The sequence below is a fragment of the Paenibacillus sp. FSL E2-0201 genome (genome assembly GCF_037963325.1).
GTDB lineage: Bacteria > Bacillota > Bacilli > Paenibacillales > Paenibacillaceae > Paenibacillus_AQ.
Map to the genome: position 1 here is coordinate 4,555,653 of NZ_CP150154.1, position 57,671 is coordinate 4,613,323.

Genomic DNA, 57,671 nt, shown 5'->3' on the forward strand with positions numbered 1-57,671 from the left:
GTCGCTGAACGAGCTCAGCTCGTGGATCAAATTCATCTTCCTCGTAATATTCAAAATCATCGATCTCAATGACCGGTGGTTTGGGCAGCAATAGCTTGCTCTTTATAGATAATAGGGTTGCAGCCATCACGAGAAATTCACTCGTAATATCCAGTTCAAGCTCCTGCATACTTCGCAGGTATTCCATATACTGTTCGGTGATCTCGGCGACCGGAATGTCCTGGATGTCGATTTCCGCCTTATCAATTAAATGCAAAAGCAGATCCAGCGGACCTTCAAACGTTTCCAGCTTGTACAATACAGTCACGAAGCATCCTCCCGCCAAAAAAAGTAAAGTGCAGCGCCCAAAGGACGCTACACAAGTAGAAAGGGCTTTATAATCCATGCTTTCTTCTTATACTATAAATAAGCACGAATTCAACTGATTCGTCAATAGCTGTCTTACTTAAACAGTTTGTTAAGATTCGCCATTTCAATCGCAGCAGTCGCAGCATCCCAGCCTTTATTCCCTGCTTTAGTTCCTGAACGCTCAATGGCTTGTTCAATGTTTTCAGTAGTAACTACCCCGAAAATCGTCGGCACGCCGGTTTTAAGATTAATCGCGGCTACGCCTTTAGCGACTTCATTACATACATAATCATAGTGCGTTGTAGAACCGCGGATAACGGTTCCTAAAGTGATTACAGCGTCGTACTTACCGCTTTCCGCCATTTTTTGAGCAATCAACGGAATTTCAAACACACCTGGAACCCAAGCCACATCTACCTCATCATCACCAACACCGTGGCGTTTAAATGCATCTAGTGCACCGGATAAAAGCTTACTGGTAATAAATTCATTAAAACGTCCTACTACGACTCCGTATTTTAACCCCTCAGAAACTAAATGTCCTTCTAAATATTTCGGCATATCAATCATCTACCCTTCGTTTTTTATAATGTATGGTTATACTTTCGAATCCTCATTTTGTTCAATGTCGTCAAAAGACAACAAGTGTCCAAGCTTCGCCTGCTTCGTATGGAGATAATTAGTATTATCTTTATTCTCCGGCATTTGTATTGGCACGCGTTCAACAACTTCCAATCCATAGCCTTCCAATCCTTTGATCTTTCGAGGATTGTTCGTTAAGAGACGAATTTGACTTATACCTAGATCCTTCAGAATTTGTGCTCCAATCCCGTAATCACGTAAATCTGCTGGAAAACCAAGCTTAAGATTCGCATCTACGGTATCTAGTCCTTCTTCTTGCAGCTTGTAGGCTTTAAGCTTATTAATAAGACCAATACCTCTACCTTCTTGGCGCATATAGAGCAATACCCCTCTACCGGCAGCTTCGATCTGCCGAAGCGCTGCTTCAAATTGCGGACCGCAATCGCAGCGATGGGAGTGAAATACATCCCCCGTCAAGCATTCGGAATGTACACGTACTAACACTGGCTCATCCCCTGAAATATCGCCCTTCACCAATGCTACATGTTCTTTATCATCCACTTCATTTGTATAAGCAATGGTCTGAAACTCACCGAAATCGGTAGGCAGACGCACCGACACCTCGCGATTGACGAGCTGTTCCTTCTCATTCCGATAGTGAATGAGATCTTTGATGCTGATTAATTTAAGATCATGCTTCTTAGCAATCTCAACTAGATCAGGCAACCGAGCCATCGAGCCATCTTCCTTGATGATTTCACAAATCACACTGGCTGAATATGCACCACACATACGGGCTAAATCAACAGCAGCCTCTGTATGTCCGGAACGTCGCAAAACTCCGCCTTTTTTCGCAATCAGCGGGAACATATGGCCAGGTCTACGGAAATCAGACGGCTTCGCTTTAGGGTCAATCATGGCCTTTACAGTCAAGGATCTTTCCCCAGCAGAAATACCAGTAGTTGTATCGATATGGTCTACGGATACGGTAAACGCTGTGCCATGATTATCTGTATTGTGGCTGACCATGGCCTGCAGTTCAAGTTCTTCCGCACGTTCTGCGGTAATTGGCATGCAGACCAAACCACGTCCCTCAGTGATCATAAAATTGATGACTTCTGGTGTCGCCCGTTCAGCAAGAGCTATAAAATCCCCTTCATTCTCACGATCTTCATCATCCACTACGATGATGACTTTGCCGCGCATTAAATCATAAATAGCTTCTTCAATCGGGTCCAAGACACTTTCCTTCTTCGATTGTTCGCTCATGATTCTATCCTCCTAATAGCTTTACGAAGGATTGTTTCCGTCCTCGTAAGCTTACTCTTTATTTAAGCAAATCCGTTCGCAGCCAAGAAATCATGGCTAATCCCAGAGCTGCTGTCACTTTCTTCATCCTGTCCAGTCGAGCCATAATGCAGAAGATGATCGACATATTTACCAAGGACATCACACTCTATATTTACACTGTCTCCTGCCCGCTTGTAAGTTAACACAGTTTCCCCTAACGTATGCGGAATAATGGATACAGTCAGCGATGAAGCCGTCGTCTTTACTACAGTTAAGCTAATGCCATCGATCGTGATCGACCCTTTAGGAATGATGTATTTGAACAGTGATTTGCGATCTGGCGCGATCTCATATACTACTGCGTTTTGATCACGCTTCACACTTTTGATAACACCTGTGCCGTCCACATGACCCTGAACAATATGCCCTCCAAATCGGCCTCCGGCTGCCATTGCTCGTTCCAGATTCATCCGACTGCCAGGACGCAGCTCCTTTAGGTTACTGTTTCGATAGGTCTGAGGCATGACATCCACTGTAAAATAGTTCTCGCCTAAAGTTGTCGCTGTAAGACAGACGCCATTAACCGATACACTGTCACCAATCTTCAGATCATCCATGATGACCGAAGCGGCAATGTTCAGCACCATCATTTCTCCACCGGTGGAGACACTTCTCAAAGTGCCAACTTCTTCGACTAATCCAGTGAACATGCTTTCCCTCCTAAAAGTTTTGTAAGCATTACTTTAAAGAAAACACTTCGTTCTTAACTTACATCGGAAGCATTCGCTTTAGCGTACCGGAGTACCGCTGATACATACATTATCTCCGAGCACTTTTACTTCCAATCCCTCCAGAGAAATCGCATCCTTCATCAGCTCTACACCTGGAAATACGAAGGTCCCTTTCGCATTAGCACCACCGCCGACAATCTTTGGAGCAAAAAAGAGGATCACTCGATCAACCAACCCACTCTCAAGCATCGCACCGTTTAGCGTACCTCCGCCTTCAAGTAAAATTGATCCAATTTCCATCTCGCCGAGCGTTACCATAGCAGCCTTCAAATCCACCCGTGGTCCTGCACCGCTAATAACGATTTGTACCCCTGCCTCAAGCAGAGCAGCTTTCTTGTCAGCATCTGCAGCTTCTGTTGTCACGATGATAGTAGGCGCTAGACCGTCACTTACTACTGCTGAATCCAATGGAGTACGTAGTCCAGAATCAATCACGATCCGCACCGGGTTAATCCCAGGCACTTCCGTTCTTGTCGTCAGTGAAGGATTATCTGCAATCACTGTGTTCACACCGACCATGATCCCCTGATGCCGATGCCGCAGTGTATGTACAATCTCCCGCGCTTCTCCGTTCGAAATCCACTTACTATCACCTGATTTGGTAGCCAGTTTGCCATCCAACGTACTGGCACTCTTGAGCGTCACAAACGGCTGTTTGGTCAAAATATACTTGATGAACCGCTCATTCAGCCGCAGCGCACGATCACGCAGCAACCCTACTTCTACTTCAATGCCATGCTCGCGCAGCATTTGAACCCCGCGGCCTGCCACTTGAGGGTTAGGGTCTTCACAAGCGACTACCACTCTGGCTACGCCCTCATCGATTAGCCTTTGGCTGCAAGGCGGAGTCTTGCCATAGTGACTGCACGGTTCCAGTGTGACATAGGCAGTGCTACCCTTAGCTTGACCTGCCGCCATATTCAAGGCATGCACCTCAGCATGACCTGTTCCGCGCTGCAAATGAGTTCCAAGCCCAATCATAGCTCCATTCTTTACAACAACGCAGCCAACAACCGGGTTAATTCCCGTCTGCCCTTGGGCCCGTTCTGCCATATGCAGCGCCAGCGACATATAAAACTCGTCATTCATGTTGTCCATCTCGTCCTCCTATCCCCTTACTGTCTATCTGATTTAAAAAACAGAAAAACCCATCTCATTCTCCAGGAGGAGTTCAAGATGGGTTATGTGAGAGTTTATCGGCAGTCCAAATAAAAGTGTGCGTAAATAACCGTCAATCGACGGCAATTGTGAAATATCGCACATAATAAATGAAAACACTGCAGTCCACCTGTCTATACAGACAAGCAGTTAACCTCTCCTTCTTCCATCCAGACTATACTGTCGGTCCCGGAATTTCACCGGGTCCACCGTTCGCATCAACAATGCGAGCCGGGTAGCGGACTAAGCGCGGTAGATAAACTTAATAATTAAGCACTCTACAACAGCATCACCGCCGGTAGGGAATTACACCCTGCCCTGAAGGATTGATCCTTTATTTAATTGAGGTTCAAGTTTTCCTTACTAACAAAATTATCACTTACACCATCGAAATGCAAGTGCGTTTAATATATTTACTTAAAATTTGTAACTTAATTCTAAGATGTACGGTGATTACAAGAAGAAACGACATTGTTTTTTATAAACAAATTTACGAATAAAAAAGAAAGCAAAAAAGCGCCAGGACTACTATCTCCAAGCGCTCCTTGCTTTCTTTTTCCAATTACAAACCACGTTCTTGTTGTTTCAACAAATCACGAATTTCAGTCAACAGTACGATATCCTCGGCAGGTGCAGGAGTCTCCACTACTTCGACTTTAACCGCTTCTTTACGTTGAAATTTGTTTGCTAGCTTGATCACCATAAAGATTGAGAAGGAAATAATAAAGAAATCAACCACTGCCTGTAAAAATAGACCGTACGGGATAGATAATTTATTCTCCATCACCATAACATTCAGAGCCCGATCCTTGAGATCTATACCACCTGTTATTAAGCCAATGATCGGCGTTATAATGTCTGACACTAATGAAGTCACAATTTTACCAAAAGCTGCTCCGATTACTACAGCAACCGCTAAATCTAACACATTTCCTTTCAGGGCAAAAGCTTTAAACTCTTTCCACATCTTCCAATTTCCCTCCAACCTATCGAATTTGAAATTATTATAGCATAGTAGCTTCCCAAATCTTAAGACTTGTTAAGAAACTATTAAGTTTACCTTTACTTTTACCTGCCGCCGTTGTTAAGAAATCTCTTGTTAAATAAGGATTACGAACTACATGAAAGGAAGATTTCTATCATGACAACTCTGAAAAAAGAAAAAATTCCAGAGCTTCAGCTCGTTCGTGCTCTTTGTATTATAGCTGTAGTCACTGTTCATGCCACCTCATATGCAACTTTACAAATGACAGGTTCGCGTTATTTTGCTATCTACAATTTCCTGAATATTTTTATGAAATATGGTACTCCGACCTTTATCGCGATGAGTGCCTTTGTGCTTTTCTATAATTATAATGAGAGACCTGTGAATAAAGCGCTTCTGACCTCATTCTACAAAAAAAGATTCCTTTACATCCTGCTTCCATACTTCATGTTCTCATTGTTTTATTTCGCGTTAACGCAGCTTGCAGTCGGTTCACCTTTCAATGGAGAGTTGATTCGGAATTTTTTTGTTAAGCTTTTCACTGGTAAAGCCTATACTCATCTCTATTTCGTATTCATCAACATGCAATTCTATCTGTTATTCCCTTTTCTTCTGCTCTTGTTCAAACGTTATCCGCAGATTCGTAAATACTCTATTGCCGCAGGAATTCTCATCCAATGGGGTTTCATCCTTGCTAATAAATATCATTTTCAAGTCGCAAACAGAGGCAGCTGGTGCCTCACCTATTTCTCCTATTACATGTTAGGGGCATGGCTCGGAATGTATTATCCACAGATTAAAACATGGATTGAGGCGCATCGATCAGAGCAAACTAAAAAGAACAATCCACCTGGAATGGTGTTTCGAGGAATTTGGGCGATTTGGTTAACCTCAGGGATTTCTCACACGATGTTATATTACCAAAATCGACGATATGGCACTTCGTTCAACTCGTTGATCTATGAACTGCTATACAGTACTTTTGCATTTACAAGCCTGTTAGTTTTAATGTCTGTTGCACGGTTTCTGTTGAGAAAATCATCACTTTCATTCTTATACCAACCGCTTGAGCGGTTAGGATCGTTTTCATTTGGTGTATATCTGATACATCCGCTATTCTTACTGCTATACAGACAACTTTCTCCAACAATCAGTACTTCGTGGCTTCTGCATCTCTGGTATGTCGGCGGCTTTATTATAGCTCTAGGCTTTTCTTGGATCGCCGTTAGTCTTTTAGCAGGTTATTTGCCGTTTGCCTGGGTGCTTTTCGGAAATGTATCACAGAACAAAAAAGAAGGATCACATACGACTTCACATCGCTCATCGCCAGCCTTCAAATAAGTCTTTTGAACGTGAATATATTGTATACTTCTTGTAGAACGATTGCTTTACAAGCAAGAAAGGACGCTGAATCATGCACAACGCAACACTGCTTTTGGTTGACGATGAAGCCGAGATTATCAAGCTCATGCAGATCTATCTGGAGAACGAAGGATATCGCCTGTTAACTGCCCGAGACGGACTGGAAGCACTTGAAATTATCAAAAAAGAAACGATAGACCTAATGGTTCTAGATATTATGATGCCCAACATGGATGGTATAGAGGCTTGTATAAAAATTCGAGAAACACAAAAATTCCCGATTATTATGTTATCAGCAAAGGGTCAGGAATTAGATAAAATCACAGGACTCAGTGTAGGTGCGGATGATTATGTTACGAAGCCGTTTAGTCCGCTGGAGCTCGTTGCCCGAATTAAATCCCAGCTGCGCAGAACCCGAAATTACATGGTCGATCTAAGTGCCAAACAGGATGAAATCATCATTGATGGCTTAGTTATTAACTCGATGACGCATGAAGTTAGCGTGGATGATCAGCCCGTTAAACTTACTCCGAGAGAGTTCGCAATTCTGGAGCTGCTCGCACGTAACAGGGGACAAGTACTGAGCATGGAGCAAATCTACGCCAAAGTATGGAAAGAGCAATTTCTCGAGAGCAATAATACGCTCATGGTACACATTCGAAAAATCAGAGAAAAAATTGAAGCTAATCCGAGAAAACCACAATATTTGAAAACGGTATGGGGCGTTGGCTACAAACTGGAAAAAGGAGGTTCTTCTAGTTGAATTTCAAACGATTCGATACCCTCTCCTGGAAAATAGTTGGCTTCAGCTTAACAAGTTTAGCACTTACAGCAGCAATTTTATTGATGGGTTATTATGGGACATCACTTTTAATATGGCTAAATCCTTCGCGTTCCTTTTTTGGGGTTAAACTCATCCGCTGGGTAATCAATAACATCGGTTCTACGCCAATAGTGATTCTTATTGGGATTCCTTTGTTTATCTTTTTTATCCTAAAGCTATCCAGAGGTACAACAAACAAGCTTCATAACATTACGAGCGGGGTTCAAGCGATTGCCGACGGCAATTTATCTTTCAAGGTAACAGTAACAGGTACGGATGAACTCGGTAAACTCGCCGAAAATATGAACCTCATGGCTGGCAAGCTAAAATCCGCTATAGAGGAAGAACGAGCAGCTGCGAAAGCCAAAAATGACTTAATCACTGGTGTATCCCATGATCTCCGGACCCCGCTAACCTCTGTGCTCGGATTCCTTGAGTATGTGGAGAAGGATCGTTATAAGAACGAGGTCGAGCTGCGTTATTATGTGAATATTGCCTATGAGAAATCACTGACTCTAAAAAAACTAATCGACGATTTATTCGAATATACACGGGTTAGCAGCAGCGGTCTCCCTCTTAATATAGAGCCTGTAGATCTCGGAAAGCTGCTCGTACAGCTTGTCGAGGAATTCGCTCCCGTACTAGAGCAAGCGGATATGACCTACCGTATTCATACAGATAAGAGCCCTTTAATTATCCATGGTGATGCGGACGAGTTAGTACGATTATATGAGAACCTATTTACCAATGCGGTTAGATACGGTAAAGAAGGTAAGATTCTAGATATTTCTGTCTATAGAAAAGACGATAGAGTGATTGCTACCTGCACGAATTACGGCAATCCAATCCCTGCCACGGACCTCCCACACTTATTTAAACGATTTTATCGCGTAGATAAGTCACGTTCCAGAGAGACTGGCGGAAGTGGTCTAGGACTCGCGATTGCCAAGAGCATCACAGAGCTTCACGGTGGAACAATTTCTGCTAAAAGCTCACGTAAACAAACTGAATTTGAGACTTCCTTCCCTGCGAGCGAATGATGCTTGCGGGGATTTTTTTTTACAATCTCATCCATTAAGAAAAAGATAAGAATTCATAACATAAAGGCTTAAGATCTGTGACTTATAGTGATTCCATACCAAATCTGCTATAAGTGAGGATTGTTAGTTATGTTATTTAATTCATATCTCTTTATGTTTGGTTTCCTGCCTGTTGTGCTAGGAGGATATTTCATTCTAAATCGTTTTCGTCTCTTGTTCTACGCAAAAGTATGGCTGACCCTCGCCTCTTTGGTGTTCTACGGATACTGGAACTTAAAGTACGTGCCTTTAATTCAGCTATCCATCTTGTTTAACTACGCAATGGGTCATTTCATTCATACCGCATCTACCGGCAGACGTCGACCTATTCTAATCTTTAGCTTAATTGCAAATATTCTACTACTTGGCTATTACAAATACACTGATTTTTTTATAGAGAATTGGAACGGACTTACAGGAAGTAATCTTCCTCTTCACCATCTTATTTTGCCATTAGGCATAAGCTTCTTCACATTTACACAAATCGCTTATCTTGTTGACGCTTACCGAAATCAGGCGCGTGAATACAGTCTTGTGAACTACACGCTGTTTGTGACCTTTTTCCCGCACTTGATCTCCGGTCCCATCCTCCATCACAAGGACATGATGCCTCAGTTTGATAGGCTGCGAAATAAGGTCTGGAACTGGAACAACGTACGAAAAGGTATTTTATTATTTAGTATCGGTCTTGGAAAAAAAGTGGTCCTAGCAGATACTCTGGCCGGTTATGCTGACAATGGATTTTCTACCGCAGCGCATTTTATAGATTCTTGGGTGGCTGTCCTCTCCTATACTTTACAGCTCTACTACGACTTCAGCGGTTACACGGATATGGCGATCGGAATCGCATTGTTGTTCAACATCCGCTTGCCTCAAAATTTCAACGCCCCTTACCGTGCGCTAAGTATTCGCGATTTCTGGAGACGCTGGCATATTACACTCAGCCATTTTCTTAGAGATTATATTTACATTCCACTAGGGGGCAACCGGAAAGGATTTTGGATTTCAATTCGAAATGTGGTGATCACGTTTCTGATTGGTGGCTTTTGGCATGGTGCAGGTTGGATGTTCATTCTCTGGGGGCTTCTGCATGGTGTCGGACAAGCTGTGGAGAAAATTTGGGGACGCTGGGGCTTCACTCTTCCCAAGTGGTTCTCATGGCTACTCACCTTCATCTTCGTGAATATCACATGGGTATTGTTCCGATCTGAGCACCTGTCTCAAGCGATTCGTTTATTAAAAGGGATGAGTGGTCTTAACGGGATATCTTTACCGTCTATAAGCACGCTGAAATGGGCAATCCTTCTGATTCTCATCTTATTGACAATTATTCTTTGGAATCCGCGTCATATCTGGAACAAACGCAATTTACAGTATAGCTGGAAAACGGCTTTTGTAATGGCATTTATCATCGTATTCTCGCTGCTGTTCTTCAACCGAATTACGACCTTTTTATACTTTAACTTTTAAAAAATATTATGGAGGACTGATTATGCGTACATCTCCTGGGATTCATACAAAATCGAAACGATTCGTAAGTTATTTTATGCTTTTTTTCATTCTGTTAGCTTTTGTAACAGCACTGATAACCGCATTGATCGACCCGCTGCAATTCTATCATCGCCCCTCGTGGTATACGCCGCTTCTGTCGGAACAAGAACGTTACCAGAATCCAGGCTTAGCCAAAAATTACGAATACGACAATATCATCATCGGTACATCCATGACTGAAAACTTTCTTCCGTCTCAAGTAGACGCAAGCTTAGGTGGAACAACCTTAAAGTTGTCTATGGAGGGTTCAACCGTTGACGAGCATTATAAAATCGCTAAACTCGCCTTAGAGACAGGGAAAGTACAACAAGTGCTTTGGGGGTTGGACTATTTCTCATTGAAGCTCGCTACCGCAGAGGAAGAGGAAGATTTCCCTGACTATCTGTATGACGGTAAGTTATGGACTGACTATAAATATTGGTTTAATTCATCCGTATATAAACAATTTTTCCGAAGTATCAAAAGTACGCTGAGTGGTCAAACGAAACAGGATTTAGAAACTTTGTACAATTGGAATGATAAGGTAGTATTCGGCAAGCAATACGTTGCTGAGTCTTATTTTAAAGCTTGTGACAAAGAGATCGATTACGGTACGAATGAGGAAAGCCTTGTTCAAGTAAAGGTTTATTTCAATACGTATATTCGATCTCTATTAGAGGAATATCCAGATGTTCAGTTCTATTTTTACTATCCTCCTTACAGCGTAATGCGGCAGGTTGCCTGGTACTCCAGTAATCCCGTTCGTTTCAACAATCAGTTAGTTATGCGGCAATGGATGTTTGAGCAATTTGAGCAATACCCCAATGTGAAGCTCTATGATTTCCAGACAACATCCGAGTGGACGTTTAATCTGGATCTGTATAAAGATTTAAGTCATCACAATGGTGAGGTGAATACCTGGATCGCTGAAGCTATAGGAGAGGACAGTTCGAAATATCGTGTAACGTCCAGCAACATAGAAGCGTTTAACACACTTCTGGAAGAACAAGCGGAAAGTGCTGTCATCGATAGCAACGGCAATGTCTATCGTAGCAGTGTACAAGTAAACGGTGAACCTCTGGCATTTACCACCCGTCTAGTCCAAGGGAATGAAGAGTTATGGTTACCTGCCAAAGAAATCGGAACAGCCTTGAACGCTTCAATAGATTGGGACGCAACTACCAAAACTGTATCACTTACTTCGGGTGGGAACAACGTTACTATGACTATTGGTAATACTGAGGCGTTAGTAAATGGGCAGACTCTCGCAATGGATGCAGCTCCACTACTTGCAGGAGGAAAAGTGTTAGTTCCCGTTGCTTTTGTTGCAGATCATCTTGGATGGAACGTTTCTGTTGAACAAGAAGGTGATTGGCTACGCTACCTTCTTAATTCATAGAATAACGCGGTACATTTCAACTTCCTCCCAACATTTTTGGACATACGTAAAAAAGCACCCGGCATTTAGATGTCGGATGCTTTTTTCATTTCAAATTCGAATGATCTCAGATCTTTCACTTACGAGTTGATTCGTTGATGAAATAAAGCCTCCAATTCCTTTTCCAATTTGTTTTTTGTCTTTGGATCCCCTCTTAAAACTTAATCTCTGTCACTACTCCATGCCGAATGCTTCTTATGTAATTCCGCGCCCATCGCCCAATCTTATGTTAAAATAATGAAAAGTCTTCCTTTTGTGACGGAGTTGACAGAATATATACATACATATCTATCCATTTTGTGGATTTTCATAAACGGAAAAATTCAAAATACAAAGTAAATTTTTAGAGTATTTTTATGTACAAAGGAGGTTGGTTCATGCATCTTTCATCTTACTTTGATCGACAGCGTACAGAGGATTTTATTATGTTCTCCCTTTCACATTGGATTGCTCTGTCTATCATTGCATTGGTGTGTCTACTACTTTACGGTTTCAGATTCGAAATTCGCACGGACGTGAGACTTCGGCAAAGTGTACGCTTGCTGTTGATTGTTATTCTTATGTTCTCAGAAGCGGGACTTCAAATATGGTATCTCTCTCAGCAGGTATGGCAATCCAGCTCATCATTACCGCTCGAACTATGCGGAATTACGTTACTACTATCCATTATCATGCTGATTACACGCAGCCGAAGACTTTACTCCTTTCTGTATTTTGCCGGGATAGGCGGAGCATTCATTGCTTTACTCACACCGAATCTGGTCTATCCGTTCCCTCATTTTCGATTTTTACTGTTCTTTGTAGCTCATGGCGGTATCATTCTTGCTTCTCTTTATATGACCTGGATTGAGGGCTATAAACCAACCTGGAAATCACTTTGGTTCACTATGCTTGGCCTTAACGTCGTGGCTGTGTGTGTCTGGATCGCCAATTATATCCTAGGATCTAATTACATGTTCCTATCTCATAAGCCCAGTACTTATTCTGTAATGGATTATTTCGGACCTTATCCTTATTACCTGCTAGTTGAGGAGCTATTTGCCTTCATTGTATTTCTGCTTATGTATTTAGTGTTTTTCTGGGTGCCAGAGCGGCGTAATTCGAGGCGTAAACGAATTGGTCGGCTTCCTAATTAAATGCGAAAAAGGCCAGCCTCCGATAATCCAAAGGCTGGCCTTTTTAAATTAAATATTCTTAAGCTTCGATGATTTCTACCGAAGTCATTTTGTCGCGTCCTTTGAAAGCATCAACAAGATCCATACCTTCAACTACTTTACCGAATACAGTGTGTACTCCATCCAAGTGAGGTTGTGGAGCATAGCAGATGTAGAACTGGCTTCCGCCTGTGTTCTTACCCGCATGCGCCATAGCAAGTGTGCCACGCTCGTGTTTGTTTGGATTGATTTCGCAGTTGATGGTATATCCTGGACCGCCGGATCCAGTTCCGTTAGGACATCCGCCTTGAGCAACAAAACCAGGAATAACGCGGTGGAATGTCAATCCGTTGTAGAAACCATCTTTTGCTAGCTTTTCAAAGTTAGCTACAGTGTTTGGTGCATCTTGATCGAACAAGTCGATTAGCACTACGCCGCCTGTTTCAAGAGTAATTTTCGCTTGCTTTGCCATATGTAAATGACCCCTTTCAAAATTAACAAAATTAGAATACCTCAATTATATTACTATGAAACCACGCACAAAGCAAAGCAAGCAGGAGTAATTCCTGCTTGCTCTTTATGCCTTCCCAATTTTGCCCACCTAACATTAGTCCCTGTTACTTAGCAACAGCGGCTTGTTTAGCGATACGCTCAGGAACGATATCGTTGGCAATAAGATCATTGTAGCTTTCACGACGCACTACAAGATCGCTGTGTCCGTTCTGAACGAACACTAAAGCCGGACGACGAAGCCGGTTGTAGTTGCTCGCCATGGAGTAATTGTAAGCACCCGTGCAGGCTACAGCCAACAGATCGCCACTTTCTGCCTTAGGCAGTTCTACATCCCAAATCAGCATATCTCCGCTCTCACAGCATTTACCAGCGATGGATACAGTTTCTGTAGCCTCTTCATTCGCACGATTCGCAAGTAATGCCTCATATTTAGATTGATACAATGCAGGACGTGGATTATCAGTCATCCCACCGTCAACGGCAACGTACTTACGCACACCTGGAATATCCTTGTTCGTACCTACAGTGTAAAGTGTAGTACCTGCATCTCCAACGATACTGCGGCCCGGTTCGACCCAGATTTCAGGCAAAGCATTATAAATTCCAGCAAAATGAGTCTTCACCGCATCCGTAATTGCAGCTACATATTCAGAAACATGTAACGGGGTATCACCCTCTACATAACGGATACCGAAACCTCCACCTAGGTTTACTACACGGAAGTCCACATCCAAACCTTCTTTAACACTACGAGCAAAACTCGCTACACGTTCAACAGCAAGCTGGAATCCATCCGTTTCAAAAATTTGAGAACCAATATGGGAATGTACGCCTAGCAATATTAAATTCTTTTTGCTGACTGCCGCTTTAACTGCTTCATAAGCAGAACCGTTTCCAATATCAAAACCGAATTTGGAATCGGTCTGACCTGTTGTAATGTACTCATGCGTATGTGCTTCGACACCTGGTGTCACACGTAATAAGATGTTAACCTCAACTTCTTTACGTGATGCAATCGACTGCAAAAGGCTAAGCTCCACCAAATTATCAACTACAAAGCAACCGATCCCGGCATCAATCGCCATTTCGATCTCTTCAGATGTCTTATTGTTGCCGTGAAAATGAATGCGTTCTGCAGGAAAGCCTGCTTGCAAAGCAGTATAAAGCTCGCCATCAGATACAACATCAAGCGACAAGCCTTCTTCATCAGCCAAACGAACCATAGCCATTACTGAGAACGCCTTGCTTGCGTAAGCTACTTGGAACCCAAGTCCAGAGGATTTAAAAGCATCCATATATTCCCGGCAACGTTGTCTAACCAATTGCTCGTCCAGTATATATAGCGGGGTTCCATATTCCGCTTTCAATTCAGTTACATCACATCCGCCGATTTCCAGATGCCCAGCATCATTAATTCGGCTAGTACCGTGTAGAAACATTCTTTAGTCCTCCAATTTCTGTGGAATATCAAGGTTCCACCCTGTCTTTAGTGTATTCAGTATAACAGACAGTGGGAACTCCATTGAATGGACTAATTTGCAGTAGTTTTGTATTTTCCTACGATTGTTAATCATTCTTTTGATTAGGCGGCATTCTTGTATTGTCTCTTGTTTTATTGAAAGACGGCCTTGTCTTCGAGCTTAGAACTGGCTTTCGCAATAGAATTTCACTCATCGCCTTTGCATTAAAAGGTATAAACGGCCACATATAAGAGGAGTTATAGGACCGATGGGTAGTTAGGAAAATAGTCAGTAGCGTCGTGCCAATCATAAATCCTGGCACCTGGAATGCCGCCACGGCTAACAATAACCCAAGCCTGACTATTCGATTCGCAAGACCCAGTTCATAACTTGGGGTCGCAAACATACCTATGGAAGCCACCGCCATATATAGAACTACCTCGTTGACAAACAATCCGCTCTGGACAGCTATATCACCAATCAATATCGCCGCTATCAGACCCATCGCTGATCCTAAAGGTGTCGGTGTGTGTACTGCGGCCATCCGCAGTAAATCAACCCCAAGCTCCACAATAAGAAACTGGGCAATTAGAGGAATTCTTGCCGTCTTTTGGGGACCAATAAAATCCAGTACAGGCGGCTTAAGCTCAGGATGAATGACAAGCAACATCCATAGCGGTAGCAGGAACATGGAAGCAAATATTCCGATGAAACGAACCCACCGCAAGTACGTTCCCATAAAAGGCGTCTGACGATTCTCCTCCGCATGCTGGCAGAGATCAAAAAATGTAGTCGGAAGAACTATAACGATTGGTGACGTATCCACGAAAACTACAACCCGTCCCTCTAATAAATTTGAGGCCACTACGTCAGGGCGTTCAGAATAACGCACCATAGGATATGGATTCCAACCGCCCCCGATAATTGCCTCCTCCAATTGCTTATCTGCCAGAGGAATGCCGTCGATATCAATACTGTTGATTTTTTCGATAACAGAACTAACCTGTGTTTTATCAACGATATCATCAATATAAGCCACACAGACATCCGTCTGTGTTCGTCGTCCAACCTGAAATATCTCATATTTCAACCCCGGATCACGAATCCGTCTTCTGACAAGCGAAATATTACTCAGTAGAGTCTCTGTGAATCCATCGCGTGCACCGCGTACCACCCGATCAATCGAAGGTTCGTCGGGACTGCGACTAGGGTAAGAACGAGTATCCATGACGATAACCTTGTTCTCACCTTCGATGAATAGTACGCTCAAACCTTCTAGTACCTTCTCGATACTTTCACTTAACGAATTACCCTCCTCCACCTGGATGTGAGGGACATATTCATTCATAAAGCTAGACAGTACACCCGTAGACAGATTCTCAGAGGTGAGATAGGTCAGACGTTTTAGGATCTCATCCGTTACATCTGCATTAGTAAATCCACTTAAACAGAGAAGAGCTGTCTTATGACCGCCAAAGGACATCTCTCTAAACGTTACATCAAAGCTAGTTCCGAGCCCGATTACCTCAGTAAGTGTATGTTTTGTATCTTGTAAGGAAGTTGAAATTTCATCATTTCCTTGCCAGTAAATGACGGACTCTTTTAACGAGTTAGAGTGCTCGCTATCTCGTTTCTTTTGCAGTTTACTGATTCCCTTTTGGTTGGTGCTGTCTTGTGACTCTTGCCGTGCTTGCTTTTTAGTCGGCTTGGGTTTTGGTGCTTGTTGGGCATTCTGATCTTGTGCCTCATCTTCGGATTCCGAGTCTGAATCTAAGCCGAATAATCTGGCAAAAAATCCTTTACTAGGCTCATTCTGCTCCTGATTGCCGAGCTCATCTGACGCCTCCGCATCCTGCTGCCCAGACTCTGGCTGCGTTGACGCTTCTGCACTTTGCTCTTCTGTTCCGAGCTCATCTGACGCCTCCGCATCTTGCTGCCCAGAATCCGGCTGCGCTGATGCTTCTGCACTTTGCTCTTCTGTTCCGAGCTCATCTGACGCCTCCGCATCTTGCTGCCCAGAATCCGGCTGCGCTGACGCTTCTGCACTTTGCTCTTCTGTTCCGAGCTCATCTGACGCCTCCGCATCTTGCTGCCCAGAATCCGGCTGCGCTGACGCTTCTGCACTTTGCTCTTCTGTTCCGAGCTCATCTGACGCCTCCGCATCTTGCTGCCCAGAATCCGGCTGCGCTGACGCTTCTGCACCTTGCTCTTCTGTCCCGAGCTCATCTGACGCCTCCGCATCCTGCTGCCCAGACTGTGGCTGCGCTGATGCTTCTGCACTTTGCTCTTCTGTCCCGAGCTCATCTGATGCTTCGGCATCTTGCTGTCCTTGACTCGGATCAGCAGCTGCGATGTCACTGGCCATAGAAGCAGTATCTGCTTCAGTGTGATCAGCAACTAGCTCGGATGCAGTATTCTTCATTGCTGCGGCAGCCGCAGCATTTTCCTCCTGATGATCATCATCCGGCACTGAATCACCGCTGTGAATAAACTTGCTCATTTCATAACCCCCTGTTTACTGTCGGTATACAAACCAGTCGAACAAAGAACCCGCGACCTTCCCGCTTACCATCGCCATCAACAGCCCGAACAGATAATGTGTCATATTCAAGCGTTTAGCGAGTATCGGCAGCACATTTAATACCTCGGTCAATGCTGCAGCGAGCATCCCGACAAAAATCCCGTCAAATAGGCCTATACCCAGTTCAACTAAAGGACCTGAAGATATTTTCCAATTCCAAAAATCACTCACGGTACCTACCAATGACCCGACTACCATCGCACCCTCGTACCAATGTACTTTATCGTAAGAAGAGGTTAATTGAGCCAGACGGGGCACCATGTCAAGCACCACAAATAAAGCGATCACACCGCCGCCTACAGCGATTCCACCTGCAATACCCAGCAGCAAATTCAATCCCAGTGTTATAGGTGCCGTCATCTTCCTTCCTCCGTGTTCTCTGGTTGAGTTTCTACACGGCGCCTCATTTTACCGTACTCCTCATTGATGACGTATTGGTCGATATTTTTCTGATACAGGTACATTTCCACTTCTAACGGTGTAGGCTCCTCATTCCACTTTTTCTTAAATAAATGGTTGAAAAAAATGACCATCCCAAAGCCGATGCCTACAGAATATGCAATCTGAAAAACAACCGGATTTTCATCCCGATGACCGGTGATCATCTCCACAATTCGGATTTGGACCTCCTGCATGTTTACATCCGCATGGAAATTCATGATTGTCAGCGCAGACCCGAAGAACAGCAGTAGCCACACTAAAACAAACATCGCTATTGAAGGCTTACGTCTCTCCACCGGACTCTCAATCTGCACAATCGTTCTGCCTTCACCGATCGGCTCAATATCCGCTTCTGGCACCAGTTCATAAATGCGGGGAATCACCATCAAGAGATCAATCAAAATTAGATTGCCGTCACTTTGCTCTGGCTTCATTAGCAGAATAGATTCCAGCGACTCTTTCAGCTCAGGCTCCGCAATCAGAAATGCAATATCACCCAATGTGACACCTTTACCTTTGGGCACCGTCACCCGATTCTTAAGCTGTATATAGATGGCGGGAGCAGAATGTTGTTTCATCCGCATTCCTCCTAAAGGTTGTGGTCAAGTAGCTCCGGTGCAAGATAACGGTAGTATGGGAGAAAAGCCTTAATTTTACTCTTTAGGCTGAAATCAATTTCCATGAATGGAAACTGACCTCTCAAAGGTATGAGTTTGATAATCAACAAAAAGACAGCTCAAGGTGATTTCCCTCAAGCTGTCTTTTTTGTTATTCCTTATGATCTCTCTAGAATTGAAGAGAATCCAGTTTCTTACCTTCAAAATCAAACAGAGCTAAATTGGACCATCCATTCTCATGACCGACAGACCATTCCTTTTGCGAAGGGATCCAGGCGGGCTCCCAGTAATAAAAGCCGATGCCTTTTCCGTTAGGTGTATTCTCAATTACGCTAATGAAATCCTTCATATAGTTAGCTTGACCCTCTACTGTGGCTGGATAAGCTTCATGTAGCTGGGATACCTCATTAACAATTACAGAGAAACCCTCAGGTGCATTCAGCGTCCAAGGATAGGCTGTTTCCACCACAATGATATCCTTGTTATAACGCATCGCTAATTCGTTCAGGTTATGCTGCAAGTCGTCCAAAGTACCATGCCACCAGGAGTAAAAAGATAATCCGATAACATCAAAATTAACGCCATGCTCCAAGAACCTATCATAAAAGTTACGGCTAGTCGGATGATCAGCCCCGCGGTCAATGTGGATCATGATGGACAAGTCAGAATCGACGGATTTCGCACCCGCTATACCCGCTTTAACTAGCGTAGTGAATTGCTCCCACTGTTCCGGAGTATCACTATCTCCATCTACCTTGCCCTCTCCCCATAACATGCCTGGCGTAATCTCATTCCCAATCTGCACCATATCGGGAAGGGTACCTTGAGACTGCAACGCCTCAAGAACTTCACGAGTATATTCGTACACAGCAGATGTCAAACCACTAAAATCAAGTAACTCCCAAGCTTTTGGTTTCCATTGATTAGCGGGGTCGGCCCATTTATCTGAATAATGAAAATCCAGAAGAAAGTTAAGCCCTGCGTCCTTGATTCGCTTAGCCATAACCAGCGTACGTTCCAAATTGCAAAAGCCCCCAGGAGGGTCATTCCAAATCCGCAGGCGGATGGCATTTACTCCATTGTCCTTAAGGATATGGAGTAAATCCTCGCCCTCCTCAGCCGTCCGAACAGAGCTACTGTGGAACTTGCCTCCACCCTGCTCTATTTCATCCAGAAACGAGATGTCCATTCCATTGATAAATGTCGTTATCATCATCCCTACTCCTTTACAGAACCAAGTGTCATCCCTTTAACAAAATACTTCTGCAAGAATGGATATACGATTAGAATTGGAGCTGCCCCGATAAAGATTTGCGCGGCTCTAACCGTTGTCTGCGAGATCAATTCCATTTCCTTCGGATTAATGCTCATGGAGCTCATATCCCGTTGAATGATAACGGTCTGAAGGAAGGTCGCCAGCGGAAACTGCTTGGAATTATTCAAATACAATAGGCCATCGAACCAGGAGTTCCAATGGAACACCATACTAAACAATGCAATCGTCGCAATCGATGGTAATGAAATCGGTAAGTATATGCTGAACAAGGTTCGGAAATGTCCTGCTCCGTCTATTAACGAAGCTTCCTCCAGATCTTTAGGAATGCCCCGGAAGAAGTTCAGCATCAGAATGACCAAGAATGTATTCACCGCACCTGGCAGAACGAGTACCCAGAAGGAATCCATTAAGCCAATCTTTTGGATAACAATATAGAATGGAATCAGACCACCATTGAACACCATACTGAAAACGAACAACCAGGAATATACATTCCGACCTTTGAAGGCCGAGTTTTCCTTTGATAGGGGATACGCTGCCAAAAAAGTAATCAGTAGTGTGAGTCCGGTTCCGAGTACAGTTCTTTGCACGGATACCCATATGGAGTGTAGGAATATCGGATTATTCATTGTCTTTTTATAAGCTTCCAGAGAGAACTGCTTTGGCCACAGGCCCACCAGGTTGGCGTCAGCCGCAGACTTGGCACTGAAAGATACAGCTAATACGTGAATCAGAGGAACAATACACATGAGTGCGAGTAGAATAAGAAAACAAGTATTGAATATGTTGAAAATACGATAACCTCTAGTTTTGTAATACATAGGTCTCCCTCTTCCTTTGGTAGTTTAGAAAATGCGATATCCTGCCCATTTCTTAGCCAGGCTGTACGAAACAAGGATCAATACCATACTAATGGCTGACTTGAACAGTCCGATTGCTGTTCCAAAGCCCATCTCACCATTCAGAATCGCTGTACGGTATACGAAGGTGTCGATAATATCGCCTTTCTGATAGACCAGCGGATTGTAGAGGTTAAAGATCTGGTCAAACCCTGCATTCAATACATTTCCAAGCGCCAGAGTACCTACAACAACAACCATTGGCAGTAGAGAAGGCATTGTGATAAAACGTGTCTGCTTCCAGCGGGTTGCACCATCTATTTCAGCAGCTTCATATAATGAAGGATTAATTCCTGCTAGAGCAGCTAGGAAGACGATCGTGTTATAACCAAATTCCTTCCATACATCCGTGAGAATGACCGTAAACCTGAACCAGTTATTATCTCCTAAGAAAAAGATAGGCTTAATCCCCATACTACCGAGGATCTGATTGACGAAACCATCTGTAGCAAGCAAATCTAGCAATATCCCGCCAAGGATGACCCAAGACAAGAAGTGAGGTAAATATACCAATGTCTGAATCGTACGTTGGATATAAACCTTGCGAATCTCATTCAATAGAATGGCGAACACAAACGGCACAGCCAGATTGAAGATCATTTTCAGAACGGCGATAATCAAAGTATTCCAAATGACCTGCATACTGTCATTACGTTCAAATAGATAGCGGAAATTATCTAATCCAACCCACGCTGATCCCGAAATTTTTAGCCATGGCTTATAATCCTGAAATGCCATCACAATTCCGCCCATCGGTATAAAGCTGAAGATGATCAGGAAGATCATCGCCGGCAGTAACATTAAGTGAAATGGCCATGTTTTTTTAAGTGTTCTCATCCTTGGTCCCCCATATCGTGTCAAGTTCTTCTGTAACCATACTCAAATTATAGCAACGACAGGATTCACCAAATAGCGAGCAAAACCAATATATATGGTACAAAACCAATCTCTTTACCACTTAGAAATTGATCCTAATATACACCTTTTCAAGTAGCCCTAACGCAAAAAGGGACCGTTCCTACAGCTTAATAAAAAGCCGAGGGAACAGTCCCGAATGGTGCTACTTATACCCTTATCAGAGCATTATTTTACGCTGTCATACCAATCATTTACTTCTTTGGTGATTTGGTCTCCACCGCCTGATTTCCAGGTCGCTACGAAGGTATCGAAAGCTTCTAGTGGTTTATTGCCATAGATGATTTCATTAAACGTTTGGTTCTCGATCTTATTCAGATAATCCATCTTCGATTTCATAGTTTCAGTAGTAGGACCTGTGAACATATTCTTGAAGGATTTATCCTCTTGCGCCAACAGAACCTTTGCAGCTGCAGGAGTATCCTTACCATAGTTTACAGCTACATCCTTCTCCAGACGAGTGGTTGGTTCTCCGCCATCTGCGAGGTTCAGCAGGGCTTTCATTTGGGCATCCGGAATCCGGGCACCGTCACGAACCAGCATATAACGAACGCTGTTCACATAACCACCAGCAATTTTTTCATTGTCAATCATCTTACCGTTTGCATCCAGTTCATAGTCATAGCCTGCGAAGAGACCATTATCCAGCTCGCTACCAGGCTTTGGATCAGCGAAGTTATCGAACAGATAGTTTTGATAGGTAAAGAATGCTTCTGGATTTTTCATCTTAGTGCTGATCAGCGTTACACCGTTGGTGAACTGTGTACCGTGACGCATAACTTTACCATCTGGTCCTGCTGGAATTTCAATTGGAGCCCATACAGCATCCGGAGCGTTCTTCACAGTATCCTGAAGCGGCCAACCGCTCATCCAGTAAGGTCCTGGGAGAATACCTGCCGTACCCGCCACTGCTGGTTCAGCTGTTTTGTTCTCATCCCATAGTGCTGCTTCTTGAGGAATGTATCCCTTTGCGAGCCATTCCTTCATTTTTTCCAGCCCTTGCTTCATTCCCGCATTTACAGAGCCGTATTCCAGTTTACCATCAGCATCAAGATTCCATTGCTGTGGAAGCGTTCCGTAAGCACCGAAGATCCAGGAAGGATCGCCCATCCAAGTGTTCATTGATGTCTTAAAGCCGATACTGAGCGGTGTTACCTTATCTGGTGCCAAGCCATCAGGGTTCTGATTCTTGAATGCATCCATAACTTTTTCTAGCTCATCGATCGTTTTAGGTGCTTGCATATTCAGCTTGTCCAGCCAATCTTGGCGGATCCAAAGAATGTAATCATGGTTGTACGCGTAATCAAGTACAGGTAGACCCATTCTTTTGCCATCGCGGCTGTATTGGTTCCATACGTTAGGATCCTGTGCCATGGCTTCTTTCCATGTAGCTGAAGCGTATTTATCGAACAACGTTCCCACTTCAGCATACATACCGGAATCGATCAAATCCTGAGCAATCGTGCTATCACCTGTACCAATGGTTACAACATCAGGCATTTCCTGACCTGATGACATCGACAGGCGCAGCTTGGTTCCAAATGCACCATTCGTATCAGTGATGGACCAAAGTGATTTAATGTTGATGCCGAACTTTTCTTTTGTCCACTTTGTAGCTACGTTATTCTCAATGCTTTCCCCGTTCTTGAATTTAAGCTCAGGGTCAACACCCCATACTGTTGTAATAGTTACCTCAGGATCATATTTATCCTTGTAGGCGTTTTCAGAATTTGAAGTTGTATTTGTGGTCGTATCACCAGCTGTATTCTTTCCATCAGCAGCATTATTGCTCGAGCAACCTGCAAGGCTACCTACCAAAAGCATACTCATACACAGGAGCGGTAGCCATCTCTTTTTCTTCATCGCGCTCATTTTGTTCCCCCTTAGATTCCTTAAGTGTTGGTTATGACTTAATTATAGGGAACGGAGATGATGTCGAATACGTCATTTAAACAAGGTTTCTGCACCTTTCTCAACCTCTCTATCCGTCACGAAATTCATTTGGTGTCATATTGTAGTGCTTTTTGAACATTTTGCTGAAATATTGCGGATTCTGATATCCAAGTTCAGTAGTGATTTCATAGATTTTTTTGTTAGTGTTCTTAAGCAGATATAGTGCACGTTCCATCCGCATGCGGATAATATAGTCTCCGAGTCCTTCTCCTGTCTCTGCTTTATAAATTTTAGATAAGTATACAGGGTGCAGATATACATGATCCGCTATCGTCTTGACCGACAGATCATGCCCAGAATGGTTTCCCACCAGCTCATGCACCTGCTTAATAATGTAACTTTTCGTATTCTGATCACTTTCTGAGAGTTCCTTTTGAAGCTTGTTTAACATATCAAACGCCCAGTCCTTCAGCTTGTCAAAAGAAACAATAATGCTCTGTGTCAGCATTGGGTCGAACGCATACTGGTCGATTTGCGAGATGAATTGCCCTCCTTTATGAGCAATGTACATGAACGCATTGGTAATGGACAAAAAGACCTCATACAGATGCTCACTTGAAAAGCGTGCATTCTCCATATCTCGGAACACATCCGCGATCTTCTGCCGGGCTGTATCCCATTGTTTAGATTCCAGCAAATGAATGAGCGTTGGCGGACGATAAAGGCTTTCGAGCGATTTAATACTCATCATTTCCTGAAGATGACGGTCCTCCAGATAAAGTACCGAGCCTGTTTCATTATGTGTTGTCAAATACATAGAACTTAGGCCACTTCGATAGGCAGCCGTCATCCCTTCGGGGAAAGCAAACCACTCCGTTACGATAAGTGAAATCTCACCCTTTAGATAATTGCTAACACTAGTTCTGAAATTAGCTATCGCTGACTTAAGGATTTGTTGTCTCGCTGCATCGTAATTATTCGACTTTTCTAACTCCCGCTGGATAACTGGCTTCAGTTCCACAAGCAAAATCAAACAATCATGTGGTGCTTTGCAGAACCAGACATGGAACTGCTCCTTGAAGAGCTCCTCGGCAATATTGCCGATGGCATATTCCATTAAGGAGACCGAATGATGATCCATGGCAGCATAATGTTTACCCAGCTGAATCAATAACATCGACGCTTCAACATCCGATTCGAATGAGATTTCATATTCTTTAAGCTTTAAGGCAAGTGTCCGCTCAGACAGCACTCTGCCAAGAAGTAATTCATGCATCAAATTCGCCCGCAAGACACTGTAATCGGCCTTGCGATTATAGAGTAGCAAATGATATTTATCATGTGCCTCCCATTCGTCTTTTAGAGATTCAATCGCTCCTGAGATACTTTTAATAAACTCCTCATCACTGACTGGCTTCAAAATATAATCAAAAGCCTGCAGCTGAATCGCCTTCTTAGCGTACTGAAAATCAGAATAACCTGTCAGCAGAATCGACCGGATATCCGCCCATCTCTCGCTTACCGTTTCAATTAATTGCAAACCGGACATCCCCGGCATAGAAATATCTGTAACCATGATATCTATATCCTGCTGCTCCAAGATCTCCAGTGCCTCAGCACCCGACGCCGCCTGATGTACCTGCTTTACACCAATCTCGTCCCACGGAATCGTGCGGGCGAGACTTTCCGTTACATAGGGCTCATCATCGACTAACAATATCTCTATCATCATATTCCCTCCTAGATGTCATCCGTATTATTGTCAGTTAGCGGTAATAACCACTGAAGTTTGACCTGTAATCCACCGAGTGGTGATGGTGCAATAGTCAACCCTGCATCCTCACCAAAACGCAGCCGCATTCTCTGATGCACATTCCAAAGCCCGCAGCCCATTTCTTCATCCATTGCCTTACCTAGCTTATTTTCTAATTCGATAATCTCCTCTGGGGTCATGCCTTTTCCGTCATCATCAACCGTTAGTACCATGACTCTTCCGTTACATGAACCCGTAATTCGCACCAGCCCCTCTTTAGAGACAGGCTCTATCCCATGAATCACTGCATTCTCAACCAAAGGTTGAAGCACCAGCGGTGGAAGATCTCTTTTCCGCATTTGCTGCGGGATATGAACTTCATACTGAAGTCTGCTCATCCTCATTTTTTGGATCTCCAGATAGTGAGTCACAAATTCCGTTTCTTCGGATAAAGCGACTAAATCACGTTCCTGGCGAGTCGTATATCTGTAATAACGGGATAAATTATGCGACATCCCAACGACAGCACCCATATTATCGAGCTTCGCCATACTTGTAATAAATGAGAAGCAATTATAGAAGAAATGCGGATTAATCTGAGATTGAAGCTGCTTTAATCTAGCTTCTCGAACATGAATTTTTTCCATTAACACGTTCTCTATCAGCATCTGAATCTGTTCTACCATACTGTTAAACCGTCCGGATAGGAAGCTGAATTCATTCTTCCCTTTGATTTCCACCCGCGTTGAGTAGTCCCCTTGCTTCAGCCTCTGGAAACCTCCAACCAACAACCTAACGGGCACTTGCACCTGGACATATAATAGATAGGCTACGAGACAGCTCATTAATAACAATGCACCAATAGCAAAATAGAATAAGCGGTTGGAGGTCTGAATCGGATGCAGTATTTCTGACAACGGCATATAGTCGATTAAATACCAGCCCATTTTATCCGAATAGACGATGTTCACACTGTAAGACTCACCTTTTATGTTCACTGTACGATTCTCGCTCTGCCTCAGCTGCTCTTGTTCCAGCCTTTCTACCAACTCTTCTGCTAGCAGCTTGTCGGCACTGCGGTTAAAGATAAGTCCAGTACCCTGTTTATAATAAAAGGGATCTCTCCTGCCGTCACTTTTGAATTTATCCAGCATATCTTCGATGTTACGGCTATCGAACTCCACCTTCATAATCGTATTGACCTTTTTAGGAGAGAACTCCGACATAAAGGGTGTAAAAGAAAACCAAGAGAATACAAAATGGTCGCCATCCTGCTCAGCGATCTTCTCAACATGCCAGCCTGACTTTACTTCCCGCTTGAGATCCTCATCCGAATAGGGTATTGCATCATTCTCTGAAACCATTCGATGGATGGACGGTGAATATAGATACAATTTACTCTTCCAGTTGGAGGAGCTTTCTTGGATACTGATTTTGGTCTGAATCCGCTTGATCAGGTTTATCGCATCCAGGTTCAAATGCGTTCCCTTCAAATAAGTATCCTTTAGGCTCAAAATATCAGGATCATGAATTAGCAGGATCGGCCAAGATGACAATAGTTCCATGTTGCTCTCTACTTGATTCTGAAAGAAACTCAGCTGATTGCTGTTCGAAGTATTTAACTCCGTACGTAGCACATCCGTGGTCGTCTTATTGGAATAAAAGTAGAGGATCGTAATTGGAATTAGCATGATGACCATGATACTCACGATTTTGGTAAATAAATTATATCTATACACTTTCCTTCACACTCCGACTCAAATGTCATAGCCTCTATTGTACAAATAATCTTCCTGAACGCATAGATCAATTTCTCCCTAAAAAATGAGGTAGACAGGCAAGTTCCTGTTTAAGTACTGTTATCGCCCTCTCTATTGTAAAGGCTTAAATTATTACGCTATATGCTACGTAAGAAACATTTCTGCAGTTTTTGCAGTCGAATGTAAGGTAAAGACATACAAAAAAGGATGATCTGAAAGCCTCTAGGCATTCCAGTCATCCCTTTATATAGTACAATCTGTTCATTGAGAGTTTGTTCAGAGTGTTTGCGGTTTAGTTTGTTGACTCGATATAAAGAATAAAGCGGTCCAGATCAACGCAAATCCGATAATTTGCGGTAGGGTGACGAGCTGCTGGAATACGATCCAGTTAATGATTACTCCCGTCATAGGAAAGCTTAATTCAGCCAATGTAGCGAAGGAAGCTTTGGTAGTGCTAAGTCCTTTGTAATACATAAGCATACTGAGTAGTCCTGGCAGCAAGGCCTGTAGCAGCAAATTAATAGCAATAGCAGCAGATGCGCCAAACCCGCCATTAATCTGCCAAGGAGCTCCTTCTAGTGTGGTAATCACGAAGAGCAAAGGCAGCGCCAATATAAATCTCAGGGAAGTCACTGTCTCATATTTCATAGACCCAAGCAGGTAACGACCCATTACTGTAGATCCACCCCACAGTGCAGCGGCTCCTAAAGCCATCAAACTGCTAACACCGATAAAGTTATTCACATGTCCAAATGGGATACTCCAGCCAAAGGTTAACAGATAGGTTCCTACCAGTGCCACAGTTATGAGGATTCCGAAATTTTTAGGCAGACGTTCTTTAAGAATTAAGGCTGCAAGACCGATAGCGAATATCGGCTGAAGCTTTTGCAGCAACAGTACTGCATTCAAGTCCCCACTGGAAAGAGCCATTGTAAATAGAATGGTTGCCCCGGCAGAACCTCCCCAGGAAACAATTAGCAAAGCTCCAATCTGGCGAAATCCAATGCCTTTTAACTCCGCCCGGTGACGCCAAAGAACAGGGGAAGCAGCCAAGAAAAGCACCACATGCTCCAAAAGAACAATTTGCGATGAGGTCAAAGATTTTAAGAGGATAATACGAAAGAGCGGATCAACGCCCCATAGTGCTGCACCGAACACAACGAGCCAAAACCCACTGCGTAACGGCGACGTGCTGCTTACCTTATTAGCTGATGATGAAGCTGTTACATTACTCATAATTCCATTCTCCTTGTCGATACAAACCCTCGATAAGAGACCAAAAACCCCCGAATCACCATAAAAGGTCGACTCGGGGGCATTATCAATAAAGACGTACAGGATAGACTCCTAGCGCCTTTATCTTATGATCCTCTCCCATCCGGACTTTACCGTCGGCTCTGGAGTTACACCAGATCAGTCACTTCTCTGCAAGCAGAACAAGTGAGTCGCGGGCTCAGTTCGCTTTGAACATTACCGCCGGTTGGGAATTTCACCCTACCCCGAGAATCTTGTATTCCGTTGTTTTTTTCACAATCTCAGAATAAACCTCTTCTTGCCATTCGTCCAGTACTTTATGAAAATATACATAAATCTTTCATGTATTACAGCTTTTTATTACATATTCTTTCGATATTATTCTACTGTTTCATCCAAAAAGCTACTGTATAATGAAATTATGTTATTTTTCCATACTTTAACAATAAGTACAAGGAGGTTGTTATGAAAGAATCATTTTGGATGAAGGAGTCCTTCTGGACGAAGTTATTGTTCTCCTTTTTTGCTGTCGGAGTCATAGCTTTTTTAGGATTTATAGGTTCGATAATTACCGCGCTTTACGGGGGACTAATGTTTTATACTCCACTTGTGGCGGTTTTATCTGTGGTGATAGCCATTTATGTTGTACTCCTTATATTTAATGCGTTATCCCGAAGAACAAGCAATATTGTATTGTTATCCATCCTCGGACTTAGTGTGCTCGTAACCGCAGGATATGAGATCAAGCAAGCATATATCAACAGTATTGCCATGGTCGATGATCGAGAAGTTAATCTGGTACAATACGAACCTTTTGCGGAGAATACCAAAGCAGTCAATTTGGATAAACCTTCTACATATCGTATCGATAGCAACCTACCAAAATTGGATGGCGCAACCGCACTTTACCCACTCTATTCAGCTTTTGTGCAATCTGCTTATCCTGAGGGCAGCTATAATCCCTATGATTTTCAAAAAAGCCAAGTGATTTGCAGCAGCACGCCCGAAGCTTACAAAAGACTAATTGAAGGTGAGACGGATATAATTTTTGTTGCGGCTCCTTCTCTCGCACAGCAGAAACAAGCAAAACTAAAAGGTGTCGAGCTGAACCTCACACCGATCGGTCGTGAGGCATTCGTATTTTTTGTGAATAAACGAAATGATGTAACTGGACTTTCCACCGCTCAGCTCAGAAATATTTACGCGGGTGAGATCACCAATTGGAAAGATGTAGGGGGCGCCAATAACCGAATTCGCGCTTTTCAACGACCAGAGGATAGTGGGAGCCAGACGATGCTGCAAAAGTTTATGGGGGACACTCCGCTTATGACACCACCTAAGGAAGATGTGGCGGATATTATGAGCGGAATCATTCAACAAACCTCCAGCTATCGCAATTATAAAAATGCACTCGGTTATAGCTTCTTATTCTATGCCTCAGAAATGAATCAAAGCGGGGAAATTACACTACTGGCCGTAGATGGTGTAACGCCCGACAAGCAGAGTATTCGCAATGGACAATACCCTTTGGCTACAGAGTTTTATGCTGTAACAGCTGGAAGTAATAACCCAAATATCCAGCCCTTTCTAGATTGGATTCAATCTGCTGAGGGTCAGGAATTGGTAGAGAAAACTGGTTATACCTCTATAAAATAAAATATTCTTAGGGGAAGAGAGCTAGCCCAAATGTTTGGGAAAGCTCTCTTTTTGCATTTTATACCGAAATTTTTCCCTTTTTCACTCTAAAAGAGCGCAACTTTTGGAAACTATTGTCGTTTAAGATTTATATAAGCCCAAACTGCATCAAAGGAAGAAAAAGTAAGAATTGCTAGAAACCAAGAAACGGGGATGGTAGGGATTGCAGATGAAGAAGTTTGGTTTTTTGGCGTTACTGCTGCTTTTGTTGGTGCTAGTTCATCCAGGAACTGGTTATGCCGGCTCTGCAGAGACACACATCAATCTAGACGGCAATGATCTTAAGATTTCAAAAGACGCACAGGTTCAAATTGTAAATGGAAGCGTGATGGTTCCACTTCGCCTCGTTGCGGAGCAGCTTGGTTATACCGTGAAATGGGATAACGTGACCAAGACTGCAATCATTGAGCAAAAAGGAACTACATTAAAGCTTATTGTGAATAATGCGATGGCAGAAGCTTCAGGGAAACAAGTAAAATTGGACAACCCTCCGTTTCTTAGCGGTAGCACAACCCTCGTACCTTTAAGATTCGTTGGAGAGCAGACAGGAACCACTGTCGGTTGGGATAATGTTACCAAAACGGTATATTTAACTTCTCCAGCACCCGAGATTGGCGGAGGCGATGCAGAAACTACAGTTCCAGATACATCTGTAACCCCACCCTCCAATAACGGATCCAATGGTAACACAGCAACTGACGGAGATACATCGACTACAGCACTCACTAATCTTAGCTTCGTCGATAACAAACTAATCCTCGCGGTGAACGGTAGTGTAACACCTAGTGTATTCACTATGACAGATAAGGACCGGATTGTCGTAGATTTACCAAACACCAGCTTTGGCGACAGCTTTCATCAGAACCTTTCCGTCGGAAAAAACCAAAGTGGACAGTTGACGATTGCCGAATATCCTAATGTCTCAACCATTCGTTATTCATTATTCAGTAGTTCTCCATCTACGATCCGGATCGTTATTGATCTGAACAGCCCTAACAGCTATAGCTTGATAAATGCTAACGATGGACTTATTATAGTGGATCTAAATGGGACTAGCGTTACAACTCCTGAAACCACCTTACCTGAAGTGCCGGTTACAACGCCTCCGCCAGCTACCGGCAACACAGATAAGAAGGTAATCGTCATTGATGCAGGGCATGGTGGGAAAGATCCAGGGAGTTCAAGTGTTAACAAGCTTAAAGAGAAAGATTTCACCTTACCAACAGCATTGAAAATTGCAGAATTACTAAAGAAAGAGCCAAATATCGAGGTTGTCCTCACTCGAAGTGATGATACATACCCGACTCTGCAGGATAGATCTAACCTGGCCAATAAGGTAAAGGCTGATCTGTTCATCTCTGTTCATGCCAATAGTATCCCAGTGGGTGGTAAGAGCAATCCTAGCGGCACAGAGACCTACTACACGCGTAATGATAGCTTGTTATTCGCTCAAACTGTTCATAAATATCTCTCAGTCGCTACCGGTCTTCAGGATCGAGGGGTTCGTCAAGCGAATTATCATGTAACAAGAGAAACTAAAATGCCTGCCATTCTATTAGAATGTGGTTACTTAAGTAATACCAAGGATGAAGCCCTACTCTACACCGCAGACTTTCAGAACAAAGTAGCGAGTGCCGTAGTTTCAGGGATCAAGGAATATTTAGGTCGATAAAAAAAGGGGAGCCCATTAGCCATTCTTGGCTGAGAAGCTCCCCTGTCTGTTTATTCTTGTTTGTTATTTCCAAACGCTCATTCGTTCTCTTAGATTGGAGGTATGCAGCTCCAGCTGTATACCGTCTGGGTCGAGAAAGTTAACCGTCCAGCCAACTCCCCGTTTAACAGGTCCCCTGATCAATCGCACTTCGTGGGCTTGCAATATATGAACAGCTTCCTCGAAATGTTCCTCCGCTATGCTAAAGGCAATATGGTCTATCCCAATTACACTATCTATGGATTTGGTGAATTCAGGGTTTTCGATGAGGCAAATCCACGCGCTTCCCCATTCCAGATAGGCATCTGTATTTCCCTTGTGGATTAGCTGAAGACCCAAAATACCTGTATAGAAATTCAACGAACGTGATAAATCACTCACATTTACCGTCACATGATTAAATCCTTGGACCTTCATCCTCATTCATCCCCTCAAACTTCTCACACCAAGATAGAGGCAATTCTCTTGCGTTTCTCTGAATCGGGATCTTTAGTTACTCGCATCTCTTCATCAAAGATCAAAGTTGCACGTTCTTCCAGCGTATACTCAGGCCATGATAGCTCAGCTGTAGCTGGGTTTCCTCGATGAGCAAAGGCAATCCATGCCGCATGCATACTGTCAGCCAATTTTTGCATCGCCGGTGTAATTTCCGCACCCAAGCGAGTTACATGAGACAGATTGTTAAAAGCATAGGCAATTTCCGCACCATGTACTGCCTTATTTAACAGTGGATGACCAGGAACTGTCCCATCAAAACGATACATCCAGACAGGCGCTTGGGCCAATTGATTCTCTGCTAAGGATATGGAGGTTCCCCAGAAATAAAGATCCGTTAGAATCTCTGCCTGGCCCTCCCATGTAGAAGAATAGTGACTGGCAACCTCCGCTAAGCTTCCAGTTCCCATCATCTGCTCCAGCGCCTTGAGCGATTCATCAAAATCTGCACCAGGTGTTTCTCCCCTGAAAAATAAATTACCCTCATCTCGATTGGTTCCTATCAACAATGGGATACCCTGCGCCGATCCTAACGCTACAGCCTGCGCAGGATCTTGGGGAAGCGTATCCCCATCAATAACAGGCTGAAATAACATGCCTATTGAACCACCCGTTAATTTAATGGTCATTCTTGTGGCTGCTTCAATAATTTGTTCCGCTGAGAATGTATTAAGTAAGCTAGTATCTCCCTTAGGAGAAATACCTAGTTCAGTAAGTAGTGCTATTGCAATATCTTTTCCTTGCCGATTTGGCAACGTTTGAGCAGCTCCACTTTGCATAATCGCCCCTGCAAATAATCCCTTCGCAGCAGGCATAGCCAATAGTGCGGCGATACTCATACTGCCAGCTGATTCTCCGAATACCGTGACTCGCTGCGGGTCGCCTCCAAAGGCGGCAATATTAAGCTTTACCCATTCCAGTGCGGCAATTTGATCCAGCAAGCCTTGATTTGAAGCAAATCCGTCACCAAGTGAAGACAGATGCATAAAGCCAAACGGTCCCAATCGATAATTAATCGTCACCAAGACCACATTCCCGTGCTCCGCGAAGCTAGTGCCGTCAAACTGTGGCTGACTACCCGCACCAGTCACAAATGTCCCCCCGTGAATCCAGACCATTACAGGAAGTGCCTCGACTTGGGACGCAGGTGACCATACATTTAAGTATAAACAATCCTCAGCATGACGAGGCGTTAAGCCGCCGAAACGCGTACCTTTCTTATCCGCTGGCTGATGGCTAACTGGACCAAATTCAGAAGCATCTCTAATTCCGCTCCAAGCTTCTGGTGGCTGCGGCGCACGAAATCGAAGCCCTCCAACTGGCGGAGCGGCAAAAGGGATTCCACGCCAAACGTTCACGCCACCCTCCTCTCGTCCTTGAAGCTTACCGTAAGAGGTTACTGCTATCGGTCCTACCATTACATTTCACCCTTCCACGTTATTCCTTATTCTCTTCAATCTGCTTATACAATCCGGACTGGAACCGGAACCATTGAAAAATATGTGTAAATACGACCTTGAGTACCGCGTAACCAGGAACTGCAAGGATAATACCAAGAATGCCGAACATTTTTCCGGCAAAAATAATCACAAAAATGATCGTGATCGGATGAATCTTCAGAGTCTTGCCCATAATTTGCGGAGAGATAAACTTTCCTTCAATCAGCTGTACAGCCGTCCAGACGATGATCATCTTCAGCAGCATAAATGGTGAAGTGACCATAGCCACAATTAATGCCGGTGTAATAGCAATTGCCGGACCCAAATAAGGAACAACTGCTGTACAAGCAGCGGCAATGGCAAGAACAAGTGAATACTCCAGACCAATAATCAAATAGCCAATATAGAGCAGCGCACCAATGCAGCAGCTTACTATAATTTGTCCTCGAATATAGGAAGATACCTGGGCGTTCATTTCCGACATTACCATCCGAGTTTGCGGCTGCAGCGCGGTAGGTACAAATTTCAAAATGTAATCCGGCAATCTTTTTCCATCACGAAGCAAGTAGAATAGAATAAACGGTGTTGTTACCACCGCCAGAACAATCTCCGTAACGGCTCCGACGAAGCTCCCTACACCTGTTAGTGCATTATTCAGAAAAGAAGTGCCCCAAGCCGTAATTTTACTGGTAATTTCACTTAGGTTGGTTCCTATACTATCTTGAACTTGACCAAAGAATTCACTGCCTGTCAGGTTCATAAACCGTTCCTGAATCAAGTCACTATACCTTGGAAAATCGTCGATCAAACCAGATAATTGCGTTCGAAGAATTGGAATCACCATAACCAGAATCAGCGTGATGATGCCCGCAATTATCAAATAAAGAATGATGATTGCATATACACGTTTCATCCTGAATCTTTTTTCCATTCGGTCTACTAGCGGATTCAGCAAGTAATAAGCGATACCCGATAGTAACAATGGTGCAGCCACTGTGTGCAGCAATACAGATATAGGAGTGAAAATAAACGGTATCTTTGAGAACACTAGGATAGTTAACCCAGTTAACAATAAAATAAGTAAGCTTACCACAAATTTATTGTTCAGAAAAAACTTTTTAAACTTCTCCGGCCACACCTGCAGCCTCTCCATCGTACCCTCTCCCCCATGCGCCACCTTATATGAAGTGTTATTTTATTCACTTTTTAATAGCATAGTCAACGTTAGGGGCGCAAGTCAAATTTGATGTCTGCGATTCTGCCCGCCTCCACAAAACCAATCGATTGATATACTTTGTTGGAATCCGGGTTTTTGGCATCCGCATAAAGTATTGGTGTTACCTCTTCATGGAGCAATTGTGAACATATTTCTGCCACGATTGCGCTAGCATACCCTTTTTTTCGATGAGCGCGAGGCGTATATTCATCATTTATTCGAGCATGTCTCGAAGTCTGGTGAGCGATGTTAGCCATAGAGACTGGGATATCATCTACAACCCATAGATACAACCTCCCTGAGCTAGCAGCCTCTTTAGCCATTGGAAACATCAATTTAGGCTGAACAGGTTTGCCAAAAGCATCCTCTGAGAAGCTTGCCATGAATTCTGCAATCGTAATACTGTATTCTTCAGTCGCAAGTCGTAAGTATCCTTCAACATTTGCGGGCTTCTTTACCACTAGGCAGTGATAAGCCTCAAGCATCATATATGTATGAAAAAATTTCTCATGAAATTCACAAAAAGCTTCCGCAAATAACTGTGCCGTTTCTGGCTCACCTGACACGCCTGGAAAGTCATGATCCTTCACATACTCGACTAGCTTCTGTATCAGATCTCTTATCTGTTCCAGTCCCATATCCTGTAAGATCCAGAACATGATTATTCACAGTAAACCTCTTAAACATGTCTATTCCCCCTAGATCTTCCTTTCATTCAATCATAATCCCGGGCTGAACAAAAAGGAACGCTATTGCCCTTCTGAAAAGATAAAAAAACCGCCAGCGCTTTGGCGGTGTTCCAACCTTATATCCTACGAATTCCCCTTGCTTCCAAGCTTCATTTATGGACGGCTATTTTTTCTTCTTCCCTTTAGCTCCCTTGTCATCCACTGCAATCAGCTGACCATCATATGTATACAGTAGATGATCTTCAAGTTTCTCACCCTGTAAATGCTTCCGTACTAACGACTTCGCTAATTTGGGAGTGATCTCTTTATACCAAACCCCTTCAGGGTATGCAATCACAACGCAGGAATCTGAACATCTACCATTACAACGAGTTACCGTCGTATGAATAAGACTCTGTGCACCTTGCTTCTCAATCTCATCTTCTATCGCTTCAGCTACTTCCTCACCTTTGTGTTTCTTGCAGCTGCTACCATTACATATCAACAAATGACTTACGGTTCCTTGTAAATTCCAAGTTGTCATGAAATCCCCATTCCTTTCATGCCTAAAATATACCCACAAAGTGAGGCTTAGCTTCGATGCATACTCAGGTACTTTGCGGGGGTCCAATATTTACTTTCTTATTCGTTAACATAATTCTGTTAGCGGATTATTCTAAACACTATCATAAGCGCCATTATAGTCAATAGAAAGAAAGACTGGTATACTATAATTGAGAATGATTATCACTGAAAAAAGGGAGCGATATCAAACATGCCTATCCATTCCGGCGGGATGCCACATCATTCCCATTCTTTTTATATGCCAGTCAAGATTAGTAGTCTAACAGGCCTCTCACACTTCCTAACCGATAACATCCCAGCAGCTAACTCTATTATTATGATTGTCTGGGAAGGCATAGGTCAGCTTGAAATAGATGGTGAGCTTCACAGCGTCAAACCCGGAAGCATCCTTACTTTTGGCGTATCTTCAGATTTGAAGCTGGAAACAGAGCTACAGTTACATGGAATATGGATAGAGTACACCACCATGGCCAACCGTAGGCATAAGGATTATTTTCTAACTGTCAGCTCCTCATTAGACCCCGCTTCCACACAATTGTCGGCACTGTCCGGTGAGCTTTACAGTGCTTGGATAGAACCAGATGATCGGAAACCGTTTAAGGTTCAGCAGCTGTTCACTCAATTCATTGCGGAGCTTTATCAGGAACTGGCTACAAAAAAGGAGAGATCAGGAAGCTGGCTTGAAATTGTATTTGAATACATAGAAGCTCATTACAACGAAGATATCACACGGGAGCAGATGGCTACGTTAGCTGGAGTAAGCCCCGAACACTTCTCTCGTACCTTTCGTAAAATCATGGGTCAAACTTTTAGTGCTTATATTACTCTATTAAGAATCCGTAAAGCGCAGCAACGAATCCTCACAAGTTCCCCAAATCTAACAACTCTAGCCCACGAGGTTGGTTATGAAGAAGGGACTTATCTGAGCCGTAAATTCAAGCAACTTGTCGGTATTTCACCTACAGCTTATCAGCACATGAACAAAAAAATTGTAGCCTTGAACTACAATCACACGGCTATCCTACGGGTACTGGAAATTATGCCTCAACTCGGCGTTTATTCCGATTGGCAACGGAGCTTAGAGCAAGTTCCACCTTCCAAACAACTAATAATGAGCGAAGGTAGTTCTTCCCTCCTATTCGATTCAGTAGCCTCAGCAGAGCCAGATGTCATTATCAGCTACAGTATTCCTGAGAATAAGCTCCTGACTCCTGTTGCTCCGGTTATTGAACTCCCCTTTATGCAAATGAGCTGGCGAGAGCAATTTGGTTTGATCGCCGATGTAGTCAATCGGCGGGAGCGAGCAGAGAAATGGTTAGGTCATTACGATGGGCTCTGCCATGCTGCCAATAAGAAACTGAACCATTCGATAGGATCGGAAAGAGGGACAGCCATCGTTTGGGAGCTTAGTTCCCGAGCAGCGTATTGTTTCAGTAGCAGTTACGGAAGGGGTTGCCAGATTTTATACGGAGATCTTGGATTCAAACCACCATCCATCATTATGGAGAACGGAATAATGGATTCCGGGTATCTTGTTTCATCTATTGAGGAAATCGGAAACTATCCTGCAGACTATATTATTATCACTAGCATCCCATCATCATCAGAGGGAAGAAATCGCCTCACTCGCCTTCTGCATTCCCGTACTTGGAAGCAATTAGATGCAGTTCGTAACAACCGGGTATACATTCTGAACCAAGCGGACATGTTCTATGGATTTGATCCATTGTCTTCTCAAGCACAGCTTCAAGAATTGCTACGTGTGATGACATCATAAATATGCACAAGCAAAGATCATATTCGTCCATAGTAAATACCCAAAGAAGATTGTAAAGTTTTTATTGAGAATGATAATCAATTACCATAGGAGGAACAACAAATTGCATAATCTACAAAAGAACACTACCAAACGGAATCATTGGCTTCTATTTCCCCTCATGCTGACGTTAATTCTAATCATCTCAGCTTGTGGAAATTCCAATACTTCGGTGGAGAATACAGGCGGTACCAGCAACACAAGTAATTCAGCAGCAACCCAAACACCAACCGAAAAGAATCAAGAAGCAGAAAGTGCTGAAACCCCTACTGTCAAAACAGTAAATACCGTAAAAGGTGATGTTGAAATCCCTGTTCATCCTAAACGAATTGTCGCTGAGGAATACTTGGGAAGTCTAATAGCACTTGATACTATTCCAATCGGAGCTCCAGGTTTGACCCTAGAAAATATGTATTATAAGGAGGCTCTTACCGGTGTTGCAGACACAGGAGCGTACGGTAAAATGTCACCAGAAAAAATCATCGCACTAAATCCTGACTTGATTATTTCGGGACAAGCAGAAAGCTATGAAACGCTTAGCAAAATTGCCCCTACCATCATTGTGCCTTACGGGGATCTAAAAGATGCTCATGCAGAATTAACCTATTTCGGAGAGCTCCTTGGAAAGGAACAAGAAGCAAAGACTTGGCTTGCAGATTATGACAAACGGATAGCCGAAGCTAAAGCAAAAGTGGACAAGGTCCTCCCGGCAGATGCAACCTTCTCCATCATGGAAGACGGTGGGAAATCCATCTGGGTCTATGGTGATAACTTTGGTAGAGGTGGACAACCCATCTATCAGGCGTTAGGTCGCAAGCCGCCTACAGCTGTGGCAGCAGAGATTATGGAGAAGCAATGGGCGGAAATCTCAAAAGAAGCGCTTGCTAAGTATGCCGGAGATTATATTATCTTAACCTCCAACAACCTTACTGAAGCGGATTACAAGGCAGATTCATTCTGGGGCAACCTTCCTGCTGTCAAAAATGGACACCTCTATGTATGGAAAGAAGAACGTTCCTGGTACTATGACCCTATCGCGGTATTAACCCAGACCGAAGACCTCGCCGATTGGCTAATAAATAATAAATAATAAATAATGCAAGAGTAAAAAGGGATGTCCGAAGCCATAGAGGCTTAGCAGACATCCCTTTATTCTTTTATAATTCCTACAAAAATCTCATTACATTCTGAAGAGATTTTATCTCATAATTGGAGTTTAAACTTATTGAAAAGACTTCAGCACTGCTACAATCTCATCAAGCTGCTTGTCCAGTGCATAAGCATCCGAGAAGTAATAGGTTTTGACATCGTAATTAGCTTCCCCTAGATACTCTGGGATGGCTTCGTGTGAAAGAGACGCCCAGCCTTCTTTAAAAACGACATCTTGTACAAGATCAGGATGTTCCTTTCATTTGATAAGTCGTGCCTAGGTTTAAGAAAAGGATTTCACCTATTTTTAGAATCACGACCTCGCCTTCTACAATAATATGAACCGTTCCGTCCAGCGGGGCCAGAAAGAGCGGCGATCTGACAATAAGAGGATTAGATGTATGCATGTCTCCACACTTGCGTATTCCAGCCTCTTCTAACTTATAATTTCTATGAATCACGTTATGATTGTGTGGCTTCATTTCTTCTCCCTTCCAGAACATCCGGCTTTGAACCTTGAAATATAAAGAAGGCGCATAAGGCTTCTATCCGCTCGAAATGGATAAGAAACCCTATACGCTCAACACTAAACTCCAACTCTATATCTTGAGAAGTTACCGGTATTAATGGTCATCAACGACGCCAAGCGCCTTATTCTTCTCTTTGAACCGCTCATTGTGAGAAGAAACATATGCAGCCTTAGGTGCAGAGGGGTCCATATACAGTTTGGCGCTGTTCAGCGCAAGCACTGCATCGGTAAAGGTTCCGGCGATTAACCGGACCTTACTGCTATAATCCACAAAGTCACCTGCTGCAAAAATACCCGGAAGATTCGTCTCCAGCTTTCCGCTCACATTCGCACACCACTCGCCCATATCAATGCCCCATTCCCGTAACGGACCAAAATCGCTTTTCAGGCCATGATTAACAATAACAGCATCTACCTCATACTGCTCACTCTCACCTGTTTCGATATGGCTAATCGTAACCTGATCAATGGTCTCACCATTACTGCTGTGTAATTGGCTTACTGCGTAGGGCACGCGAACATTAACTGAGGATTCCTTCATTCGCACAATATTTTTCTCATGACCACCAAACTGTTCGCGACGGTGTACAATCGTTACACTTGCTGCGATGGACTCCAGTTCATTCGCCCAGTCTACTGCGGAGTCTCCTCCGCCGGAGATCAGTACTCTTTTACCACGGAATGGCTCTAGCTCCTGAACGGTATAATGAAGATTCGTCACCTCATAACGGTCCGCACCTTCAATTTCGAGCTTAGCCATTTGTAAAATTCCGTAACCAATAGCCAGGATGACCGTACGAGTCCAATGCTGCTCACCTGTAGCCGAGGTCAGAATATAAGTTCCATCTTCCAGACGCTCATGATGCGTGATCTGCTGTCCAAAAATAATCGTAGGGTCAAAGGTCTGTGCCTGTTGAGCAAGCTGATCTATCAATTGACGACATAGTACAGGTGTTACCCCACCTACATCCCAAATCATTTTCTCAGGATATACTAGCATTCTTCCCCCGAGCTCATCCTTCGCTTCAATCAATTTCGTCTTTAGGTCTCTCATTCCACTATAAAAAGCTGTATACATCCCAGCAGGTCCGCCGCCAATAATCGTTACATCGTATAATTCCAGTTGATTGTTCATTATGTCCCTCCAATAGTATATTCTATCGATGTTCTGAGCTGCTTACGCCCCAAACTGAGCCTCGTGTAATCGGCTGTAAATTCCGGTTGTCAGTAACAGTTCTTCATGTCTGCCTTGTTCTGCGATACCACCTTCCGCAACGACAACGATACGGTCGGCATTCTTGATCGTTGCCAGCCGATGAGCAATAACAAGTGTCGTACGACCTTGTGACAACTCCGCAAGCGCCTCCTGAATAGCGGACTCCGTCTCAGTATCCAGTGCTGATGTAGCTTCGTCTAGAATGAGAATCGTTGGATTCTTCAGGAACATCCGGGCAATGGACAGCCGCTGCTTCTGACCTCCAGAGAGCTTCACGCCCCGCTCCCCGATCATCGTATCCAGCCCAGCAGGCTGGGATTTGATCAGTTCTTCCAGTTGAGCGCGCCGCGCTGCATCCCAGATTTCTTCATCGGAGGCACCCAACCGCCCGTAAGCAATATTCTCACGGATCGTTCCGTCAAACAGAAATACATCTTGCTGTACAATCCCAATATGGGAACGGAGAGATTCAAGCGTCATGGAACGAATGTCCATTCCATCAATAGTAATGTTGCCTCCAGTTACATCATAGAAGCGAGGTAGCAAACTGCACAACGTTGTCTTACCCGCACCCGATGGACCAACCAGAGCAACGGTCTCTCCTGCTGGAATTGATAGATTCACATGCTCGAGTACCTTTTCTTTATCGCTATAGGCAAAATCCACATCATGGAAGGCTATATTCCCCGTAAGATGATGAACTGGCTTCGCATCTTGTGCATCAGCAACATCCGGCTCCGTCTCCAGCAGTTCGAGATAACGTTTGAAGCCTGCAATCCCTTTGGGATACGTCTCAATGACTGAGTTAATCTGTTGCAACGGTCCTAAGAAAACGTTGGACAACATCACAAATGCAATGAATTCACCGTAAGTCATTTGCTTCTGAATCACAAAATAGGTTCCGCACAGTAGGACAAATAAAGAGACTAGTTTCATCAATACAAAGCTAAAAGAGGAGTTCCATGCCATAATCCGATAGGTCATCAGCTTCGTAATACGGAAGCGCTCATTATTCACCGCAAAGCGGGAAATTTCATGATTCTCGTTAGCAAAAGCTTGCACAACGCGGATCCCGCTCACATTGTTCTCTACGCGAGCGTTATAGTCGGCAATGTCCGCAAACATGATGTGAAAGGCTTTAGACATTTTTCGGCTGAAGTACATGGATAAATAAATCATAAGCGGAACGATCACAAACGTCAGTATAGCTAATTGCCAATTGATACTCAGCATGATGCCGAATACACCGAGCAGCGTCATGACTGCTATAAAGAGATCCTCCGGTCCATGGTGGGCAATCTCACCGATATCCATCAGATCATTTGTCATACGGGATACCAGATGACCCGTCTTGTTATTGTCAAAAAAGTTGAAAGACAGCTTTTGTACTCGATCAAACAGCTTTTTTCTCATATCCGATTCGATATTAATCCCCAGCTTATGCCCCCAGTAAGTGACGACAAAATGCATAAAGGCGCTGACAATATATATCCCCAGCAAGCCGAGGCAGGAATAGAGGATCCATCTCCAATTGCCTGTTGGCAGCAGATCATCTACTACCCGGTTAACAGCTAATGGAAAGACTAGTTCTAGTAGTGCAGCAGCAATAGCACAAGAAAAATCAAGAATAAACAATCCCTTATAGGGCCTATAGTAATCAAAAAAACGACGCAACATGGTAAGAATTCGCTCCTTCTGAGAGATCAGCCTACTTTCATCAAGATTTCGTACGGGCTAACAAATACAAAAAGTATGGTGCTCCAATTACTGCTACAACGATACCCGTAGGAATCTCAGACGGCTGAAGGATCCAGCGTCCAATGGTATCCGCTGTAATAACGAGCAGTGACCCAAGCAGTGCCGAGGTTGGAAGCATGAGTTGATGCTTCGGTCCAACCAGCCGTCTCGCCAAATGGGGTCCGACCAATCCCACAAAACCAATTCCACCGCTGACAGCGACACTCGCCGCTGCTAACCCAACTGCAGCCGCAAGAAGTCGAAATTGTTCCTTCGTTACTGCGGCACCAAGTCCCACAGCAGTCTGCTCCCCTAGATTCAGTACGTTCATCACTCTTGCCTTATAGATTACATAAGGCACCAGAATAAGAATCCACGGCAGGAGAGAAAGTACAAACTTCCAGCTTGTTCCCCAAATGCTGCCCGCAAGCCAGGTAGCCACGAACTGGTACTTCTCTGGATCTAAGCGGAGCGTCAGCACGATCATAGCTGCACTCATCCCAGCTGCGACAGCTACACCAGTCAACAGTAAGCGCATAGGCGATATTCCTTGGTGCCGCTTATAAGCTAGAGCATAGATTAAGGAAGCTGTTAGCCCCGCACCGACGAACGCTACCATTGGCAGCAGATACACTGGAGCCGCGGTCGCCGTCGGGTAAAAAGAAATTAACAGCATCACCATAATTCCTGCGCCGGCATTAATCCCTAGAATTCCAGGATCCGCCAAGGCATTACGGAAGACGCCTTGCATCACAGCTCCAGACACTGCCAGACCTGCACCAATCAGAACGGAGATCACAATACGTGGAAGCCGAAACTGAAACAAGATTAATTCCTGCTTATCAGTGCCTCTACCGAACAATGTATTAATCAGCTCCATAGGAGTCAAACGTATGTATCCTGTATTCATACTAATAATAAAAGCAATCACAATTAGTACAGCCAACGAAATCATGATAATTAAGCCCCGTTTGTTTTTGGCGGCTTCGAAGGAACCGAATGTCGTCTTCTCCATCATTACAGCTCCCTCCTTTCTTTACGTGCAAGATAGAGGAAGAAAGGTACACCTATCAGTGCAATAATGGCGCCAAGTGGCGTTTCATTAGGCGGATTAATCATCCGTGCTGTTAGATCGGCAAATACTGCAAGCAGACTGCCAAGAATCGCCGAACAAGGAATGATCCATCTGTAATCGACACCCACAAAAAATCGTGTTAAATGCGGAATAATAAGTCCAATGAAACCAACTGCACCGACTACGGCAACCGATGATCCGGCCAAAATCAATACAATTAACGCGCCTGCCAACTTCACAAGCCCTGTGCGCTGGCCTAGACCTTTCGCAACATCGTCACCTAAGCTGAGCATTGTGATCGATCGGGAGATTATCATCGCACCAATTAATGCCGCCCCTATCCAAGGGAACATGATTTTGAGCTGAATCCACTTCGTTCCAGCCACGCCTCCCGCATACCAGAAAGCCAAATCTTGCCCAATGTGAAAATATAAAGCTACCCCTTCGCTGAGTGCCGATAATAGCGCACTAAAAGCGGCACCCGCCAGTACCAACCGAGCAGGAGTTAATCCGCCCTTTGCAAGTGATCCAATTCCGTATACAACACCCGCGCCAACGCCGGCACCCACGAATGAATATAGAATCAAATACATAAACGATATATTTGGAAAAAAAGCAAAACACAATGCGAGCGCAAATCCTGCACCTGAGTTGATACCCATCAGACCTGAATCTGCCAATGGATTTCGCGTCATTCCTTGCATAATGGCACCTGCAACTGCAAAGCTGGCCCCTATCATTGCCCCGCCAAGTACACGAGGTAATCTTAATTCTCTAATAATCTGATGATCCATGATTTCCGGATCAAAGTGGAATACAGCTGACCACACTACAGACAGCTTAATATCTGCTGCGCCAAAGGAGACGGAAACAGCGATACCTAATAATAATAGCGCCAGACCGCCAACCAGGATTAATGTTGCCGCCCAAGGTCGTGAACGAAATTCTCGTTTAACAGCTCCTTTATCGGCTCCTATCCTGGAAGTTATCTGTTGATTCATGAATGCCACCCTATTTCTATGAAATTGATTCTCATTATCATTAGCTTATTGTAAATTACATTTCCTAGGTTTGGCAATAGATAGATTTAATTGCTACTATTTAATTTATTGCATTGACAGGCATTCTTTGATTTGATAAAGTTCAAATTGAAAATATTAATGATAATGATTCTCATTATTATTAATTAGCATGTATACATAGGGAGGTTTACCATGTTTAAAAGAAAGACCCTCTTCCCCATCCTGGCACTCACAATGTTATTGTCCGTATTTGTGACCGCCTGCGGGGGAAATAGCAATGCTTCATCTAATACACCAACAGCTACAACCGAAGCAACAACTGCGCCGAGTGCAGAGGCAACGGCTGCTCCTGATGCTTCCAATGCTGAAATGCGCAGCTATGAAACTGCCAAAGGTACTGTGCAAATTCCAGTTAAACCTCAGCGTATCGTTACCGATTATTATGGCGGTGAATTGCTTTCCGTTGGAGCTAACGTTATAGGAGTTGAACCTAGTACTTTTGACAACCCTTTCTTGAAAGATTTACTCAAAAACACACAAGATGTCGGTGCTCCAGTCAACGCTGAGAAAGCTTTAGAGCTTGCACCTGATCTAATTGTCGTTATGTACGATGATAATTACGATGCTTTATCCAAAATTGCGCCAACCATTCATATCCCTTACGGAACTGCTACGAATATCTATGAAACCGTAAAACTGTTCGGTGATATTGTAGGGGCACCTGACAAAGCTGAACAATTCATAGCTGACTTTGAGAAAAAGGCCGCTGAAGGCCGTGAGAAGCTTAATGGGATTGTGAATGAAAATGATACTTTCGGAATCTATGAGCTGACGGACAAAGGTGAGCTTTGGACCTTCGGTAATAATGCTGGTCGTGGTGGACAAGCCCTTTATAATGCGCTTAAGCTGAAAATGCCTACTAAGAACAGCAACGACAACCAAACACTGCAGCTGTCCATGGAGCTATTGCCAGAATATGCAGCTGACTACATGTTCCTAACCACTTATGATCCTGATAAAAAAGGCGATAAGCTGAAAGAGCTGAAGGAATCACCCGTTTGGAACGGACTTGCTGCTGCGAAGAACGACCATCTGTTCTACAATGATTTTGATACGTTCTATCGCTATGATCCTATTGCCATTACCGCACAAATCGATCTGTTCGTTGATATGATTCTTGAGCGTAACGGTAAGAAATAAGAATAGACACATAAAGAAACACCCCACTATTTAGGCATCGCCTAAAGTGGGGTGTTTTGATTATCATAAGAAGTTTCTGTTAAATTTATATCATCTAGTATATCCATTATACTCATCAGTGTTATTTAATTTTTTGTACATATACTCATCATTTTTAAGCTTATAGAGCTGCCCCATCCCCGCAAATACGAAAAACAGCACCAAAATTAATCCATACGCATAGGTGAATTCACCAATATAAAAGCAAGTGACTATCGCAACAAGGGTCAAAATCATTAATGCGACTGCAATTCTGGATAAAATCTTTTTCAAATGGAATCCCCCTACAGTTTTGTATGTTATACACTATCATATTTCAAGGTAAATGGGTGTCGAATCTTGTTCTGTTAAGGGAACTTCGAGTAGTTGGAGATGAGCCAGCATCTTGCGAGTATATATTTTAGTATATAGATAATAAAAGAGGACTTGAAATAAAAGATAAGCCCCTCCTACTAGCAAACAAAACCAAAATGGTGCCAGAGCTACGGACATTTCGAATCTTGAAGAACTTACAACATACACAGTAGCTAACGCAATACCTAGTACATACGGGAGAAAAAACAACACTTTTAAGGGGCCGCCAATCATTTGAGCCACATCTTTAGAAGTGATTCCAATCTTATTCAGCTTCCTGAATTTGATCCTCTCTCGCTCTAAATCTGTCTGGATACTGAAATGAAGCACTATACCAGAAGCCCCAAAGAATATTAGACCAACGAATGTAATGACGAAGATTCCAAATTGCCCGGACTCCTTCAACTGAAAATACTCACTTATTCTAGACTTCGTAGAAAATACGAGCGCCTCTTGCCGATCATTTCCATACCAGGATTTCGTATGGTTCTTATTATAATTGGCTAAAGCCGCATTTAGCTCAGCATCTATACCTGAAGTCTTTTTCCAATCCTTGAAATTTAGGAGTTGAAGACTCCCGATCGCATCCATATTCTCCGCTTTCAACGCTTTATAATCAACTTCGTTTACTATGACATGAAGACCATTCATGAGATTCGGCACAGGATTAAATATCATTTTTAATACGAGACCTTGTGAATGTAACGTATGGTTCCCGGTAGGAAGCTTCATATCGAAGATCGGCATTTCCGGTCTTTGGTTCTTCCATTCTTCGCCTGGAGCAACTAAGGCAAGATTAAGAAAGTGACCATTCTCCACATGATAATCACTGCCGATTAAAGTGTTAATGTTCTGGTCCAAAAACACTTTGAAATAGAACAAGTCAATATACTGCAGCTCTTGGTGTGACAACAGCGGTGTAGCACCATGATCCATGATTTCGTTGAGTGTCTCTGGTGGAATACTATTTTTCCCAAATACTTCTGCATAGGCAATATCATAAGGGTTGTTTTTCACAGAAATATTCTCAGCATCCCAGGTGATATAAAAGATAATACCGCTTAAGAAAATCGTGATGAAAACGAGGAAGGTGATGAGTGAAAGCACTATTTTGGAGCGCCCAAGGGTATAATTCAAATCGGAGCTAAACATCAAATGCTTATGGTAAGCTTTCGCTGATCTCGAAAAGATGAGTTTCATCCAGTCGCCAAGTCCTGACAGCAGCAAGTAGACACCCACCATACTTACTCCAAGGTTGGTTAACATCCTACGGGCATCATCAGGGTTGTACTGAGTGATCATATCAAAAACAGTAATCCCCAACAGTAAACCTCCGATGACTGTGGTGATTTTACCATGTAGAAGGCTACGTTCTGCGGTCCTGGATTCTTTTAGAAGGCGTACAATGTTGTATCTCAATGTTAATAATAAATGGATTCCAATTACAACTATGTAAATCATCCCGAAGAATTTGATGGTGTACAGATAACTATCCAGCGTTAGTGAAAACGCACTATCCCCTATATTAACAAACAACGAGATGATGAAGAAGAAAAGACCGGAGAAGACCGTCCCTGCACCTAAACCCGTAAGAATCGAAGCTAATGCAATCATGCTATTTTCAAAAAATATGATTTTCCGGATATTGTGGCTCGTCATTCCTAGAACCATTAACAGCCCAAAGTCGCTTTTTCTAAATTTCAGAAAGGCCATTTGGGCATATACAATAAAAAGAACAGCAAAGACTCTCATAACCAAGAAAGGAGCATATAAATTACCGGACACCATCCCATTCACTTGATAGGGATCATTAAAATCAGGGTTCGTATACAGGGAGTAAAAGGCGAAAAAGACCATGATCGTAAAGCTGCTGCATAGGAAAAATAACAAATACCTTCTAAGGTTGGCCTTGAAAATCTGAAAAGCCATTCTCCTAAAGGTCATCTTCCCCCCCTCCAATGCAGACCAGACTCTCCAGAATCCTATCGAAAAAAGCTCTCCGCTCTTTATCTCCTCTAGTAATCTCTAATAGAGTCTTCCCATCCTTGATAAAAAGCACGCGATTACAATAGCTGGCCGCAAAAGGATCATGCGTGACCATCACAATCGTCGCTCCTTTCATAGCATTCAGCTCGGCGAAGGTCTTCATCACTATACTTGAGGATTTGGAATCCAAATTCCCCGTTGGCTCGTCCGCAAAAATCACCTCCGGATCATTAATAATCGCTCTGCTAATCGCCGCTCGCTGCTGCTGTCCTCCTGAAACCATATACGGATATTTATCCTTCACCTCGCCCAGATCAAAGAGTACTATCGCCTCATCTGTCTTGGTATTGATGTCGTCTACCTCTTGGTCATCCAGCACCATGGGCACCATTACATTTTCCCGTAGGGTCAGGCTATCAAGCAGATTATAATCTTGAAAAACGAACCCCATTCGCTGCCGACGAAACAGTGCAAGCTCGTTCTTAGACATCTCACTTATACTAGTCTCTGCAATCCGTACTACCCCACTATACTCCGTGTCGATTCCGCTAAGGATGTTCAGCAGTGTCGTTTTACCGCTTCCCGAAGGTCCCATAATCGCTACAAACTCGCCGCTATCCACACTCAGACTTATCCCGTTTAGCGCCCGAAATACATTTATTTTGCCCTTGCCTTTATATTCTTTTGAGAGATTCTCTACTTCTAGGATGGCCATGCTTGCTCACACCTTCCCCTTCATAGCTCGGAGTAATTAACATTAAATGGAATTATTGCATTTCTGCTAATACTATAAAGGTTAGTGGTGCGTTCGGTTGTTAGATTGCTCACAGAGGTTTGGGTTATTTTTATAAAGCAGAGATTAAGAGGGCATCACCGATATAACGTAGAAATAACAAAAAGACTGTAACATTACAAAAAGAGCCTCCAAAGGAGACCCTTTTCATTCTAATCTAACGCTGTAGCTCCCCCGTAACCTCCATAACCTTCGAGGCTAACAAGTGCGAAGGAACCTCATCATCCACGCACCCGAGCGCCATTGCCGCTTCAGCCATTTCATTTATAATAGAAGTCTCTTGCGATTCTACCATTGTAGATTGGGCGCCAGCTTGTTTGGCCTTTAGCATCCCTCTCGACCCATCGTTACCCCTTCCGGTCATCAGAATCAAATGCTGCTTCAAGCTTTTTAAACCTGAGATCGAATCGAACAACACATCCACGGATGGACGGTGCCCGTTCACCGGAGCTTTCCTGTGTAGTTTGATTCTATATGCTTGCCCTTGTTGAACTACGGTCATATGACAATTACCAGGTGCGATATAGGCTGTTCCGCCGCGCACCAACTGATCATTCTTCGCCTCAACCACCTGTACACTTGAGAACCGCTTCAATCGTTCTGCCAATACCTTCGTGTACTTGGGCGGCATATGCTGAACGATTAACAAGGGGTATGGGAAGTTCGCCGGGAGTGAGCTAATTACGATTTCAAGCGCCTTCGGTCCGCCTACTCCACATCCTATGGCGATGATTTGATCGAATTCTTCTATACACTCAGTTTTAGAATTGTCTTCTGCCTGTTGTCCTGTAATCACTTTGGAAACAGTTATATTGTTAAGGATAAGGGTTCGCAATGGAATTTGAGCAGCATGTTTAATTTTGAATATGAGCTCGTCTTTTATATGGGATAAATCAAGTCTATATAACTGAGTTGGCTTGGATATAAAATCTACGGCTCCATTCTGTAGACCTGTGATGGTTGCTATTATTCCATCCTTTGATCCTGAGCTTAGGATTAGGATAGGGGTTGGACGCTGTGACATAATACTAGAGAGTGCTACTAAACTATTCAATTCCGGCACTTCTATATCAATCGTCACGACATCAGGCCTGAGTTCTTGAACCATGCTAACCGCTTCGGATGCATTACGAGCTGCTCCAATAACCTCGATAATTGAATCCTCCGTAATTAGGTTCGATATCTGTTTCCGCATCATTACTGAAGTAGCTACAACGAGCACCTTTATCTTTTGCACTACTTCTCCTCTCCTATCAATGATGATCCCCATGACACTGTTTACTTCACTTTAAAAATAGATACGAGTGCATTTAGTTCCTCCGCAAGCTGTGCTAATGCATTAGCCGTTGTTGCCGTTTCACTGCTGCTTGCCGCCATTTCTTCTGTTGCTGCCGATATACTCTCGATCGAGTACAGCACCTCTGATGACTGCGCGGCCTGCTCTTCACTGGCAGCAGCGATTTCTGTTACTTTATGAGCGGTATCGTTCACCATAGAGATAATATGATCAAAGGCTTCCCCATTTTTTTGTGAAAAAGCTACGCCTTCAACTACCGCATTCACACTTTGGTGTGTATTCTTCTGCATTTCTTTAATGATGTTCGTGACTTGTTTCGTAGCCTCACTGCTCCGCTCTGCTAGCTTTCTTACTTCATTCGCCACAACGGCAAAACCTCGACCCTGTTCACCCGCACGAGCGGCTTCTATAGCTGCGTTTAGCGCCAGAAGATTTGTCTGTTTTGCAATATCATCAATGACTGCAATAATCTCTCCAATTCTATCGGAGTCTTCCTCTAATCTAGACATTTGATTATTTAGCACAGTCATTCCTTGTATAGAGTTCGTAACGACGAGACCACCGTCCTGAGCGATACGCATGGTTTGATCTGACAGCTCAGAGGCATGCTCTGCACTCTGGGCTACTGAATTTATTGCATCAGACAATTCCCGGAACAACTCATTCATCGTTTGTGCTGCAGTGGCTTGACTCATACTGCCGCTAGCCACTTCCTCTGTACTGGCTGATATCTGCTGCGCAGCCGCCGAGACACTTTCTGCAGAGGACAAAATCCCCCCCACAGTTTGCCTTAAGTTCAGAACCATTTCATTCACAGAATTCGCGAGTTTTCCGATCTCATCATTGGAATTTAGATTCGAAGTTTCGCTTAAGTCCCCATTAGCTACTTTACCTAGCAGGCGCATCACTTGATTTAGAGGCCGTGCTATGATTTGCGAGATTAGATAGCCAAAACCCACGCTGATCAGAAGTGCAATAATCGTAACACTAAAGGTAATTAACCGAGAGGATTGATATAGTTTATTAGCACTATCACTGGATCCCTGCGCCTGCTTCATATTGATGTCAATTAAACCTTGCAGGAAATCCGTCATCTCTGTAGTAGCCAGCTGTAAATCTCCTGTTAGCAAATAATTCGTATACTCTTCATTACTGATATTGGTTTTATCCACTTCGATCGCGTGATCCACGCTGGTAATATAGCGTTGCCAGATCTCGGGATAAGTCTTCATCTTCTTTAACTCTTCTTCTCTCAATTTTGTCTTACTATACTTACTCATGATGCCTTCAATGCTTTGGACGTTCTTATGTATTTTATCTTGATACTCTTTTTTCTTCACCTCGGTTTTGGCCATCGTATTAATATCTCGGATATTTATTCTATTTGTTAAAAAAAGCTCATTCGCTTCACCGAGATAGGCAATCGGTGTTAAGCGATTATTATACATATCCTCGATGGACTCATCCATCTTACTCAAATTGCTTATTCCATAGAATCCTACAAAGCATAAAATGACTGATACCAACACAAATGCTGAGATTAGCTTTACCGCTGTCCTCAAATTATAAAACCATTTCACCCTTCTGCACCTCATTACGTTAGTCAATTTTTAGTAATTCTTAGGAACTATTTCATCATAAACTGTAAGCAGAATATGGTAACCGAAAAAAATTGGCGTGACCGCGCAAAATTATTGCGCACCCCCGCCAAGAAGCGAAAAACAAAAAAATCCCGTCTCACCATCCAGTGATCGGGATTTCAATCTATGAGATTGTTACGTATTTTCACAATGAATTAGTAAAATCTGAGTCCTTCAATATTCCTAACCGTTTAGCTTTTATAGCCGCTTCAATTCTAGATTTCACATTTAGCTTTTGGAACAAATTCGTTAAACTATATTCGAGCGATCGCTGACTCATCAGCACAATCTCCGCTATTTCTTTATTACTTTTTCCTTTTGCAATTTCCGTTAGCATTTCATGTTCCCTTTTGCTAATCTTGGAGACTGCTTGTTCATCATTAATTTCTAATCCTTTTGGAGGTACTTTTCTTAGCTGCTTGACTAAGGTTCGCGGTAGAATGACTTCACCTCTTAATGCACAGCGTACCGCTGTAATTAACTGCTCTCTATTCGTCGTTTTTGAGATAAACCCAAAGATCCCCGATTCGATCATCAGGTTAAATTTGTTGGTAAATTCATATCCGGTATAGATTAAGATAATCGCATCCGCGTTCATGGTTAATACTTGCTTCGCCAAATCAATCCCATTCACATCTGCGATATGAAGATCAAATAACATTACATCAAAAGAATGACTACTCACCATTTCAAGCACCTCATGAGCTGAAATGGCTAGAGTAACCTTCATATCTCCTTCTTGCTCTAATATCATTCTTGTCCCTTCCATAACTGATGGATGGTCATCCACTAACAATATTTGAATCATGCCTATGATTACCCCTCTTTAATTGTTATACCGCATGATTAATCTGCAGGTATAGATATATAGACTGCTAATCCTTTTTTCTCTGGCGAGTGGAATGCTATCGTCCCATCCATACTCCGAACCCTTTCCTTCATTCCATAAATACCCATACTTGTAAGCGAGTCCTCTCCTAATAGATTCATTCCAATTCCGTTATCTTTATAATTCAAATGAATATGATTGTCTTCACTAGCTAAGGTAATGTGGACTTCAGTCGCAAAAGAGTGCTTCGCTGCATTCGCTAAAAGCTCTTGCACAATACGGTACTAACCTATAAGCACTTCATCATCCAACTTATGTGTAAATGCTTCAACCTCGAAATAAATCTGGTAGTTGGTACGCAGCTGCGTAAATTCAAACAACGTCTCCAGCGAGGAGATAAGACCTTCATTGATTAATGCAGGAGGTCTGAGCTCGTTACAAATAATCCGCAGTTGATAGATAACATCCAGTAAGCCTTCAGCTATCTGTTCTAGCTGTTCTCTAAACTCCCCATTGATGGACTTTTCACCTAAGAGAAGATCCAGCTTACGATACCAGATAATTTGTTCTTGAAGCGCTGAGTCGTGTAAATCCTGAGCAAGACGTTTTCGCTCATTCTCGGATAAATTAAACATAAAGCGGAGAAGCCAAGTAGGAGCCACATGCTTGGAAGCCGCTAGCTCAAGGTCTTTCGTTAAATCTTCGATAAGCAAAAAATGATCAAAGAGAACACTGACATAACGGGTAATGGTCTCCAGCCACACACGAATAGAACTGATTTCCAATAAAACCGTCTTCTCGTTAATCGATAGTAAGTAGCTTTTTCCTCGGGACTCCCCTATCTTGAGTGAATACCCTTGCTCAGTCTCAATAATTTCACATAATTTATCACTGTTAGATTCAACTTCGATAAAATGTATATTGGTTATCTGCAGAGTGTCTCTGACCTCTCTAAGCAACCGCTGTTCCATATGGCTAATCTTCATGACACCAAAAAGGTCTTGGGAGAACTGATCCAGACTCGTTTGCAAGTGAAAATACCGTTCCTCACTCTCACGAATAATCTGCTCTGTATGTTCTCTGTCTTCATCTGCTTTTTTGCGATCACTTATATCCCTAAATATCGAGATACATGCGACCTTTCCTTTGTGCACAATGGAGCTAGCTGTTACCTCTACATCGATAATCGTTCCATCTGAACGTACAACCTTTTGTTCAATTGGTGCTAGGATTCTATAGGGCTCTTTATAGATTTCACGCATTCGTTCTTTTGCCAGCGACAGAAATTCCGGATGTGCCCAATTGAAAATATTTTTACCGATCAATTGACTCTCATCGTAAACACCAAATAATCCAAGACAAGAAAAGTTCACATACACAAACTTATAATCGCTATGGAGAACGACCGCTTCAGGCGACATCTTGATCAGCTGCTGATTAAGTTCCTCGCTTTCCCTTAGTTCTTTTTCCATTTGAACTCTCTTCGTAATGTCTCTTGCAACTATCACAATGTTCATTACATCTCCATCCTCACTTAGAACGGGAGTAGCAAGACATTCTAAATTTAGGATATAACCTTTTGAATGAATAAAACGATTGTAAAACATCTTGCTTGCTTTTGTCCGAAAAATATTTGAGATCTGTTCTCGCAAGCCTTCTTGCTCATCTGGATGGATATACTCAAGTATGGTAGTGTCCTTGATTAAGCCTACAGGAATACCGATCAGGATCTCACAGGAAGGGGAGGCTAAAATGAAATTACCTTTTTGATCCAGAACCCCCATCATATCCTTCATGTTATTAATAATAAGTCTATACTCTGCTTCACGCTGCGCCAACTTGTGTTCTACTTCTACAGCTGATGTTATCTCTCTAGCAACCACAAACACACCAATAATACGACTATTCACATAAATCGGGATATTTTTCATAGACCAGTGGCTCACTGATCCATCCTTACGGGAAGAGGACACAACATAATGCTGAGCAGATCCCCGTACTGTTCTTTCAAAATAATCTAACATCCTCGGTATATTCTCTACTCCAAATAGATTCATGATGGACAAATTCTCTCCGACCATACTCATAGACTCTCCAGTAAATTGCTCTGCTGTAGAATTAATTTCCAAAATATTCCCTTGCAGATTTACCTCACATACGACGTCTGAGTTATAGTCGAATAAGGATTTATAGCGCTGTTCGCTTTTGAGCAAAGCCTCTTTCATCAACTTTCTTTCTGTGATATCTGCCAAGATCCCGTCAAGCCGAACTACCGTATGGGATTCATCCAGACTGGGTATGATCCTGACCTGTATCCATCGAGGCTCACCACTTGCGTGGATAATACGATATTCACTAAGCTTTGGAATCCCCTGCCGAGCTGTTAATAGGATCTCTTGAATCGTGGGGGTTTCTTCTTTATGAGCAATACGGAACCAAAAATCATTCTCTTTCGCCTGTTCAACGGAATAACCGGTGATGTTGAGAACGGCATCCGATACAAACAATACTTTCTTAGTTACATAATCATAAGACCAAATCGCCACATCAAGTTTAGAGAACATCTGTTGATACAAAGAAAATGAGCTTTCCAACTGTATCTGCGCTGTTTTTTGTTCAGTAATGTCCAGCATAACTCCATCTATTCGGTAAACCTTGTTCTCCTTATTTAGGATTGGCGTGCCGATCATTTGAACCCACTTTAGTCCTTCAGTAGGTAGTTGCATCCGGTACTCAAGACTACTGATATGACCAGCAGTTAATCTTTGCATGTAGGCATCATATCGATCAAGATCCACTACATACACAAATTCCCGCAAAAAATTAGGGTTGCGTGGCATAGTCTTCCTTGTGCAACCAACCCATTCCTCTAAAATATTCGACATCGTCAGCAGATTTTCTTCCATATCCATAGACCATGTGATCACATTCTCGTCGCCGAGTGAATGCATGTTGAGATCATCTCCACATAAAAAGCCCCCCCTTCTCGGGGCGGCTTTTTGTTCTAATTCGCTATTTTACAAGCGTCATTACATGAATAACTTTATCCTACTGAGCAATCTGCTCACGGATATTCTGAAGTATTTTCTTCTCCAGCCGGGATACCTGCACTTGAGAGATCCCTAAACGACTGGCGACCTCCGACTGCGTTTGATCACGATAGTAACGAAGATAGACAATCAGACGTTCACGTTCACTGAGGCCTCCGATCGCTTCATTTAATGCCAGCTTATCGAACCAACGCTCCTGTGATTCGTCAGCGATTTGATCAATCAGCGTGATCGGATCTCCATCATTCTCGAACACCGTCTCATGGATAGAAGTCGGCGGTTTATTGGCTTCTTGAGCGAATACCACTTCTTCGGGTGTAACCCCTAGTGCTTCCGCAACTTCACCGATCGTAGGCAGACGATCAAGTGTTTTAGACATTTCATCCTTCATTTTACGAACCTTGTTAGCCATTTCCTTAAGGGAACGACTGACCTTCAAGGTACCATCGTCACGAAGGAAACGCTGAATCTCACCGATAATCATCGGCACAGCATAAGTGGAGAACTTGACCTCATAGCTGAGGTCAAATTTATCTACGGACTTCAGTAGTCCGATGCAACCGATCTGGAACAAATCGTCAGGCTCATACCCGCGGTTCATAAACCGCTGTACTACCGACCAGACCAGTCGGATATTACAGCTTACAAGTGTGTCACGGGCAAGACTATCTCCGGCCTGACTGAGCGCGATAAGACGTTTGACCTCCGCATCGTCCAAATAGGTCGGCGGAGCTTTTTTTGACTCTGCATCCATGGCTCCAACCCCTAATTGTATAAAGCTTTTTTCGAGACGATGGTTTTCTTCATTGAGATAGAAGTACCGTGTCCCGGTTCACTAGTGACTTCAAATTCATCCATGAAATTCTCCATAATAGTAAAGCCCATGCCCGACCGCTCCAGCTCCGGCTTAGAGGTATACAGCGGCTGTTGCGCCAGCTCTAAATCCTCGATGCCCCGTCCTTGATCCTCAATGGTTAGATGTACGGTTTCGTTGTCCAGTGATGCCGAAATGGTCACAATGCCTTCCGGATCACTATCATACCCATGAATAATACAGTTGGTGACCGCTTCCGACACGACTGTCTTCAGATCATTCAGCTCGTCCATCGTAGGATCAAGCCGGGAAACGAACGCCGCTACGACTACACGCGCGAACGATTCGTTCTCCGAGCGTGCAGCGAACTGCACGTTCATGAAGTTACCAGCCTTACTATTTGTCATAACGCAACCTCCAAATCCGAGAGTGCAGTACTCTCGTCGTCATATAGGGGCATGATTTTGAACAGGCCTGACATTTCCAGCAGCCGCTTCACAGGTGCCGTTGCATCACACACCACCATTTTTCCACCTTTACTGTGGATCAGTTTATACCTTCCCAGAATCACGCCTAGGCCTGAACTGTCCATAAACTGCAGATGCTTAAGACTAAGAACTAAATGCGATACCTGACCACGCATAATCGCTTCATCCATATCCATTCTTACAAAATCTGCTGCGTGATGGTCCAGCTCCCCTGATAAACGGACAATCAACACACCTCTGTGATGCTCCATCTCCACATGAGAATTCATGCTTGCCACTCTCCTCTTCGTTGCTTTGAAAACTGACCTTGAAAGACGGTACTAATTCCCTTCAAGGACAAGGTTTTCTACGCGGCAAATCAGGAATCCTGCCTCACGACAAAACTAGAAGAAAACCCCTATGAATCTACAGAGTACATGGGAGTAATCTACAAAAAAACTGTTTTTAATCTACGCCGAACATCGAGCCTGTTGTACGCTTAAAGAGCTTCCACCAGCCTGCTTTCGGCACAGCTTCCCCAGCTTTTAAATCATATTCCTTAATCACTTGGGTACCTTGGTAGACAACCAGCTTGCCTACAGATTGACCTTCAGCCACTGGAGCCTTCACGCTTTCCGGCAATACTAATTCGTGGCGAATGCCTTCTTGGGCCACACCTTTTTTCAAAAGAACACTGTACGTCTCTTTCGCTGTGATCGGCAGCTCCGATTTTACGCCCTTTTCGATCTTGAGGGTGCCGATAGCATCCCCTTCTTTGTGGATCGTGTGTACCTTATATTGCGAGAACAGGTAATCGAACATGCCTGAGACTTCACTGTTGCGTGTCTTTGTGTTCGGTTCGCCTAGCACAACAGCGACTGCACGCAGGCCATCTCTCGCCGCTGTAGCGGACAGACAGAATTTAGCCTCTGCAGTATACCCTGTCT

Annotated in this window: 50 protein-coding genes, 1 pseudogene and 2 riboswitches (2 of these 53 cut by a window edge); of the genes and pseudogenes, 11 read left to right on the plus strand and 40 right to left on the minus strand. The window is 43.4% G+C overall.

All coding sequences use genetic code 11. From position 1 onward, the window contains the following. From NSU15_RS20795 to mscL, 6 genes are all read right to left on the minus strand, one after another. Positions 1-307, minus strand: partial view of a segregation/condensation protein A gene (locus NSU15_RS20795; protein ID WP_042129650.1) — the beginning only. 485 nt of this gene lie to the left of the window's left edge; 307 of the gene's 792 nt are visible here — the first part of the coding sequence; the start codon lies at positions 305-307; its stop codon lies beyond the left edge, outside the window. Between the two features lie 134 nt (positions 308-441). Then, positions 442-909, minus strand: coding sequence for a 6,7-dimethyl-8-ribityllumazine synthase (gene ribE, locus NSU15_RS20800; protein ID WP_036676377.1), 468 nt, complete (start codon positions 907-909; stop codon positions 442-444). A gap of 36 nt (positions 910-945) precedes the next feature. Next, positions 946-2,199, minus strand: coding sequence for a bifunctional 3,4-dihydroxy-2-butanone-4-phosphate synthase/GTP cyclohydrolase II (locus tag NSU15_RS20805; RefSeq protein WP_042129652.1), 1,254 nt, complete (start codon positions 2,197-2,199; stop codon positions 946-948). 62 nt (positions 2,200-2,261) lie between these two features. Continuing rightward, a complete protein-coding gene (locus tag NSU15_RS20810; RefSeq protein ID WP_042129654.1) occupies positions 2,262-2,930 on the minus strand; it encodes a riboflavin synthase in 669 nt (222 codons plus the stop codon). Positions 2,931-3,008: 78 nt separating this feature from the next. Then, on the minus strand, positions 3,009-4,109 hold the full coding sequence (ribD, locus tag NSU15_RS20815) for a bifunctional diaminohydroxyphosphoribosylaminopyrimidine deaminase/5-amino-6-(5-phosphoribosylamino)uracil reductase RibD (protein ID WP_339287435.1): 1,101 nt from the start codon (positions 4,107-4,109) through the stop codon (positions 3,009-3,011). Positions 4,110-4,323: 214 nt separating this feature from the next. Next, a riboswitch (FMN riboswitch) is annotated at positions 4,324-4,499 on the minus strand. A 232-nt stretch (positions 4,500-4,731) separates the two neighbouring features. After that, positions 4,732-5,136: a large-conductance mechanosensitive channel protein MscL gene (gene mscL, locus NSU15_RS20820; protein ID WP_042129658.1), complete on the minus strand. Its 405-nt coding sequence runs from the start codon at positions 5,134-5,136 to the stop codon at positions 4,732-4,734. 174 nt (positions 5,137-5,310) lie between these two features. Between mscL and NSU15_RS20825 the strand changes: the two genes are divergently transcribed. The 6 genes from NSU15_RS20825 (at position 5,311) to NSU15_RS20850 (ending at position 12,522) form a co-directional block, all read left to right on the plus strand. Continuing rightward, on the plus strand, positions 5,311-6,495 hold the full coding sequence (locus NSU15_RS20825) for an acyltransferase (RefSeq protein WP_339287436.1): 1,185 nt from the start codon (positions 5,311-5,313) through the stop codon (positions 6,493-6,495). 73 nt (positions 6,496-6,568) lie between these two features. Next, positions 6,569-7,279: a response regulator transcription factor gene (locus tag NSU15_RS20830; RefSeq protein ID WP_339287437.1), complete on the plus strand. Its 711-nt coding sequence runs from the start codon at positions 6,569-6,571 to the stop codon at positions 7,277-7,279. Next, complete coding sequence (locus NSU15_RS20835; RefSeq protein WP_339287438.1) at positions 7,276-8,379, plus strand: ATP-binding protein; 1,104 nt, start codon at positions 7,276-7,278, stop codon at positions 8,377-8,379. Before NSU15_RS20830 ends, NSU15_RS20835 begins: the two co-directional genes overlap by 4 nt. Positions 8,380-8,508: 129 nt before the next feature. Then, entirely contained in the window at positions 8,509-9,888 is a 1,380-nt protein-coding gene (locus NSU15_RS20840) for an MBOAT family O-acyltransferase (protein ID WP_076119800.1), read from the plus strand. A 22-nt stretch (positions 9,889-9,910) separates the two neighbouring features. Then, complete coding sequence (locus NSU15_RS20845) at positions 9,911-11,347, plus strand: stalk domain-containing protein (protein ID WP_339287439.1); 1,437 nt, start codon at positions 9,911-9,913, stop codon at positions 11,345-11,347. A gap of 416 nt (positions 11,348-11,763) precedes the next feature. After that, positions 11,764-12,522, plus strand: a complete 759-nt coding sequence (locus NSU15_RS20850; RefSeq protein WP_042129670.1) for a TIGR02206 family membrane protein — start codon at positions 11,764-11,766, stop codon at positions 12,520-12,522. A 58-nt stretch (positions 12,523-12,580) separates the two neighbouring features. On the opposite strand, the gene NSU15_RS20855 is transcribed toward NSU15_RS20850, so the two are convergent. From NSU15_RS20855 to NSU15_RS20910, 12 genes and pseudogenes are all read right to left on the minus strand, one after another. Further along, a complete protein-coding gene (locus tag NSU15_RS20855) occupies positions 12,581-13,012 on the minus strand; it encodes a peptidylprolyl isomerase (protein WP_042129672.1) in 432 nt (143 codons plus the stop codon). Between the two features lie 145 nt (positions 13,013-13,157). Next, the gene (gene lysA / locus NSU15_RS20860; protein WP_042129674.1) at positions 13,158-14,492 is read right to left on the minus strand and encodes a diaminopimelate decarboxylase; all 1,335 of its coding nucleotides are present in this window, start codon (positions 14,490-14,492) and stop codon (positions 13,158-13,160) included. A gap of 127 nt (positions 14,493-14,619) precedes the next feature. Further along, a pseudogene (locus tag NSU15_RS20865) lies at positions 14,620-16,158 on the minus strand (spore germination protein); the annotation flags it as partial. Between the two features lie 870 nt (positions 16,159-17,028). Continuing rightward, positions 17,029-17,454 (minus strand): stage V sporulation protein AB, encoded by a 426-nt coding sequence (locus NSU15_RS20870; protein WP_042129676.1) that lies wholly within the window; start codon positions 17,452-17,454, stop codon positions 17,029-17,031. After that, positions 17,451-18,113 carry a stage V sporulation protein AA gene (locus tag NSU15_RS20875; RefSeq protein ID WP_339287440.1) on the minus strand — a complete coding sequence of 221 codons (663 nt, stop codon included), beginning with the start codon at positions 18,111-18,113 and terminating at the stop codon, positions 17,451-17,453. The genes NSU15_RS20870 and NSU15_RS20875 overlap by 4 nt, the downstream gene beginning before the upstream one ends. Positions 18,114-18,321: 208 nt before the next feature. Beyond that, positions 18,322-19,368 (minus strand): arabinogalactan endo-1,4-beta-galactosidase, encoded by a 1,047-nt coding sequence (locus tag NSU15_RS20880; protein WP_339287441.1) that lies wholly within the window; start codon positions 19,366-19,368, stop codon positions 18,322-18,324. A 2-nt stretch (positions 19,369-19,370) separates the two neighbouring features. Then, the gene (locus tag NSU15_RS20885) at positions 19,371-20,249 is read right to left on the minus strand and encodes a carbohydrate ABC transporter permease (protein ID WP_042129682.1); all 879 of its coding nucleotides are present in this window, start codon (positions 20,247-20,249) and stop codon (positions 19,371-19,373) included. Positions 20,250-20,273: 24 nt separating this feature from the next. Next, entirely contained in the window at positions 20,274-21,164 is an 891-nt protein-coding gene (locus NSU15_RS20890; RefSeq protein ID WP_042129685.1) for an ABC transporter permease subunit, read from the minus strand. Between the two features lie 246 nt (positions 21,165-21,410). Then, on the minus strand, positions 21,411-23,114 hold the full coding sequence (locus tag NSU15_RS20895) for an extracellular solute-binding protein (RefSeq protein WP_042129687.1): 1,704 nt from the start codon (positions 23,112-23,114) through the stop codon (positions 21,411-21,413). A gap of 109 nt (positions 23,115-23,223) precedes the next feature. Beyond that, entirely contained in the window at positions 23,224-24,864 is a 1,641-nt protein-coding gene (locus NSU15_RS20900) for a response regulator (RefSeq protein WP_076121462.1), read from the minus strand. A gap of 11 nt (positions 24,865-24,875) precedes the next feature. After that, positions 24,876-26,627, minus strand: coding sequence for a histidine kinase (locus NSU15_RS20905; RefSeq protein ID WP_076121460.1), 1,752 nt, complete (start codon positions 26,625-26,627; stop codon positions 24,876-24,878). Between the two features lie 297 nt (positions 26,628-26,924). Continuing rightward, complete coding sequence (locus NSU15_RS20910; RefSeq protein WP_042129693.1) at positions 26,925-27,884, minus strand: DMT family transporter; 960 nt, start codon at positions 27,882-27,884, stop codon at positions 26,925-26,927. Positions 27,885-28,010: 126 nt separating this feature from the next. Beyond that, a riboswitch (FMN riboswitch) is annotated at positions 28,011-28,159 on the minus strand. Between the two features lie 208 nt (positions 28,160-28,367). On the opposite strand from NSU15_RS20910, the gene NSU15_RS20915 reads away from it, so the two are divergent. Together NSU15_RS20915 and NSU15_RS20920 are read left to right on the plus strand one after the other, a co-directional pair. Continuing rightward, a complete protein-coding gene (locus NSU15_RS20915) occupies positions 28,368-29,558 on the plus strand; it encodes a substrate-binding domain-containing protein (protein WP_339287442.1) in 1,191 nt (396 codons plus the stop codon). Between the two features lie 208 nt (positions 29,559-29,766). Next, positions 29,767-31,269 carry an N-acetylmuramoyl-L-alanine amidase family protein gene (locus NSU15_RS20920; RefSeq protein ID WP_339287443.1) on the plus strand — a complete coding sequence of 501 codons (1,503 nt, stop codon included), beginning with the start codon at positions 29,767-29,769 and terminating at the stop codon, positions 31,267-31,269. A 63-nt stretch (positions 31,270-31,332) separates the two neighbouring features. Here the strand turns inward: NSU15_RS20920 and NSU15_RS20925 are convergent, their stop codons facing one another. From NSU15_RS20925 to NSU15_RS20945, 5 genes are all read right to left on the minus strand, one after another. After that, entirely contained in the window at positions 31,333-31,725 is a 393-nt protein-coding gene (locus NSU15_RS20925; protein ID WP_339287444.1) for a VOC family protein, read from the minus strand. Between the two features lie 23 nt (positions 31,726-31,748). Then, positions 31,749-33,221, minus strand: a complete 1,473-nt coding sequence (locus NSU15_RS20930) for a carboxylesterase/lipase family protein (RefSeq protein WP_339287445.1) — start codon at positions 33,219-33,221, stop codon at positions 31,749-31,751. A gap of 19 nt (positions 33,222-33,240) precedes the next feature. After that, positions 33,241-34,395, minus strand: coding sequence for an AI-2E family transporter (locus tag NSU15_RS20935; protein WP_042129699.1), 1,155 nt, complete (start codon positions 34,393-34,395; stop codon positions 33,241-33,243). Positions 34,396-34,466: 71 nt separating this feature from the next. Further along, the gene (locus NSU15_RS20940) at positions 34,467-35,117 is read right to left on the minus strand and encodes a GNAT family N-acetyltransferase (RefSeq protein WP_076121454.1); all 651 of its coding nucleotides are present in this window, start codon (positions 35,115-35,117) and stop codon (positions 34,467-34,469) included. Between the two features lie 193 nt (positions 35,118-35,310). Continuing rightward, complete coding sequence (locus tag NSU15_RS20945) at positions 35,311-35,670, minus strand: (2Fe-2S) ferredoxin domain-containing protein (RefSeq protein WP_042129701.1); 360 nt, start codon at positions 35,668-35,670, stop codon at positions 35,311-35,313. Positions 35,671-35,901: 231 nt separating this feature from the next. Here NSU15_RS20945 and NSU15_RS20950 point away from each other — a divergent pair, with 231 nt between their 5' ends. Together NSU15_RS20950 and NSU15_RS20955 are read left to right on the plus strand one after the other, a co-directional pair. Continuing rightward, on the plus strand, positions 35,902-37,488 hold the full coding sequence (locus NSU15_RS20950; protein ID WP_076121450.1) for an AraC family transcriptional regulator: 1,587 nt from the start codon (positions 35,902-35,904) through the stop codon (positions 37,486-37,488). Between the two features lie 103 nt (positions 37,489-37,591). Beyond that, positions 37,592-38,617, plus strand: a complete 1,026-nt coding sequence (locus NSU15_RS20955; RefSeq protein ID WP_249923658.1) for an ABC transporter substrate-binding protein — start codon at positions 37,592-37,594, stop codon at positions 38,615-38,617. Between the two features lie 304 nt (positions 38,618-38,921). Here the strand turns inward: NSU15_RS20955 and NSU15_RS20960 are convergent, their stop codons facing one another. The 5 genes from NSU15_RS20960 to NSU15_RS20980 form a co-directional block, all read right to left on the minus strand. Beyond that, positions 38,922-39,158: a hypothetical protein gene (locus NSU15_RS20960; protein WP_042129705.1), complete on the minus strand. Its 237-nt coding sequence runs from the start codon at positions 39,156-39,158 to the stop codon at positions 38,922-38,924. 141 nt (positions 39,159-39,299) lie between these two features. Further along, positions 39,300-40,340, minus strand: a complete 1,041-nt coding sequence (locus NSU15_RS20965; protein ID WP_042129707.1) for an NAD(P)/FAD-dependent oxidoreductase — start codon at positions 40,338-40,340, stop codon at positions 39,300-39,302. Between the two features lie 42 nt (positions 40,341-40,382). Further along, on the minus strand, positions 40,383-42,098 hold the full coding sequence (locus NSU15_RS20970; protein ID WP_076121446.1) for an ABC transporter ATP-binding protein: 1,716 nt from the start codon (positions 42,096-42,098) through the stop codon (positions 40,383-40,385). 40 nt (positions 42,099-42,138) lie between these two features. After that, a complete protein-coding gene (locus NSU15_RS20975; RefSeq protein WP_139328640.1) occupies positions 42,139-43,176 on the minus strand; it encodes an iron ABC transporter permease in 1,038 nt (345 codons plus the stop codon). Then, positions 43,176-44,234 (minus strand): iron ABC transporter permease, encoded by a 1,059-nt coding sequence (locus tag NSU15_RS20980; RefSeq protein WP_076121444.1) that lies wholly within the window; start codon positions 44,232-44,234, stop codon positions 43,176-43,178. Before NSU15_RS20980 ends, NSU15_RS20975 begins: the two co-directional genes overlap by 1 nt. Before the next feature lie 213 nt (positions 44,235-44,447). Here NSU15_RS20980 and NSU15_RS20985 point away from each other — a divergent pair, with 213 nt between their 5' ends. Then, positions 44,448-45,455 carry an ABC transporter substrate-binding protein gene (locus NSU15_RS20985; RefSeq protein ID WP_339287446.1) on the plus strand — a complete coding sequence of 336 codons (1,008 nt, stop codon included), beginning with the start codon at positions 44,448-44,450 and terminating at the stop codon, positions 45,453-45,455. Between the two features lie 90 nt (positions 45,456-45,545). Here NSU15_RS20985 and NSU15_RS20990 read toward each other — a convergent pair whose 3' ends face one another. From NSU15_RS20990 to NSU15_RS21045, 12 genes are all read right to left on the minus strand, one after another. Continuing rightward, positions 45,546-45,767 (minus strand): hypothetical protein, encoded by a 222-nt coding sequence (locus NSU15_RS20990; RefSeq protein WP_339287447.1) that lies wholly within the window; start codon positions 45,765-45,767, stop codon positions 45,546-45,548. A 36-nt stretch (positions 45,768-45,803) separates the two neighbouring features. Next, positions 45,804-47,792: an ABC transporter permease gene (locus tag NSU15_RS20995; RefSeq protein WP_339287448.1), complete on the minus strand. Its 1,989-nt coding sequence runs from the start codon at positions 47,790-47,792 to the stop codon at positions 45,804-45,806. Beyond that, positions 47,782-48,549, minus strand: coding sequence for an ABC transporter ATP-binding protein (locus NSU15_RS21000; RefSeq protein ID WP_339287449.1), 768 nt, complete (start codon positions 48,547-48,549; stop codon positions 47,782-47,784). The genes NSU15_RS20995 and NSU15_RS21000 overlap by 11 nt, the downstream gene beginning before the upstream one ends. Positions 48,550-48,784: 235 nt before the next feature. Then, the gene (gene cheB, locus NSU15_RS21005) at positions 48,785-49,864 is read right to left on the minus strand and encodes a chemotaxis-specific protein-glutamate methyltransferase CheB (RefSeq protein ID WP_339287450.1); all 1,080 of its coding nucleotides are present in this window, start codon (positions 49,862-49,864) and stop codon (positions 48,785-48,787) included. A 41-nt stretch (positions 49,865-49,905) separates the two neighbouring features. After that, entirely contained in the window at positions 49,906-51,519 is a 1,614-nt protein-coding gene (locus NSU15_RS21010; RefSeq protein WP_339287451.1) for a methyl-accepting chemotaxis protein, read from the minus strand. A gap of 190 nt (positions 51,520-51,709) precedes the next feature. Then, positions 51,710-52,372 (minus strand): response regulator transcription factor, encoded by a 663-nt coding sequence (locus NSU15_RS21015; protein ID WP_042129722.1) that lies wholly within the window; start codon positions 52,370-52,372, stop codon positions 51,710-51,712. Between the two features lie 38 nt (positions 52,373-52,410). Continuing rightward, on the minus strand, positions 52,411-52,668 hold the full coding sequence (locus NSU15_RS21020; protein WP_339287452.1) for an ATP-binding protein: 258 nt from the start codon (positions 52,666-52,668) through the stop codon (positions 52,411-52,413). A gap of 9 nt (positions 52,669-52,677) precedes the next feature. Continuing rightward, positions 52,678-55,344: a PAS domain S-box protein gene (locus NSU15_RS21025; protein ID WP_339287453.1), complete on the minus strand. Its 2,667-nt coding sequence runs from the start codon at positions 55,342-55,344 to the stop codon at positions 52,678-52,680. A gap of 97 nt (positions 55,345-55,441) precedes the next feature. Next, on the minus strand, positions 55,442-56,197 hold the full coding sequence (sigF, locus tag NSU15_RS21030) for an RNA polymerase sporulation sigma factor SigF (RefSeq protein WP_042129724.1): 756 nt from the start codon (positions 56,195-56,197) through the stop codon (positions 55,442-55,444). 11 nt (positions 56,198-56,208) lie between these two features. Continuing rightward, the gene (gene spoIIAB, locus NSU15_RS21035) at positions 56,209-56,664 is read right to left on the minus strand and encodes an anti-sigma F factor (protein WP_042129726.1); all 456 of its coding nucleotides are present in this window, start codon (positions 56,662-56,664) and stop codon (positions 56,209-56,211) included. After that, positions 56,661-57,014, minus strand: a complete 354-nt coding sequence (spoIIAA, locus tag NSU15_RS21040; RefSeq protein WP_042129729.1) for an anti-sigma F factor antagonist — start codon at positions 57,012-57,014, stop codon at positions 56,661-56,663. The genes spoIIAB and spoIIAA overlap by 4 nt, the downstream gene beginning before the upstream one ends. A 175-nt stretch (positions 57,015-57,189) precedes the next feature. Next, positions 57,190-57,671: the end of a D-alanyl-D-alanine carboxypeptidase family protein gene (locus NSU15_RS21045; protein ID WP_081390066.1), read on the minus strand. 655 nt of this gene lie beyond the right edge of the window; 482 of the gene's 1,137 nt are visible here — the last part of the coding sequence; its start codon lies beyond the right edge, outside the window; its stop codon occupies positions 57,190-57,192.

Bases quoted from the DNA above. Each gene is read 5' to 3' on its own strand.
- mscL (WP_042129658.1), bottom strand. From the start codon at position 5,136: ATGTGGAAAGAGTTTAAAGCTTTTGCCCTGAAAGGAAATGTGTTAGAT.
- NSU15_RS20910 (WP_042129693.1), bottom strand. From the start codon at position 27,884: ATGAGTAATGTAACAGCTTCATCATCAGCTAATAAGGTAAGCAGCACG.
- lysA (WP_042129674.1), bottom strand. From the start codon at position 14,492: ATGTTTCTACACGGTACTAGCCGAATTAATGATGCTGGGCATCTGGAA.
- NSU15_RS20945 (WP_042129701.1), bottom strand. From the start codon at position 35,670: ATGACAACTTGGAATTTACAAGGAACCGTAAGTCATTTGTTGATATGT.
- NSU15_RS20920 (WP_339287443.1), top strand. From the start codon at position 29,767: ATGAAGAAGTTTGGTTTTTTGGCGTTACTGCTGCTTTTGTTGGTGCTA.
- NSU15_RS21000 (WP_339287449.1), bottom strand. From the start codon at position 48,549: ATGGCCATCCTAGAAGTAGAGAATCTCTCAAAAGAATATAAAGGCAAG.
- NSU15_RS20950 (WP_076121450.1), top strand. From the start codon at position 35,902: ATGCCTATCCATTCCGGCGGGATGCCACATCATTCCCATTCTTTTTAT.
- spoIIAB (WP_042129726.1), bottom strand. From the start codon at position 56,664: ATGACAAATAGTAAGGCTGGTAACTTCATGAACGTGCAGTTCGCTGCA.
- NSU15_RS20880 (WP_339287441.1), bottom strand. From the start codon at position 19,368: ATGATGATAACGACATTTATCAATGGAATGGACATCTCGTTTCTGGAT.
- NSU15_RS20825 (WP_339287436.1), top strand. From the start codon at position 5,311: ATGACAACTCTGAAAAAAGAAAAAATTCCAGAGCTTCAGCTCGTTCGT.
- NSU15_RS21025 (WP_339287453.1), bottom strand. From the start codon at position 55,344: ATGCATTCACTCGGCGACGAGAATGTGATCACATGGTCTATGGATATG.
- NSU15_RS20810 (WP_042129654.1), bottom strand. From the start codon at position 2,930: ATGTTCACTGGATTAGTCGAAGAAGTTGGCACTTTGAGAAGTGTCTCC.
- ribE (WP_036676377.1), bottom strand. From the start codon at position 909: ATGCCGAAATATTTAGAAGGACATTTAGTTTCTGAGGGGTTAAAATAC.
- sigF (WP_042129724.1), bottom strand. From the start codon at position 56,197: ATGGATGCAGAGTCAAAAAAAGCTCCGCCGACCTATTTGGACGATGCG.
- NSU15_RS20840 (WP_076119800.1), top strand. From the start codon at position 8,509: ATGTTATTTAATTCATATCTCTTTATGTTTGGTTTCCTGCCTGTTGTG.
- NSU15_RS20850 (WP_042129670.1), top strand. From the start codon at position 11,764: ATGCATCTTTCATCTTACTTTGATCGACAGCGTACAGAGGATTTTATT.
- NSU15_RS20930 (WP_339287445.1), bottom strand. From the start codon at position 33,221: ATGGTAGGACCGATAGCAGTAACCTCTTACGGTAAGCTTCAAGGACGA.
- NSU15_RS20830 (WP_339287437.1), top strand. From the start codon at position 6,569: ATGCACAACGCAACACTGCTTTTGGTTGACGATGAAGCCGAGATTATC.
- ribD (WP_339287435.1), bottom strand. From the start codon at position 4,109: ATGGACAACATGAATGACGAGTTTTATATGTCGCTGGCGCTGCATATG.
- NSU15_RS20875 (WP_339287440.1), bottom strand. From the start codon at position 18,113: ATGAAACAACATTCTGCTCCCGCCATCTATATACAGCTTAAGAATCGG.
- NSU15_RS20940 (WP_076121454.1), bottom strand. From the start codon at position 35,117: ATGTTCTGGATCTTACAGGATATGGGACTGGAACAGATAAGAGATCTG.
- NSU15_RS20965 (WP_042129707.1), bottom strand. From the start codon at position 40,340: ATGAACAATCAACTGGAATTATACGATGTAACGATTATTGGCGGCGGA.
- NSU15_RS20960 (WP_042129705.1), bottom strand. From the start codon at position 39,158: ATGAAGCCACACAATCATAACGTGATTCATAGAAATTATAAGTTAGAA.
- NSU15_RS20925 (WP_339287444.1), bottom strand. From the start codon at position 31,725: ATGAAGGTCCAAGGATTTAATCATGTGACGGTAAATGTGAGTGATTTA.
- NSU15_RS20885 (WP_042129682.1), bottom strand. From the start codon at position 20,249: ATGTATTACAAAACTAGAGGTTATCGTATTTTCAACATATTCAATACT.
- NSU15_RS20985 (WP_339287446.1), top strand. From the start codon at position 44,448: ATGTTTAAAAGAAAGACCCTCTTCCCCATCCTGGCACTCACAATGTTA.
- NSU15_RS20995 (WP_339287448.1), bottom strand. From the start codon at position 47,792: ATGACCTTTAGGAGAATGGCTTTTCAGATTTTCAAGGCCAACCTTAGA.
- NSU15_RS20935 (WP_042129699.1), bottom strand. From the start codon at position 34,395: ATGGAGAGGCTGCAGGTGTGGCCGGAGAAGTTTAAAAAGTTTTTTCTG.
- NSU15_RS20915 (WP_339287442.1), top strand. From the start codon at position 28,368: ATGAAAGAATCATTTTGGATGAAGGAGTCCTTCTGGACGAAGTTATTG.
- NSU15_RS20870 (WP_042129676.1), bottom strand. From the start codon at position 17,454: ATGACGGCACCTATAACACTGGGATTGAATTTGCTGCTGGGTATTGCA.
- NSU15_RS21015 (WP_042129722.1), bottom strand. From the start codon at position 52,372: ATGATTCAAATATTGTTAGTGGATGACCATCCATCAGTTATGGAAGGG.
- NSU15_RS20855 (WP_042129672.1), bottom strand. From the start codon at position 13,012: ATGGCAAAGCAAGCGAAAATTACTCTTGAAACAGGCGGCGTAGTGCTA.
- NSU15_RS20895 (WP_042129687.1), bottom strand. From the start codon at position 23,114: ATGAGCGCGATGAAGAAAAAGAGATGGCTACCGCTCCTGTGTATGAGT.
- NSU15_RS21010 (WP_339287451.1), bottom strand. From the start codon at position 51,519: ATGAGGTGCAGAAGGGTGAAATGGTTTTATAATTTGAGGACAGCGGTA.
- NSU15_RS20975 (WP_139328640.1), bottom strand. From the start codon at position 43,176: ATGATGGAGAAGACGACATTCGGTTCCTTCGAAGCCGCCAAAAACAAA.
- NSU15_RS20900 (WP_076121462.1), bottom strand. From the start codon at position 24,864: ATGATAGAGATATTGTTAGTCGATGATGAGCCCTATGTAACGGAAAGT.
- NSU15_RS20890 (WP_042129685.1), bottom strand. From the start codon at position 21,164: ATGAGAACACTTAAAAAAACATGGCCATTTCACTTAATGTTACTGCCG.
- spoIIAA (WP_042129729.1), bottom strand. From the start codon at position 57,014: ATGAATTCTCATGTGGAGATGGAGCATCACAGAGGTGTGTTGATTGTC.
- NSU15_RS20845 (WP_339287439.1), top strand. From the start codon at position 9,911: ATGCGTACATCTCCTGGGATTCATACAAAATCGAAACGATTCGTAAGT.
- NSU15_RS20805 (WP_042129652.1), bottom strand. From the start codon at position 2,199: ATGAGCGAACAATCGAAGAAGGAAAGTGTCTTGGACCCGATTGAAGAA.
- NSU15_RS20980 (WP_076121444.1), bottom strand. From the start codon at position 44,234: ATGAATCAACAGATAACTTCCAGGATAGGAGCCGATAAAGGAGCTGTT.
- NSU15_RS20970 (WP_076121446.1), bottom strand. From the start codon at position 42,098: ATGTTGCGTCGTTTTTTTGATTACTATAGGCCCTATAAGGGATTGTTT.